The organism is Achromobacter pulmonis (assembly GCF_002885955.2).
In the GTDB taxonomy this organism is placed as follows: domain Bacteria; phylum Pseudomonadota; class Gammaproteobacteria; order Burkholderiales; family Burkholderiaceae_B; genus Achromobacter; species Achromobacter pulmonis_A.
Genome location: NZ_POQS01000002.1, coordinates 325,116 through 380,675, shown reverse-complemented (window position 1 = coordinate 380,675; position 55,560 = coordinate 325,116). Strand labels below are relative to the sequence as shown.

Here is a 55,560-nt window from a genome sequence, read left to right as displayed (position 1 = left end):
GATGAGCGCGTCGGACTGCGCGTGGTAATGCAGCAGCTGCTGCACGGTCCAGTCGCGCGGCGGCGTCCAGGACATGGCCTTGAGCCCGCGCATCAGGCGCAGCATCGCCAGCCGGTCGGCCCAGGACAGGCCGCGCGCGCCCAGGATGGCCACGGCCATGTGCAGCGGCGCCGGCAGGCGCGGGGCCGCCAGGCGGAAGCGCCCGTCCAGGCTGGCCAGCCGCAGCGGGCGGCGCATCAGCAGCGCGTCCGGGTTGCGGCCCACGCGCCGCATCAGCGCCAGCGTCTGCCTGTAGGCGCCGCAGAGCAGGTGCTGGCCGTTGTCCAGCGGCGCGTCGAATTCGGTGTGGAAGACGCGCCGGGCGCGCCCGCCCGGCGTATGGCCGGCTTCGAATACCGTGACCTTGGCGCCCGCCTCGCGCAGGGCGACGCTGGCCGCCAGCCCGGCCCAGCCCGCGCCGATGACCGCGGCCTTCACCGCGCCAGCCGGCGGACGAGTCCGCGTCCGCCGCCCACCCAGGTTTTCCAGGCCAGCCACAGCTTGCGCAGCGGCGTGAGCGAAATGCGCTGGTGCAGCACCTGCCAGTCGTCGCGCTCGATCTCGTCGAGCAGCGCGTGGTAGATGGCGGCCATCATGAGGCCGGGCCGCTGCGAGCGGCGGTCGGCCTCGGGCAGGTTGCTCATCGCTTCGCGGTACAGGCCGCGGGCGCGCTCGGCCTGGAACTTCATCAGCGCGCTGAAGCGTTCGGAATATTCGCCGTTGAGGATGTCCGAGGCCTTGACCTCGAACTGCTGCATGTCGTTGACCGGCAGGTAGATGCGGCCGCGGCGGGCGTCGTCGCCCACGTCGCGGATGATGTTGGTCATCTGGAACGCCAGGCCGAGCTTTTCCGCGTACACCAGGGTCTTGGGATCGGAGTAGCCGAAGATGCCGGCGGACAGTTCGCCCACCACGCCGGCGGCGTGCCAACAGTATTTGCGCAGCCCGGGCCAGTCCAGGTAGCGGGTCTGGTCCAGGTCCATTTCCATGCCGTCGATCACGGCCAGCAGGCGCTCCCGCGTGATGGCGCAGCTTTCCAGGTGCGGCTGCAGCGCGCGGGTGACGGGATGGTCGGGCTTGCCGTCGTACATCTGGTCGACCTGGGTGCGCCACCAGGCCAGCTTGACGCGCGCCAGCGAGGGATCGGTGCATTCGTCCACCACGTCGTCGACTTCGCGGCAATAGGCGTACAGGGCCGTGATGGCGCGCCGCCGCTCGGGCGGCAGGAACAGGAAGGCGTAGTAGAAGCTGGAGCCGCTTTTGGCGGCTTTTTCCTGGCAATATTCGTCAGGGGTCATATCAGGTAATTGCGCGCCACAACATGATGGCCCAGTCTTTGGCGCCCAATTCGGGGCGATTCATGAATACATCGTAGCCGCCCGCCTCGATACGCTCCAGCACGCGCAGCCCGCCTTGCACCACCAGGCGCAGCTCCAGGCCCATGCGGCCCGGCAGGCGGCGCGCCAGCGGAGCGCCGAAGTGTAGCAGCGCGCGGGCGCGTTCGACTTCGAAGGCCATCAGGTCGCGCCACGCGGGCGTCAGCCGGCAGGCGGCCAGGTCCTCGTCGGTGACGCCGTGGCGGCGCAGGTCTTCCTGGGGCAGGTAGACGCGCTGCTTGCGCCAGTCCACCCGCACGTCCTGCCAGAAATTCACCAGCTGCAGGCCGGTGCAGATCGCGTCGGCCTCTTCGACGTTGTTGGGATTGGTGGCTTCGAACAGGTGCAGCATGAGCCGGCCCACGGGGTTGGCCGAGCGCGTACAGTAGTCGGCCAGCGCGGCGTAGGTTTCGTAGCGCTTGACGCCGATGTCCTGCTCGAAGGCCGACAGCAGGTCGAAAAACGGCGTGATCGGCAGCTGGTGGCGGGCGATGGTGGCCGCCAGCGGCACGAAGATGCCGGCCAGCTCGGGCGAGCCGGGCTCGGGCGTGGCGCCCGGCTCGGCGCCGATGCGGTGCAGTTCGGCGCGGAAGGCCGCCAGCTGGCGCAGCCGTTCCTCGTCGGTGGCGCTGCCTTCGTCGGCGATGTCGTCCGCGGCGCGGGCGAACCGGTAGATATCGGTCACGGCGCCGCGCAGCCTGCGCGGCAGCAGCAGCGAGGCGACGGGAAAGTTTTCGTAGTGATCGATGGGCATAAAGCGGATGGGCGATGACGGCCCCGCGGGAGCCGGGACCGGATCATTTTAAGGTGTACGCGCCCGCGCGGCGGCGCCATGCCGCCGGGGGCAAGGATCAGTTAGACTTAAGCGCCACAGGATTGCACACCATGCCGCGCCCAATTTCAGCCACCGTCTCCGTTTCCGCCCTCGCGCACAATCTGGCCGCCGTGCGCCGCCATCTCGACCTGACCGCCGCCGCCGCGTCCGGGCAGGCGCCCTCGATCTGGGCCGTCATCAAGGCCAACGCCTACGGCCACGGCATCGAGCAGGCGGTGGCCGGATTCTCCAAGGCGCAGGGCCTGGCGATGCTGGACCTGGACGAAGCCGTGCGCTGCCGCGAGGCGGGCTGGGGCGGGCCGATACTGCTGCTCGAAGGTTTCTTCGATCCGGCCGACCTGGACGTGGTCGACCGCTACCACCTGAGCGCTACGGTGCACAACCGCGAGCAACTCGACATGCTGGCGCGCGCGCGCCTGTCGCGCCGCGTGGACATCATGCTCAAGCTCAACAGCGGCATGAACCGCCTGGGATTCAGCCCGGCGGCCTATGCCGCGGCGCACGAACGCGCCCTGCTGCTGCAGCGGCAGGGCACGCTGGGCTCGGTGGGCAAGATGACCCACTTCGCCTGCGCCGACGGCCCGCAGGGCGTGAACGAACAACTGGGAATCTTCAATTCGGTGACGCATAAGCTGCCGGGCGCGATCAGCGTCTGCAATTCGGCGGCCACGCTGCGTTTCGCCGAGATCGCGGTCGGTTCGGAATCGCAGGCGCACTGGGTGCGCCCCGGCATCTGCCTGTACGGCGCCTCGCCGTTCGCCGACGCCGACGCGGCGTCGTTCGGCCTGAAGCCGGCCATGTCGCTGCGCTCGGAAATTATCGCGGTGCAGGAACTCAAGGCCGGCGATTCGGTCGGCTACGGCGCGATTTTCCGCGCCGAGCGCGCGATGCGCATCGGCATCGTGGCCTGCGGCTACGCCGACGGCTATCCGCGCCACGCCGCCACCGGCACGCCGGTGGTCGTGGCCGGCATCCGCACCCAGCTCGTGGGCCGGGTCTCCATGGACATGCTGATGGTCGACCTGGACCCGGTTCCCGCCGCCGGCGTGGGCACGCCGGTGTCGCTGTGGGGCGAGGAAGGCCCGTCGGTCGACGAGGTCGCCCAGGCCGCGGGCACCATCGGCTACGAGCTGCTGTGCGCCCTGGCGCCGCGCGTGCCGGTCACCCGGGACGCCTGACCAGGCCGTCCGGCGTGCAAGAATTGCTACGCAATTTACAAGACAGGTAACGCCGGATGGTGTCTACTTGAAAGACCGGGCGCTCAGGCGCCCGTTTTTTCCTAGGGAACCTCTGAACAAGTCCAACGAACCTGTCAGAATATAAGTTATTGAAAACAGTCCGATCCGAGTGAACCCGATGAGCCAGTTGAGTTTTTCCGAAGCCGAGTACGTTGGCAAACGCAAGAAAACGCGCCGTGAGAAGTTTCTGGCCAAGATGGAGCGTGCGGTGCCGTGGAAGCTCTTTGCCGATCTGGTCGATCCGCATTACCCCAAACCGGGCATCGGTCGTCCACCGTATCCGCTGGAAACGATGCTGCGCATCTACTTCATGCAACTGTGGTTTTCGCTGTCGGACCCGGCCATGGAAGAGACGCTGTACGACAGCTTTTCGATGCGCCAGTTTGCCAAACTGCCTGGAGGTCGTGTGCCGGACGAGACCACCATTTTGAACTTCCGTCATCTGCTCGAGCAGCACAACATTGCCGACCAAGCGCTTGAGGCGGTCAACCTGCTGTTGCAGGATCAAGGCATTCAGGTGCGCAAAGGCACCATTGTGGACGCCACAATTATCGATGCACCCAGCTCGACCAAGAACGCCAGCGGCACGCGGGACCCCGAGATGCATCAGACCAAAAAGGGAAACCAGTGGCACTTTGGGATGAAGGCCCACATTGGGGTTGATCTTCACAGCGGGCTGGTCCACACGGTGGTGGGCACCGCTGCCAATGAGCATGATGTTACTCAGGCGGCTGCGTTGCTGCATGGTGAAGAAACGTTGGCTTTTGGCGATGCCGGTTATCAAGGCGTAGACAAACGACCCGAGCACCAAGGGCGTGACGTAACCTGGCACATTGCCATGCGCCCCGGCAAACGGCGCGCCTTGGGTAACAGCGCAATTGATCGTTTGACGCAAAACATTGAGCGGGCCAAATCCAGTCTTCGAGCCAAGGTTGAGCATCCGTTTCGTGTCATCAAATGCCAATTCGGGTTTCGTAAAGTCAGATTCCGTGGACTGGCCAAGAACACTGCGCATTTGAAAATGTTGTTTACGCTGTCCAATATCTGGATGGCACGCCGCCCGTTGACGGCGGTGGCAGGGTAAGTGCGCCCAAAAAGCGCCAACAGGCCCGAAAACGGGCCTGATCGGGGTGCAAACAACCCGAAAGTGGCGATGATTTGAGCAGTTTTTAACCATTTTTGAATACTTTGGTCATGAGGTCGATTTTTGGATGTTTGAAATCGAGTTCTTCAGACCTTCCCTAGAAAACTGAAGCGAGGTTTGGATCCATGAAGGACAAATGCGTGCTCATCACGGGCGCTACCAAAGGCATCGGCTGGGCCCTTACCCAGCGGCTGTCCGACATGGGCTGCCATGTGGTCGGGATCGCGCGCAACACCACCGACGTGGATTTTCCCGGCTATCTCTACGCCTGCGACCTGGCCGACGCCGGCCGCACCGAGGAAGTGCTGCGCGAGATCCGCGAGAAATTCCCGGTCGACGCCGTGGTCAACAACGTCGGCATCGTGCTGCCGCAGCCGCTGGGCGAAATCGACCTGGCCACCCTGTACAACGTGCTGGACCTGAACGTGCGCGTGGCGGTGCAGGTCACCCAGGCTTTCATCGAATCCATGAAAGTGCGCCGCGCCGGGCGCATCGTCAACGTGGTCAGCCGCGCCGTCCACGGCGGCGTCGACCGCAGCGCCTATTCGGCCGCCAAGAGCGCGCTGGTGGGCTGTACCCGCAGCTGGGCGCTGGAGCTGGCCGAGTACGGCGTCACCGTCAACGCGGTGGCGCCCGGCCCGATCGAAACCGAAATGTTCCGCGCCACGCGGCCGGCCGGCAGCGACGCCGAAAAGCGCGCCCTGGCCTCGGTGCCCATGAAGCGCCTGGGCACGCCCGCCGAAGTGGCGGCCGCCATCGCCTTCCTGCTGTCGGACGACGCGGGCTTCATCACCGGCCAGGTGCTGGGGGTGGACGGCGGCGGCAGCCTGGCCGGGCGTTCCTGAGCCGCCGGCTCAGCCGCGCACCGCGCTGCGGAAAGCGGCCGCCAGGGCCGTGAGCGCATCGTGCGCGCGGCCGTCCCGGACCCGCGTATGCAATAGCACCGGCAGCTGCGGCAGCGCGGGCAGCCCCAGCCTGGGGCCCGCGTCCACCGCGCCGAACGGCAGCATGCGCGGCGCCAGCGCCGCCACGCCCAATCCCGCCATGACGGCGGCCGTCACCGCCATCACGCCGCCGCCGACGAACACTTCGGTCCAGGGGATGCCGGCGGCGTCCAGCAGTTCGCCGGCCAAGGCGCGCACGCCGCAGGGCTGCGCCATCGTGGCCAGCGGCAGCGGCTCGCCCGCCCGGTGCTGCCAGCCCGGCGCGGCGAACCAGCCGAATTTCTCCTTCGCGATGAGCTTGCCGTCGCTGCGCCCGGCGTGCAGCCGGACGATCGCCGTGTCCAGTTCGCGGCGGTCGTAGCTCTGCAGCAGATCGGCCGACGAGGCGATCCGGATTTCGATCAGCAGCTGCGGGTCCTGCGCGTTCATGCGCGCGATCAGCGAGGGCAGTTCAGGGCCGGCGACGTGGTCGCTGATGCCGATGGCCAGGCGCTGGCGGGTCGCGGCCACCGCCGACAGCGCGCGGTCGTGCGCGGCCAGGAGTTCGCGGGCGTGCTCCAGGAAGCCCGCGCCGCGCGCGGACAGCTCCACATAGCGCGGCGTGCGTTCGAGCAGGCGGAAACCCAGCCGGTCTTCGAGCCGCTTCAGCTTCAGGCTGACCGCGGCCTGCGTGGCGCCCACCGCCTCGGCGGCCAGGGTGAAGCTGCCGAGTTCGGCGATGCGCACGAAGGCCTTGACGGCATCCAGGTCCAGGGCTCTGTCGGTCATTTCAAATACTTATCAATGATATATGGGCAAATAGCGTATCAGAATAGATAACATGAAGCGGCACAACTTGGAGAACCGCCATGCCGCTAGTCCATATTTCATTGCGCACGGGCAAGCCCGAAGCCTACCGCCAGGCGATTTTCGACGGCGTCTATCAGGCGCTGCGCGAAACCTACGACGTTCCCGACGACGACCAGTTCATGGCCATGACAGAACACGACGCCGCCAATTTCCGCTATGGCGCGACCTACCTGGGCGTGGACCGCAGCGATGACGTGGTGTTCATCCAGATCACGGCAAGCAACACGCGCAGCGCGCAGCAGAAGAAAGCGCTGTTCGCGCGGATTGCCGGACGGCTGGCCGCCAGCCCCGGCATGCGCGCCGACGACGTATTCGTGAGCCTGGTGGAAGTGGCCAAGGAGAACTGGTCGCTGGGCCGCGGCCTGGCGCAATACGCCTGAGGCCCGGGCTTCACGCGCCCAGCGCGCCGGCTTCGATGCGCAGCGCTTCCAGAAAGCGCTGCAGCGCAGGCGCCGCCTCGACCTCGGCGCGCTGCACCACGCCGACCGGCGGCAGGGTCCAGTCGGGACGGAACTTCAAGATGGCCAGCACGCCCAGCGCGGCGTAGTGCTGCGCCACCGCGCGCGGCATGGCCGACAGCACGTCGCTGGTGCGCAGCAGCACCTCGTTGGCCAGCAGCGAAACCGACTCGGCCATGGGCGCGCGCAGCGTCAGCCCGTGTTGGGCGAAGTAGGCGTCGATGCGCTGGCGCAGCGGCGCTTGGGGCGGCGGCAGCAACCAGTCCTGCCGAGCCAGCGCGGCGGCGGTGATGCGGCTGGATTTCGCCAGCGGGTGGCCGACGCGCGCCACCACGCATATGGGCTCCTCGTACAGCACTTCGGTGCGGAAGATGGGCTGCGTCGCATCCAGCATGAGACGGCCCAGCACGCAGTCGAACTCGCCGCGCGCCAGGCCCGCCAGCAGTGTGTCGTGCGCCTCTTCCTGCAGCATGACGGTGACGCCGGCGTGCTCGGCGTGCAGGCGCTGCACGGCGCGCGGCACCAGCACCGGCAGCGCCACCTGCTGCACGCCGACGCGGATGCGCCCGCTGGCGCCCACGGCCAGCGCCGCCATTTCATTGCGCGCGCCGGACAGGTCGGACCAGAGCACGTCGGCCTTGCGCGCCAGCGCGTGGCCGAAGCCGGTGGGCACGATGCCGCGGCGCGTGCGCTGGAACAGCGGCACGCCGAACATGTCCTCCAGTTCCAGCAATTGCTTGCTGGCGGCCGGCTGCGTCATGCCGAGTTCGGCCGCCGCCTTGTGCACGCTGCGCAGCGCGTACAGCGCGCGCAGCAGCTCCAGGTGGCGCATGCGCAGGCGTCCGCCGATGTGGCGCAGCTCGGGAATGCGGGGCGGGGAGGGCATGGTTTCGTGTAATTCCTGTTGGTTATCACAGCATTCTAATAATTGATTAGATCGTATGCACTCCGTGCCTATACTGGGTCGCAGTCCAACCGTCTTGCGACACACAAGGGGAAACCATGAAGATCACGATGCTGGGGACCGGCGCCGCGCTGCCCGATCCCGACCGCGGCCAGTCCGCCATCCTGCTGACCCTGGATGACGATACGCACTATCTGTTCGATTGCGGCGAAGGGGCCACGCGCCAGATGGTGCGCGCCGATGTCGACCCGGCCAAGGTCGGCTTCGTGTTCCTGACGCACATGCATCACGACCACATCTGCGACTATCCGTACTTCGTGATTTCCAGTTGGATGCTGAACAAGAAGGGGCCGCCGCTGGTGCTGGGGCCCAAGGGCACGCGCCACTTCGTCGATCATCTGTTCGAGAACGGCGCCTTCCAGATCGATTTCCAGGCGCGCAGCGCCTATCCGGTGCGCCAGGCCAATATCGAGGCCATCCGGCCCGAGGTGCGCGAGGTCAGCCCCGGCGTGGTGTTCGACGACGGCCGGGTGCGCATTTCGGTCGACTGGGTCGAGCACATTCCGCGCGAGATCTGCGAATGCTTCGGCGTGCGGGTCGAGGCCGAAGGCAAGGTCATCGCGTTCAGCGGCGATACCGCGCCCTGTGAGGCCATGGTGAAGCTGGCGCAGGACGCCGACCTGCTGATCCACGAGTGCACGTTTCCCGAATCGTTCATCGCGCACCGCGCCAAGACCGGCGTGGGCACCTATGCGCACACCAGCCCCACCGACCTGGGCAAGATCGCGCAGCGGGCCAATGTGAAGAGCCTGGTGGCCACGCACTTCGGCCACTTCGATTCCACCAGCCCGGTGCTCAAGCGCGCCGCCGCCAAGCACCTGCCGGTGGAGCTGATGGGCCCGCACCTGATGGACGAGATCGTGGCCGACATCCGCAAGAACTACTCGGGTCCGCTGCGCCTGGCGCACGACCTGATGCGCATCGACCTGTAGCACCAGCAACGACTACGGCCGGCCGACGCGCCGGGATGTCGCGGGCGCGCCGCCTGCCGGCCAGGGGAGGACATCATGACGTACCGGACTTGCGCCGTATCCGTTTTGCTTGCCCTGTGCGCGGCGGCGCTGCCGCCGTCGGCCCGGGCGGAATATCCCGATCATCCCATCCGGGTCGTGCTGCCGTATGCGCCGGGGGCGGCGGGCGACGTCGCCATGCGCCAGATCCAGCCGCTGCTGGAAAAGCGCCTGGGCCAGCCCGTGGTGGTGGACTACAAGACCGGCGCCGGCGGCAACATCGGCGCGCAGGACGTGGTGCGCGCCAAGCCCGACGGCTACACGCTGCTGCTGGGGGCGACCAACAACTTCGTCATCAACCAGTTCCTGTACCGCAAGCTGGGCTTCGATCCGCTGACCGACCTGGAGCCGGTGGGCAAGATGGTCGACATACCGGCGTTCGTCTACATCAGCGCCAAAGTGCCGGCCGAGGATTACGCGCAGTTCGCGCAGTACGCCCGCGCCCACAAGGGCAAGCTCAACTACGGCTCGCCGGGCATGGGCACCACGCCGCACCTGTCGGCCTACAGCCTGTCCGAGGCGATGGGCGCGGGCATGATGCACATCGCCTACCGTGGTTCGGCGCCGGGCGTGCAGGCCCTGCTGGCCGACGAGGTGCAGCTGTACATCGGCGGCTACAGCGTCGCGGCGGCCTATCTGCCGCAGAACCGGGTGCGGGTGCTGGCGGTGGCCTCGCCCGAGCGCTTCGGCGGGCTGCCGGACGTGCCCACCGCGGCGCAGGCCGGCATGCCCGACGTAGTCAGGAGCAACTGGTTCGGTTTCGCCGCGCCCAAGGGCACGCCGGCCGACCGCATCGCGCGTTTCGCCGATGCGCTGCGCGAGGTGCTGAGCCTGCCCGAGGTGCGCCAGTCCTATCTGGCCAACGGTTTCGTGCCGGCGCAGGACACCCCGGTCCAGTTCGCCCAGACCCTGCGCAGCGAGGCGGGCAAATGGCAGGAGGTGGTGCGCGCCTCGGGCGTGGTGCTGGAGTCTCAGTAGGGACCCTGGGCGGCCCGGGCCGCGGGCGCGGCGACGTCCTTGAACTGGGCCGCCAGCCCTTCGGCCGCGCGCGCCAGCAGAATCGCGTCGACGCCCACGGCGACGAAACTCGCGCCCAGCGACAGGTAGCGCCGCGCCTGTTCGACCCTGCCATGCAGGATGCCGGCGGCCTTGCCGCTGGCGACGATGCGTTCGATGGTGCGCTCGATCACTTGCGCGACCGCCGGATGGTCGGGCTCGCTCAGGTAGCCCATGCTGGCCGCCAGGTCGGCCGGGCCGATGAAGGCCCCGTCCACGCCGTCCACGGCGAGGATCTGTTCCAGCGCCTCGACCGCGCGCGGGGTTTCGATCTGCACCAGCACGCACATCTCGTCGTTGGCGCGCCGCAGGTAGTCGGGGATGCGGTTCCAGCGCGAGGAGCGGGCCAGCGCGCTGCCCACGCCGCGTATGCCCTGGGGCGGATAACGCACGGCGGCGACCGCAGCCGCGGCTTCTTCGGCCGATTGCACCATCGGGACCAGTATGGTCTGCGCGCCCGCGTCCAGGATCTGCTTGATCTGGACGGCGTCGTTCCAGGCCGGCCGCACCACCGGCGCGACGGGATAGGCGGCCACGGATTGCAGCTGCGCCAGCGTGCTCTGCAAGGTGTTGGGCGCGTGCTCGCCGTCGATCACCAGCCAGTCGAAGCCGGCGCCGGCGACGATCTCGATGGAATAGGCGCTGCACAGGCCGGCCCACAGGCCGATCTGCGGCTTGCCCTGGAGCAGGGCGCGTTTGAAGGTATTGGTCAGGATGTCCATGGACGAGTGGAGTCAGGATTGCGTTTCGCCGGGCTCTTGCGGCGCATCGGGATCGCGCTTGATCAGTTCGACCATGGCGTCCACGTCCCGGTACATGCGGTCCAGCAGTTCCTTGCCGATTCTGGATTCCAGCTCCAGGTATTTCGCGTCCACCATCGGGCGCATGCGGTCGATCAGCTTGTGGCTCTTGGGCGTGAGCGAGATTTCCTGGCGCCGCTGGTCGGCGCGCGAGCGTTCGCGCTTGATCAGGCCCTGTTCCTGCATGCCGGCCAGCATGCGCGTGAGGCTGGGGCTGAGCAGCTGACAGCTGCGCGCGATCTGGTTGGGCTCCATCGGCCCGGTTTCGCTCAGGGTACGCAGGACCCGCCACTGCTGTTCCGTGACGCCGGCCTCGTTCAGCAGCGGGCGGAAATGCGCCATCAGCGTTTCGCGCGCATGCAGCAGCAGGTGAGGCAGGTTGCGGTGGTGAAAGCTCGGGCTCATGCGGCTATGTTAGCAAGAAGCCCGGGGGCGGCCCGCCGGGCTCAGGCCGGGTTGCGGTCGGCCAGTTCCTGCAGGTCGTCGGGCAGGGCCAGGTCGGGCGCGCCCTGCTGCAGCTCGCGCAGCGCCTGCACGGCCTCTTCCTGTTGGCCGGCCTGCATCAGGGCGCGGATATGCGCGGCGCGGGCCTCGATGTCCTCGTCGCTGAAAGGCGCCGGCTCGGCGGCGGCGGCCTCGCCTTCGGGCGCGGCTTCGGCCTGCGGCTGGGTGTCGGACGCCGTTTCCTGGGCGGGCGGCTCGACGGCCTCGCGCTGCATGGCGGGGGCGGCCGGCGCGGGCGTTTCAGCCGCGGCCGCAGCGGGCGCTTCCTGGCTTGCGGCGGATTCGTGGGGCGCGGTCAGCTGCGCGGCCGGATCGGCGTATTCCTGCTGCGCCTCGCGCATGTCGGTCCAGGCGAACAGGCCGGCGACCATGGCGGCGCAGGCGGCGGCGCCCCAGGCCGGGTGCCAGCTGTGGCCGGGATGCCAGCTGCGGCGCACCGCCGCGTCCAGTTCGGGGCTGGCGCCGGGGTCGGGCCGACGGTACAGGGCGCGCAGATCCCGTTCATCGTCTTCGTCGAAAGGGGGGCGGTAGGCAATGCTCATGCGCGTACTCCTTGCGCAGTTTCGGGAGGCCGCGTGGGGCGGGCGGCTCGATCTTGCGCAGCACTGTCTGATTATGCGCGATTTGAAGGAATCCGGCAGGAAATTTCGTAAATTTGCATCATGTAACGGCGCCGGCCCTCGGGGCCGCGGCGATGCCGGTAAACTTCCGCGCATGGCCAAATCCCGAACCGTATACGTCTGCGCCGACTGCGGCGGCACCACCCCGAAGTGGCAGGGCAAATGCCCGCACTGCAATGCCTGGAACACGCTGGAAGAGACGGTCGAGTCTTCGACCCCGGCGGCTTCCGCCCACCGCTACGCGCCCCTGGCCTCCAGCAGTCCGGTGCGCAGCCTGTCCGAAATCGAAGCCCGCGAAACCCCGCGCCAGCCCACCGGGCTGGACGAATTCGACCGCGTGCTGGGCGGCGGCCTGGTGGCCGGCGCGGTCGTGCTGATCGGCGGCGACCCGGGCATCGGCAAGTCCACGCTGCTGCTGCAGGCGCTGGCCTCGCTGTCGGCCACCACCAGCGTGCTGTACGTCACCGGCGAGGAATCGGCGGAGCAGGTGGCGCTGCGCGCGCGGCGCCTGGGCCTGCAGACCGGCAACGTCAACCTGCTGGCCGAAATCCGCCTGGAAGCGATCCAGGCCGCGGTGTCCGAGCAGAAGCCCACGGTGGCGGTCATCGATTCGATCCAGACGCTCTACAGCGGCGAACTGAGCGCGGCGCCGGGGTCCGTGTCGCAGGTGCGCGAATGCGCGGCGCAGCTCACGCGGCTGGCCAAGCAGACCGGCATCGCCATCGTCATGATCGGCCACGTCACCAAGGACGGCGCGCTGGCCGGGCCGCGCGTGCTCGAGCACATCGTCGACACCGTGCTGTACTTCGAGGGCGACACGCATTCGTCGTTCCGGCTGGTGCGCGCGTTCAAGAACCGCTTCGGCGCGGTCAACGAACTCGGCGTCTTCGCCATGACCGACCGCGGGCTGCGCGGCGTGGCCAATCCGTCGGCGCTGTTCCTGTCGCAGCACGAGCAGCAGGTGGCCGGCTCCTGCGTGATGGCCACGCAAGAGGGCACCCGTCCGCTGCTGGTGGAGATCCAGGCGCTGGTGGATTCCTCGCACGCGCCCAATCCGCGCCGGCTGACGGTCGGGCTGGAAGGCAACCGCCTGGCGATGCTGCTGGCCGTGCTGCACCGGCACGCGGGCGTGTCCACCTTCGACCAGGACGTGTTCGTCAACGCGGTGGGCGGGGTGCGCATCACCGAGCCGGCGGCCGACCTGCCGGTGCTGCTGGCCATCATGTCTTCGCTGCGCGACAAGCCGCTGCCGCGCGGCCTGATCGCGTTCGGCGAAGTCGGCCTGGCCGGCGAGATCCGGCCCGCGCCGCGCGGCCAGGAGCGCCTGCGCGAAGCGGCCAAGCTGGGCTTTTCGATCGCCCTGATCCCCAAGGCCAACGCGCCGCGCCAGCCGATAGAAGGCCTGGAAATCTGGGCGGTGGACCGCCTGGACGCCGCGCTGGACAAACTGCGCTGAGGCCGCCGGCCGCGCCACATCCGTATACTGACGGCCCGCCCGCGCTCGGCCGGGCCTGCTGGAGCAAGACTTGAGTCTGTTAATTATTGCCGCCTGCCTGGCAGCCGGCGGCATGATCGGTTTCCTGGGAGGCGTGCTGGGCATAGGCGGCGGCCTGATCGCGATTCCCGCGCTGGTGCTGCTCATGGGCATGTCGCAGCAGCTGGCGCAGGGCACGGCGCTCATCATGGTCCTGCCCACCATCATGATGGCGGTGCGCAAGTACAACCAGCAGGTGCGCATCGACAAGCGCGTGGCGCTGGCGGGGGCGGCGGGCGCGGTGGTGTTCACCTGGGTCGGCGCGCGGCTGGCGCTGGGCATAGACTCCAGCCTGCTGCGGCGCAGTTTCGCGGTGTTCCTGTTCTTCATCGCGCTGTTCTACGTATGGCAGACCTGGCGCGCCTCGCGCCCGGCCGCCAAACCCGCGCCGGCGGCGCGCGGCCCGGTTCCCGTGTTCACGCCGCGCCGCGCCAGCGTGCTGGGCATGCTTTGCGGCACGCTGGGCGGTTTCTTCGGCGTGGGCGGCGCGGTGCTGGCCGTGCCCATCATCACCACCGTCTTCCGCCTGCCCCAGACCACCGCGCAGGCGCTGGCCCTGAGCATGGTGATTCCCGGCTCCACCATCGCGCTCATCACCTACACCTGGGCCGGCCAGGCCGACTGGCTGGTGGGCGCGCCGCTGGCCATCGGCAGCCTGCTGTTCGTGCCGGTGGGCGTGAAGCTTGCGTACAGATTGCCTGAACGCAAACTGAGAGCCTGCTTCGCGCTCATGCTGTTCGCCACCGTCGCGCTGCTGGCTTTCGAAAGCTGAAGCTTGCAAACGGATTACGAATCCTTTTCGAAGCGTTAGCGGCCGAAAATTTGTGGTTCGGCGTTGAACCTTCGGCAGGGCGCAGCCTCCAACCGACACGGGTCCAGCGGCGATGTCGCCGCCCCGTGTCGGAGTAGGGACCGGGCCCCGGCCCGGTCCCAATCATTCAGGAGGTCACCACATGACGACTCACTCCCGTATCGCTGCGTTCCTGTCCACCTCGGCCTTGTGCCTCGGTCTTGCCGCCGCGCCCAGCGCGTTCGCGGCCGGCGCCGACGCCTCGGCCAAGACGGGCGAAAGCAAGACCCACGCGCAGCAAAAGCATCACAAGTCCGACAAGACGTCCGCCAAGCACCAGGCGGGGAAGGCGGGCGGGGCCGCCAAGATGGACAAGTCCGGCGCCACGCCGGCCAAGTGACCGCGACGGGCCGCAAGGCCCGGTTCCTTTGCGTAACCGGCTTTAGCCGCCCGTCAGGGCCGGAAAGTCGAAAGCCTCTCGGTATGGGCGCCGAGAGGCTTTTTTTTGGGGAGAGTCCGCTTACTCGGCAGGAGTAACGACTTTGCCCGTCTCGAAGAACGCCTGCAGGTTCTCCAGCACCAGGTTTTCCATGCTCAAACGCGTCTCCAGCGTGGCGCTGCCGATGTGCGGCAGCACCACGGCCTTGTCGCTGGTCATCAGGGCTTCGGGCACCTTGGGTTCATGCTCGAACACGTCCAGCGCGGCGCAGCCCAGCTTGCCGGCCTGCAGCGCGGCGACCAGGGCGGTTTCGTCGATGACGGGGCCGCGCGCGATGTTGACGACGATGCCGTCGGGACCCAGCGCTTCCAGCACTTCGCGGTTCACCAGATGGCGCGTGCCCGCGCCGCCCACGGTGGCCACGACCAGGAAGTCGGCCCATTCGGCCAGGCCGGTCAGCGAGGCCTCGTAGCCGTACGGCACGTCGTCGCGCTTGCGGCGGTTGTGGTAGCGGATGTCCATGTCGAAGCCGGCGCCTCGGCGCGCGATGGCTTCGCCGATGCGGCCCAGGCCGACGATGCCCAGCTTCTTGCCGCTGACGCGCAGGCCCAGCGGGATGCTGCCGTGCACCTGGCCCGACCCCCACAGCCCGGCGCGCACGAAGCGTTCGCCCTGGCCCATGCGGCGGGCGCCGGCGATCAGCAGACCCCAGGCCAGGTCGGCCACGCAGTCGGTCAGCACGTCGGGGGTGTTGCTGACCTGCACGCCGCGCTGCTTGGCGGCCTGGATGTCGATGGTTTCATAGCCTACCCCCCAGCTGCAGATGGCTTTCAGGTCGGGCAGGGCGTTGATGAGTTCGGCGTCGGCGCCGTGGTTGGCGGAGGTGACGACCGCGGTGATGCCCTTGCCGTGCTCGGCCAGCGCGGCCTTGCGGTCCGGGTACTTCCACAGTTCGACGACGTCGTAGCGTTCGGCGAGGTTCTGGTTGGCGGTGGGGGAACCGGCCAGCGAGCCGACCTGGATGATGCGATGCTTGGTGGTCATGTTGTCGTACAGGTGTGGGTGGCTAAATCTCGATGCTACTTGATCCGGCGGGGGAACGGGCCGGGGCCGCGCCCCGGCCCGCATGGCGCGATCACTCCAGCTGGATGTTGGCTTTCTTGATGACGTCCTTCCAGCGCTTGACCTCGGCCTGCTGGAACGCGGTGAACTGCTGCGGCGTGTTGGCCACGACCTCGAAGCCCAGGCCTTGCAGCGTCTGCTCGGTCTTGGGATCGCGCAGCGCGGTCTGCAGGGCCTTGGACAGTTGCTGCACGATGGGCGCCGGCGTGCCCTTGGGCACGGCGAAGCCCTGCCACGAATACACCACCATGTCCTTGATGCCGGCTTCGGCCAGCGTGGGGACGTCGGGCAGGTCGGCGGCGCGCGCGTCGCCGGTGATGGCCAGCGCCTTGAGCTTGCCCGCCTTGATGTGGGTCTGGACCGCGCCCAGGTTCTGGAATGACACGTTGACCTGGCCGCCGATCAGGTCGGCGATCGCCGCGCCGCCGCCGCGGTACGGCACGTCCACGCCGGTGCTCTGCGTGCGCTGGCGAAACAGCACCGCCGACAGGTGGTCGGACGAGCCCGTGCCGGACGAGGCGTACGACACCTTGCCCGGGTTCTTCTTGGCGTAGTCCACCAGTTCGGCCACGGTGGCGGCGGGGAAGTTGGGCGCGGCCACCAGCACGTTGGGATTGCGCACGGCCTGCGTCAGGTATTCGAAGTCCTTGCTGGGGTTGTACGACAGGTTCTTGTACAGGGCTTCGTTGATGGCGAAGGTGCCGATGGAGCCCACCATCATGGTGTAGCCGTCGGGCGTGGAACGGGCCAGCGCCTGGGCGCCGATGGCGCTGTTGGCGCCGGGCTTGTTCTCGACCACGAAGGTCTGGCCGAGCAGCTTGGTCAGGCCGGGCGTGACCGACCGGGCGGTGATGTCGGATGAACCGCCGGGCACGAAGGGTACGATCATCGTGACGGGCTTGTCGGGATAGCCGGCCGCCTGCGCGGCCGGCGCGCCAAGCAGGGCGGCGCCCGCCGCGGCCGCCACTGCAAGGGCGCTCAGTCGTCTGTTCATGGTGTCTCCAGGTTCGCGCGATGATGTGATGGGCCCGCCGCCCGCGCGTTGCATGCGGGCCCGGATCGGCGCCGGGTCAATCGACCTTGGCGCCGGATTTCTTCACGACTTCAGCCCATTTGGCGGTCTCCTGCGCCATGAACTGCTTGAACTGGGCGGGGGTGTTGCCCGACGGCGTGGCGCCCTGCGCCTGCAGCTGGGCGCGCACGTTCGGCTGCTGCAGCGCGGCGGCCACGTCGCGCTGGATCTTGTCGACCACCGCGGCCGGCGTGCCGGCCGGCGCCAGCAGGCCGAACCAGCTGGAGGCGTCGTAGCCGGCCACGCCGGCTTCGGCCATGGTGGGCACGTCGGGCAGGGCGGGCGAGCGCTGGGCGCTGGTCACGGCCAGCGGGCGCAGCTTGCCGCTCTTCAGAAAGCCCATGGACGAAGGCAGGTTGTCGAAGATCAGGTCGGCCGAGCCGGCCATCACGTCGGTCAGCGCGGGGCTGCTGCCCTTGTAGGGCACGTGCGTCATGCGCGTGCCGGTCATGCTCTGGAACAGTTCGCCCGACAGGTGGGTGGAGGTGCCGTTGCCGGTGGAGGCCATGTTGACGCTGCCGGGATTGGCCTTGAGGTACTTGATGAGGTCGGCGACGTTGCGGATGCCGTGGCGGTCGGCGAAGGCGGGATTCAGTTCGAGAATGTTGGGCACCGGGATGACCAGCGTCACCGGCACGAAGTCCTTGACCGGATCGTAGGGCAGCTTGGCGTAGACGGACTGGTTGATCGCGTGCGTGCTGACCGTGCCCATCAGCAGCGTGTAGCCGTCGGGCGCGGCGCGCGCGGCCTCGGCCGTGCCCACGTTGCCGCCGGCGCCGGCCTTGTTGTCCACCACCACGGGCTTGTTCCAGGTCTTGCCGAGTTCGGCGGCGACCACGCGCGCGGCGATGTCGGTGGTGCCGCCCGCGGGGAAGGGCACCACGATCCTGACTTCGCGTTCGGGGTAGTCGGCCAGGGCAGGCGCTGCCGGCACGGCGGCGGCCAGGACCGCGGCAAACAGGGCGGCCGTGACGGACCGGCCTCGCGCAAGGGCTGCATGCATGGAATTCATCTCCTCGGTGTGCGCGTGGCCGCGCATCGTTGATGGGGTATTCCGCCCCTGGCATGGCCCGAGGCTACAAGCCGCGGGACGCCCGCGTTGATGCTGCCGGTCTACTTGTAAAACAAATATATGTATTGAGCTTATGCTTGTCAACCAAGTATACTTTTTTCACCTTAATCCGACCCAGCCAGGAGCCCGTCCATGAAAACTTCCCCGGTCACCGCGCAGGACTTGCAGCGTTCGGTCATCGCCGTGCCGCCGCTGGCGCGCCACGACGACCTGTCCCTGAACGTGGAGGCCAACCAGGCCCTGCTCGGCCACCTGGAAGCCGGCGGGGTGCGCAACGTGATGTACGGCGGCAACGCCAATTTCTACAACGTGGGCGTGGGCGAGTACGCGCGCATCGTCGACATGCTGGCCGGCATGGCCGGCCCCGACACCTGGATACTGCCTTCGGTCGGCCCCGACTACGGCAAGATGATGGACCAGGCGGCGATCCTGCGCTCGCGCGCGTTTCCCACCGCCATGCTGCTGCCCATGGCCTTTCCCTACACCGACGCGGGGCTGGCCGACGGCGTGCGCCGCTTCACCGACGCGCTGGGCAAGCCCGCGGTCATCTATCTCAAGTCGGCCGACTACCTGGCGCCGGCCACCGCCGCGCGCCTGATCGAAGAAGGCCGCATCGTGGCGTTCAAGTACGCCGTGGTGCGCGAAGACCCGTCGCGCGACGCCTATCTGTCTGCGCTGCTGCAGGCCGTGGACACGCGCTGGGTCGTCAGCGGCATCGGCGAACGTCCGGCCATCGTGCATTACCGCGACTTCGGCCTGAAGAGCTTCACCTCGGGGTCGGTCTGCGTGGCGCCGCGCGGCTCGATGCGCCTGCTGCACCTGCTGCGCGACGGCCGCTACGACGAGGCCGAGGCGGTGCGCGCGAAGTACCTGCCGCTGGAAGACTGCCGCGACGGCATCAGCCCGATCCGGGTGCTGCACGATGCGGTGACGCTGTCCGGCGTGGCCGACATGGGGCCGATGCTGCCGCTGCTGACCGGCCTGTCCGAAGCCGAGCGCGAGCGCGTGGCCCCGGCGGCGCGCGAGCTGGCCGCCTGGGACCGGCAGGCCGCCGCGGCCTGACCCTGTGCGCGCGGCCGGACGCGGCTGCGCGCACAGGCGGTACGATGTGCGCTGTTTCGCCCCCAGCATCGAGGTAAATCCGTGGCCCGACCCAAAGCATCATCCCAGCCCGCGCCGCAGGCGCCCGCCGAGCCGGACGCGCACGGCGCGCTGGTGCTGGAGCGCGGCCACCGGGTGCGGCTGGCCGACCAGCTGTACGGGCAGATCTTCGAACAGATCGTGTCCGGCGGGCTGAACGTCGGCGACAAGCTGCCGTCGGAAAACGAGATATCCGAACGCTTCGGGGTGTCGCGCCCGGTGGTGCGCGAGGCGCTGCTGCGCCTGCGCGCCGACGGCCTGATCACCGCGCACCAGGGGCTGGGCACCTTCGTCAGCCATCAGCCCGCGCCGCGCCTGAAGACCTTCAACGACGTGCAGAACGTCAGCGCCTATCTGCGCGCCCAGGAGGTGCGGGTCGCGCTGGAAGGCGACGCCGCGCGCCTGGCCGCGCTGCGCCGCACGGACGAACAGCTCAAGAAGATCGAGGACGCGCACGCGGCCTTCGCCGACGCGCTGTCGCGCGGGCAGGTTTCGGCCGAGGCCGACCTGGCGTTCCATGCCAGCATCGCCGAGGCCAGCGGCAACGATTTCTACCTGGGCGTGCTGGAGAGCATCCACGAATCCATCAGCGGCTTCATGCGCCTGACCCTGAACCTGACCCGCACCGGCTCGCGCCAGCGCGCGCAGCGCGTGGTGGACGAGCACGCCGCCATCCTCGACGCCGTGCGCGAACAGGACAGCGAGCGCGCCCGCGTCGCGATGCAGTTCCACCTGGGCCAGGCGCGCCACCGGCTGGTGGACCGGGACCGGGACTGAACCCGCCGTCCGGCCCGCCCTGACCATAACGACGACAGGAGACCAAGAGAGTGCGAGGCAAGGAAGCGACAGTGACGGACGTGCCGGTGGAGCAGGTCCGGGCGCAGATCCTGCAGGTGCTGCAGGCATGGGGCATGGCGCCGGACCTGGCGGCCACCACCGCCGAGCTGATGGCCGGCACCGACCTGCTCGGGGTCGATTCGCACGGCATTTCGATGCTGCCCGCGTATGAAGACAAATGGCGCGCCGGCACGCTGCGCCTGGATGCGCGGGCGCGCATCGTGCGCGACGGCGGGGCCAGCGCGCTGATCGACGGCATGGGCGGGCTGGGCTATCCGGCCGCCGCGCTGGCCATGAACCTGGCGGTGGACAAGGCCCTGGAACACGGCGTGGGCGCGGTGTCGGTCTGCAACTCGCATCACTTCGGCGCCGCCGGCATCTATGCGCGCATCGCGGTCGAGCGCGGCGCGGTCGGGCTGGTGGCCAGCAGCGCCAACGGCATCATCATGGTGCCCACGCGCGGGGCCATGCCCATGCTGGGCACCAATCCCATCGCCTTCGGCGCGCCGGCCGCCTATCACGAGCCCTTCGTGCTGGACATGGCCACCACCACGGTCGCGGCCAACAAGGTCAAGGTCTACGACTTCCTGGACAAGCCGTTGCCGCCGGGCTGGGCCGTAGACGGCCAGGGCGAGCCCGTGACCGACGCCGGCGCCGCCATGCAGTTCATCTTCGACCGCCCCGACGGCGGGCTGACGCCCCTGGGCGGCACGGCCGCCATGAGCAGCCACAAGGGCTACGGCCTGGCGATGATGGCGCAGATCCTGGGCGGCACGCTCAGCGGCAGCGCGCTGGCGGTGCGCCGCGCGCCCACGCGCCGTCCCGGCGAGCCGGACGACGTGGGGCATTTCTTCCTGGCGCTGAATCCGGACGCGTTCCGCGCGGCCGGTTCGTTCGAGTCCGACATGGACGAACTGATCGATACCATGCACGATACGCCAGCTGCCCGGCCCGACGAGCCCGTGCTGGTCGCCGGCGAGCCCGAGGCCGCCGAGCGCGCGCGCCGGCTGCGCCAGGGCATTCCGATTCCCGCCGCGCTGGCCGAACGCCTACGCGGCATATGCGTACGCGCGGGCGTGCCCTATCTGCTGGACGGCGCCTGACTTCTTTCATTCCTATAACCCTAGCCAAAGCGCAGAGGAACCGAGACATGAGCAATTCAGACAAGCGCAAGAAGCCCGAGGAGCTGCGCAGCCACCGCTGGTATGGCGTGCGGGACCTGCGGTCCTTCGGCCACCGTTCGCGCACCGCGCAGATGGGCTACCACCGCTCCGACTATGCGGGCAAGCCGGTCATCGCCATCATCAATACCTGGAGCGACATCAACCCCTGCCACAGCCACTTCAAGCAACGTGTGGAAGAGGTCAAGCGCGGCATCTGGCAGGCCGGCGGCTTCCCGGTGGAAATGCCGGCCATGAGCCTGTCCGAGCCGTTCCAGAAGCCCACCACGATGCTCTACCGCAACCTGCTGGCGATGGAAACGGAAGAGCTGCTGCGCTCCTATCCGGCCGACGGCTGTGTGCTGATGGGCGGCTGCGACAAGACCACGCCCGCGCTCATCATGGGCGCGATCTCCATGAACCTGCCCACCATCTTCATGCCGGCCGGCCCCATGCTGCGCGGCAACTGGAACGGCAACACCCTGGGCTCGGGCTCCGACACCTGGAAATACTGGGCCGAGCTGCGCGCCGGCAACATCACCGAGGAAGACTGGCAGGGTGTGGAGGACGGCATCGCGCGTTCGCCGGGCCATTGCATGACCATGGGCACCGCTTCCACCATGACGGGCGCGGTCGAGGCGCTGGGCCTGTGCCTGTCGGGCGCGTCCTCGATCCCGGCGCCGGATTCGCGCCACGCGCAGATGGCCAGCCTGACCGGCAAGCGCATCGTGGAAATGGTGTGGGAGGACCTGAAGCCTTCCGACCTGCTGACCGCCGCGTCCTACGACAACGCGGTGCGCACGGTGCTGGCCCTGTCCGGCTCGACCAACTCCGTGGTGCACCTGATCGCGATGGCGCGGCGCAGCGGCTTCGACCTCGACCTGGACCGCTTCGACCACCTGGCCCGCACCACGCCGGTGCTGGCCAATCTGCGTCCTGCCGGCAAGTACCTGATGGAAGATTTCTACTACGCGGGCGGCCTGCGCGCGATGCTGGTGCAGCTGGGCGACCTGCTCGACACCGCCCAGCGCACGGTCGACGGCCGCACGCTGGGCGAGAACATCGCCGGCGCGCGCATCTTCAACGAGGACGTGATCCGCACGCGCGAGCAGGCGCTGATCGAGCGCGACGGGCTGGCGGTGCTGCGCGGCAACCTGGCGCCGGACGGCGCGGTGATCAAGCCGCCGGCCATGGAGGAGCGGCTGCAGGTGCACACCGGCCGCGCGGTGGTGTTCAAGGATTACAACGACATGGCCGCGCGCATCGACGATCCCGAACTGGACGTGGACGCCGACAGCGTGATCGTGCTGCAGAACGCCGGCCCGCAGGGCGCGCCCGGCATGCCGGAATGGGGCCAGCTGCCGATCCCGCAAAAGCTGTTGAAGCAGGGCGTGCGCGACATGGTGCGGATTTCCGACGCGCGCATGAGCGGCACCAGCTACGGCGCCTGCGTGCTGCACGTGGCGCCCGAGGCCTATGTCGGCGGCCCGCTGGCGCTGGTGCGCGACGGCGACCGAATTTCGCTGGACGTGCCCGCGCGGCGCCTGGAACTGCTGGTGCCCGAGGCCGAGCTGGCCGCGCGCCGCGCCGCCTGGCAGGCGCCGCCGCCGCGCTTCGAGCGCGGCTATGGCGTGCTCTACCTGAAGCACATCGGCCAGGCCGACACCGGCTGCGATTTCGATTTTCTTCAGACCGAAACGCGCGCTGCGGCCGCGGGCGAGCCTGAAATTCACTGACCCGGACACCGGGCACCGAGGAGACAAGCATGGGACATAACAATCACCGGGCGCGCAGACGCCTGATCACCCTGGCCGCGGCGGCGGCCGGCGCGCTGGCTTTGCTGCCGGTGGCGGCGACCGCGCAGGGCGAGGCCTGGCCCGCCAGGCAATTGAAGCTGGTGGTGCCTTTCCCGGCTGGCGGCAGCACCGATTCGGTGGGCCGGCTGCTGGCCGCGGAGCTGTCCAAGGAGCTGGGGCAGACCGTGGTGGTCGAGAACAAGGGCGGGGCCAACGGCAACATCGGCTCCGACATGGTGGCCAAGGCGCCGGCCGACGGCTACACGCTGCTCCTGTCCGGCGTGGGCTCCAACGCCATCAGCTATTCGGTCTACAAGAACATGCCGTACCGCAACAGCGACTTCGCGCATATTTCGCTGCTGGCCACCGGCCCCAATGTGCTGGTGGCCAACAACGAGTTCCCGGGCAAGACCTTCGCCGAATTCATCAAGCTCACGCGCGAGAATCCCGGCAAGTACACGCACGCCAGTTCCGGCAGCGGCTCGTCCGGCCACCTGGCGATGGAAATGCTGGAGCAGGCCGCCAAGATCGACCTGGTGCACGTGCCCTACAAGGGCGGCGCGGCGGCCATCACCGACATGATCGGCGGGCGCGTGTCGGTAATGTTCCTCAACCAGGACACGCTGCTGCCGCAGGTCCGGTCGGGCAAGCTGCGCGCGCTGGCCGTGGCCAGCGCCAAGCGCAATCCCGCCTATCCCGACACGCCCACGGTGGCCGAATCGGGCTATCCGGGCTTTTCGGCCGAGTCCTGGTTCGGCCTGTCCGCGCCGGCCAACACGCCGCCGGCCGTGATCCAGAAGCTGAACCAGGCGACCGTCAAGGCCTTGTCCTCGGCCGAGATCCGGCAGAAGCTGGAGAGCGTGGGCTTTGTGGTGGTGGCCGACGATCCCAAGTCGTTCTCGGCCTTCGTCGAGGCCGAGATCGCCAAATGGGGCAAGGCGGCCAAGGCCTCCGGCGCCAAGCTCGATTGAGCGGACATTCATTTTTTCTGACGAAAAGGCAGCAATGAATTCACCCTTACCCAACCGCTTCCGCCAGCGCATCCTGGCCCGCGAGCGGCTCATCGGCTTCTGGATGAGCATGTCCAGCCACATCACCGCGGAACTCGCGGGGCTGGCGGACTTCGACTGGCTGCTGCTGGACGGCGAGCACTCCCCCAACGAGGTGCCGATGTTCCTGCAGCAGCTGCAGGCCCTGCAGGGCAGCGCCAGCGCCGCGGTGGGCCGGCCGTCCTGGAACGATCCGGTCGAGATCAAGCGGCTGCTCGACATCGGCTTCTACAACCTGCTGATTCCGTTCATCGAGTCCGCCGAGGACGCGCGCCGGGCGGTGGCCGCCACGCGCTATCCGCCGCAGGGCATGCGCGGCGTGGCGGGCATGCAGCGCAGCAACCGGTATGGCACGGTGCCGGACTACCTGCAAACGGTCAACGACAACATCTGCGTGCTGCTGCAGATCGAAAGCCGCCCCGGCATCGAGGCGGTCGACGAGATCGCGGCGGTCGAGGGCGTGGACGGCGTGTTCATCGGCCCGTCCGACCTGGCCGCCGCGCTGGGCCACCTGGGCAATCCCGGCCATCCGGAGGTCCAGGAAGTCATCCGCCACCTGTACCAGCGCGTCAGCGCCCGGGGCAAGGCGGTGGGCATTCTGGCGCCGGTCCAGGCCGACGCCAGGCGCTACCTGGACATGGGCATGCACTTCGTGGCCGTGGGCACCGACCTGGGCGTGTTCAAGCAGGCCACCTTCGCCCTGCGCGAGGCCTTTCTCAAGTAGGTGTTTCTTCCAGCGCCAGCAGCTCGGCGACGGTCTGGCGGCGGCGGATGAGCCGCGCCTGGCCGCCGTCGAGCAGCACCTCGGGCGCCAGCGGCCGGCTGTTGTAGTTCGACGACATCGACGAACCGTAGGCGCCGGCGCTGTGGAACACCAGGAAATCGCCGATGCGCGGGCGCGGCAGCAGCTGGTCGGAGACCACGCCGCCGGCGTCCTGCGTGAACACGTCGCCCGATTCGCACAGCGGGCCGGCCACCGCGATGCGGACGGCCGGCGACTCCGGGGTCTGGCCGTCCGGCGCGTGCACCGAAATGCGGTGATAGCTGCCGTACATGGCCGGGCGCATCAAGTCGTTGAAGCCCGCGTCCACCAGCGCGAAATCGCGCTCGGGGCGGCGGTTGATCGAATGCACCTCGGCCACCAGCGCGCCGGCCTCGGCCACCAGGAAGCGGCCGGGTTCGATCTCCAGGCGCACCGGATGGCCCAGGCGTTCGGCGATGCGCCGGCGCGCCGCGTCCCATTGCTGGAAATAATGGTCGCAGTCGATGCGCGGCTCGCCGTCGCGGTACGGAATCGACAGGCCGCCGCCGGCGGAAATGGCTTCGATGTCATGGTCCAGCGAGGCCACCACGTCGACCATGGCGTTGCACACGCTGGACAGGTGGGCGTAGTCCACGCCCGAGCCGATGTGCATGTGGATGCCGACCAGCTTCAGGCCGTGGCGGCGCACGATGGCCATGGCCTGCGCCAGGTCGCCGATCCAGATGCCGTGCTTGCTTTGCGGGCCGCCGGTGTTGGTCTTGTTGCTGTGGCCGTGGCCGAAGCCGGGGTTGATGCGCAGCCACACGCGATGGCCCGGCGCGGCCTGGCCGACGCGGTCCAGCATGTCCAGCGAACCGGCGTTGACCGTGATGCCGTGCTTGAGCACGGCGGCCAGCGTGGCGTGGTCGATCAGGTCGGCGGTGAAGACGATGCCTTCGGGCTCGCCACGGGGCTGGAAGCCGGCCGCCAGGCTGCGTTCGATCTCGCCCAGCGAGACCGCGTCCACCACCGCGCCTTCGGCCCGCATCAGGCGCAGGATGTGCAGGTTCGAGCAGGCTTTCTGCGCATAGCGGATGGTGTCGAAGCGGCGCAGCTGCGCGATGCGTTCGCGGATGACGGCGGCGTCGTAGACCCATAGCGGCGTGCCGTGTTCGGCGGCGAGTCGGGTGAGTTGGCGCGGATCGAAAGCCATGGCGGGCGTAAACCTCAAGCGGAATGTGAAACCAGGCGGCATGATGCCCGTCTTCGGTCATCCAGTAAAATGCTTTGATTTCGTGGATCGATTCATTCTGGATATGAGCAAGGCATGCTGACGCATCGGCATATCGAAGTCTTCCGCGCGGTGATGATCGCCGGCGGCGTGACCAAGGCGGCCGAGCTGCTGGGTTCGTCCCAGCCCACCGTGAGCCGCGAACTGGCGCGCCTGGAGCGCGCCGTAGGCTTTGCGCTGTTCCAGCGGGTGGCGGGGCGCCTGCGGCCCACCATGCCGGGCCTGGCGCTGTATGACGAGGTGCGCCAGTCCTATGCCGGCCTGGAGCGGGTGGCCTCGGCCGCGGCGCGCCTGCGCGCGTTCAAGGGCGGGCAGCTGTCGCTCATCGCCTTGCCGGCGTTCTCGCATTCCATCCTGCCCGATGCGTTCCGGCGCTTTCACGAGCGCCACGACGGCGTGAGCCTGACGGTGGAGACGCAGGAGTCGCCGCTGCTGGAGGAATGGCTGAGCGCCCAGCGCTACGACCTGGGCCTGACCGAGCACGACGCGGCGCCGGCCGGCACGCGGATGGAACTGCTGCTGCAGGTCGACGAGGTCTGCGCGCTGCCCGATGGGCATCCGCTGCTGGCGCGGCCGCGCATCGCGCTGGCCGACTTCGAGGGCCAGGCCTTCGTCAGCCTGTCCTCGACCGATCCCTACCGCATCCAGATCGACGAGGCCTTCGCCGCGGCCGGCGTGCTGCGCCGCTCCATCGTGGAGACGCCCACGGCGGTCTCGGTCTGCACCTTCGTGCGCCAGGGGCTGGGCGCGGCCATCGTCAATCCGCTGACCGCGCTGGATTTCGCGGGGCGCGGCCTGCACATCCGGCCGCTGGCGCATTCGTTTCCGTTCCGGGTCAACGTGGTGTTCCCGGAGCACCGGCCGGGCAATCCGCTGGTCGGCGCGTTCATGGCCTCGCTGCGCGAGGCGGCCGCGGCGATCGAGGCGCGCCTGGGGTTCAGCCTGGAGGCCAGCCTGCGATAGGGGCGGGCGCCGGATGCAAAAAAGGATGCCCGCGGGCATCCTTTTTCATTTGCCGTATTCGTGACGCCCCGTAGGCCGGGGCGGCAGAATGGCTTAGGCCAGCGCCTTGATGGCGGCAGCCAGGCGGCTCTTGTGGCGAGCGGCCTTGTTCTTGTGGATGATGTTCTTGTCGGCCACGCGATCGATCACGCTCGAGGCCTTACGGAACACTTCGCCTGCCGCAGCCTTGTCGCCAGCGGCAATGGATTGGCGAACGCGCTTAATCGCGGTGCGCAGCATCGAGCGCAGGCTGGAGTTGTGCTTGTTGCGCTCAACGGATTGGCGAGCGCGCTTGCGGGCTTGGGCGGTATTGGCCATGTTGCTATATAAGTTGAATTCGGCAAAGTCGAACATTGTAGCAAGTCCCGGAGGGAATGCAAGCTTTTAATGTCAAGTCTGCCGATGGAGCGCCCGTCAACCGGGCGGGGGGCGCTGCGAGCGAAGTCCCGGGGAGGAACCGCGGCGCCTACTGGATAAAAACACTGTGATGAGTATACAACGAAGCGCCCGGCTGCGGCGCGGCGGGAACGGGCGGGCGTTGTCAGGCTGCGACGTTGATGGACACGAACCAGGGCGTGAAACGGCGCACGTTGATGGGCATCATGTCCCTGAGCGTGTCGAGCGCGGCGTCGGTGTCGTCCAGCGGGAAGTGGCCCGAGACGGGCAGGCCGCCGGCGGCCATGGACACGCGCAGCGTGCCGCTGCGATACGGGCGCAGCGCCGCGATCACTTCGGCCAGCGGGCGGCCGCGGGCCTCGACCCAGCCGGCTTCCCAGGCCGCCTCGGCCATGAGCTCGGCGCGCGGGGTATCCATGCGGGAGGCGTCGAAACGGGCGCCGGTGCCGGCGCGCACGGTGCCGTGGGCCCCGGACATGGTTTCGACCTCGACCTCGTGCTCGTGCACCACCACCAGCGTGCGCTGGGCCTGCTGCCGCACCATGTAGCGCGTGCCCAGGGCGCGCACCGTGCCCTGCGCCGTGTGCACGAGGAAGGGGCGGCGCGCGTCGGGCGCCACCGACACCGTGACGGCGCCGTCCAGCAGGTGCACCTGGCGGTAGGCGGGCGTGAAATCGAGATTGACCCGACTGCGCGCGTCCAGCAGCAGCTGGCTGCCGTCGGACAGCACGTAGCGGCGCCGTTCGCCGGTGGCGGTCGCGGCGTCGGCCGCGACATTGCCCAGCGGATAGAAGGCGTTGCCCACATAGGCCGCACAGGCGCCGGTGCCGGCGAGCGCAAGCGCGCCGGCCAGGAAACGGCGGCGCGGCGGCGCGATGGGAGCGGGGGGCGGCGCAAGCAGGGCCGGCGCGGCGGCCTGGCCGGCGCTGGCGTAGCCGGCCGGATAGGCGTCGCCGAGCCGGCCGAACGACGACCCTTCGAGCGTGCCCGTCAGTTGCTGCCAGGCAGTCTCGTGGGCCGGATCGGCCGCGCGCCAGGCCAGGAAATCGCTGTAGTCCTGCGCCGTCGCCTGGCCTGAGCGCAACAGCAGCAGCCAGTTGATGACCTGGTCCGCCATGGGTTGTCCTTGGGCGTACTTCACTTCATGTCCCGCATGAGGTCCCTGGGGTTCCGTTCGATGGCAATTTGTAAATAATAAAGGTTTTTTACCAAAGATTACCGGTAGCTTGTCAATTCTTGACGGGACTAATGCAAAAAAAGCCGGCGCTCGACCGGCTTTTTGTGGAGATGCCGGTCGATACCGCCGGTTTCAGCTCGCGCGGCGCCGCCCGAAGTCCCGCGGGCGGAAGCCAAACAGTAACAAGACGCCGAAATAGACCACGCCGCTGGCGGCCAGCACGCCGGCCAGCCAGGCCACGCGCAGCCAGGAATGGGCCTGTAGCGCGATCCAGTCGATGCGCCCGTCGGCGAACCACAGCAGCGCCGCCAGCGCGGCCAGCGCCGGCAGCAGCCGCAGGGCGAACGAGGTCCAGCCCGGGCCGGGCTGGTAGACGCCGCGGCGGCGCAGGCCGATCAGCAGGGCCAGCGCATTGAGGCAGGCGCCCAGACCGATGGCCAGCGCCAGGCCGGCGTGCGCCATCAGCGGCACCAGCGCCACGTTGAGCAGCTGCGTCACCACCAGCACGCCGATGGCGATCTTGACCGGGGTGCGGATGTCCTGCTTGGCGTAGAAGCCGGGAGCGAGGATCTTGACGGCCAGCAGGCCGATCAGGCCCGCCGAGTACGACACCACCGCCAGCCGGGTCTGGGCTACGTCCTCGGCCGCGAAGGCGCCGTAGTGGAACAGGGTGGCGACCAGGCCGTCGGACAGCAGCGCCAGGCCGACGGCGGCCGGCAGGCCCAGCAGCAGCACCAGGCGCAGGCCCCAGTCCAGCAGGCCGCTGTAGCCGTCGCGGTCGTCGCGCGCGTGGGCGGCCGACAGGCTGGGCAGCAGCACGGTGCCCAGCGCCACGCCGAGCAGGGCGGTGGGGAATTCCATCAGGCGGTCGGCGAACGACAGCCAGGTCACGCTGCCGGGCCGCAGCCAGGTGGCGATATTGGTGTTGATGAGCAGCGAGAGCTGGGCCACCGATACGCCCAGCGTGGCCGGCGCCATCTGCTTGAGGATGCGCTGCACGGTGGGATCGGCCCAGGCCTGGCGCAGCCGCAGCGAAAAACGCGGGGTCAGGCCCAGCCGCGCCAGCGCCACCCATTGCACCGCCAGCTGCGCCACGCCGCCTATCATCACGCCGACGGCCAGCGCGTAGATGGGCACGTCCGCGCGCGGCGCCAGCCACAGGCAGGCGGCGATCATGGACAGGTTCAGCAGCACCGGCGTGAAGGCCGGCACGGCGAAGCGGCGCCAGGCGTTGAGCACGCCCGAGGCGAAGGCCACCAGCGACATGCAGAAGATGTACGGGAACATCATCCGCGTCATCCAGACCGCGGCGCCGAACTCGGTGTCGCGGTCGGCGCCGCGCAGGCCGCTGGCCATGGCCGACACCACCCAGGGCGCGGCGATGATGCCGGCCAGCGTGATCAGCATCAGCGCCGCGGTCAGCAGCAGCGCGACGCGGTCGAGCAGGGCGCGGACTTCTTCGGGGCTGCGGTTGTTGCGCGCCGCGCCCAGGATGGGCACGAAGGCCTGCGCGAAAGCGCCCTCGGCGAACAGCCGGCGCAGCAGGTTGGGAATGCGGAAAGCGACCCAGAATGCGTCGGTAAGCGGGCCGGCGCCGAAGGCGCGCGCCACCAGGATGTCGCGGATCAGGCCGGAAATGCGCGACAGCAGCGTGAAGCTGCTGACCGTGGCCGCCGAACGGAACAGGCTCATGGGAAGCTGGGTAATGAAAAAGGGGCCGACTGGCCCCGCAAAACATGGATACTGGGGGAAAGCCGCCGTCTTCGCAAGAAAACGCGCCTTTCCCCGTGAAAGAAAGTCTCTTTATTTGGGAGGCATGCGGATGGCGCCGTCCAAACGGATGGTTTCGCCGTTGAGCATTTCGTTGGTGATGATGCTGTGGACCAGCTTGGCGTAGTCTTCCGGGCGGCCGAGGCGCGAAGGGAAGGGGATGCTGGCGGCCAGCGAATCCTGCACTTCCTGCGGCATGCCGAAAACCATGGGCGTGCCGAAGATGCCCGGGGCGATGGTCATGCAGCGGATGCCGGTGCGGGCCAGGTCGCGCGCGATCGGCAGGGTCATGCCGGCCACGCCGGCCTTGGAGGCGGCGTAGGCCGCCTGGCCGATCTGGCCGTCGAAGGCGGCGACCGAGGCCGTGTTGATGAGCACGCCGCGCTCGCCGGTGGGCTCGGGCTCGTTGGCGCTCATGGCCTCGGCGGCCAGGCGCATCATGTTGAAGCCGCCGATCAGGTTGATCGAGATGACTTTCTGGAACAGATCCAGCGGATGCGCGCCGTTCTTGCCCACGATCTTGGCGGCGGGCGCCACGCCGGCGCAGTTCACCAGGCCGAAGAGGGCGCCCAGTTCCTGGGCCGCGGCCACGGCCTTCTTGCCGTCGGCTTCCTGGGTGACGTCGCAGTGCACGTAGCGCTGGCCCAGTTCCTTGGCCAGGGCCTCGCCCGGCTGGTCCTGGACGTCGGCGATGACGACCTTGGCGCCGTTTTCCGCCAGCATGCGCACGGTGCCCGCGCCCAGTCCGGAAGCGCCACCCGTAACAATGAATACCTTGTTCGCGATTTCCATGTCTCTACCACCAGATCAATTCAAGGGATAAAAGCGGCGCGGCTCGCGCCGAACATAAAAACTGAAAGGCCCCCGGGCCGGGACCGGAACGCGTCGCGTCCGGCCGGCGCCGAGGGCCGTCTAGCCATCGAAACGCCGTATCAGCTCTTGACGGCCTCGAACAGGCGCGACTTGATTTCGTCGACCGCGCCGACGCCCGAGATCTTGCGGTACTTGGGCGCGCCGGCCGGGTCCTTCTGGGCCCAGGACGAGTAGTAGTCGACCAGCGGGCGGGTCTGCTCGCGGTACACCGACAGGCGGTTGCGCACGGTTTCCTCGCGGTCGTCGTCGCGCTGGATCAGCTCCTCGCCGGTGACGTCGTCGCGGCCTTCGACCTTGGGCGGGTTGAAGCGCACGTGGTAGCTGCGGCCGCTGGGCTGGTGCACGCGGCGTCCGCTCATGCGTTCGATGATGTCCTCTTCGGGGACTTCGATTTCCACCACGTAGTCCAGCTTGACGCCGGCGCTCTTGAGCGCGTCGGCCTGCGGGATGGTGCGGGGAAAGCCGTCGAACAGATAGCCGTTGGTGCAGTCGGGCTGCTTGAGGCGGTCCTGCACCAGGCCGATGATGATCTCGTCGGAGACCAGGCCGCCGGCGTCCATGACCTTCTTGGCTTCGATCCCCAGCGGCGTGCCCGCCTTCACCGCCGCGCGCAGCATGTCGCCGGTGGAGATCTGGGGAATGCCGAAGTGCTGGGTGAGAAACGCGGCCTGGGTGCCTTTCCCGGCGCCGGGAGGTCCGAGCAAGATGAGACGCATGAGTGCTCCTGAATGGGGTTTATTTTTTGTGATCCGGGGAATTATGCCGCAATGCAGCAGCCGCTGCGGGGCCGCGCCATAGGAAATAACCCTAGGTTTGGCTGGCGTAAACCTGGCGCACGCGCTCCAGGTCGGCCGGGGTATCTACGCCGGCCGCAGGAGGGTGGGACGCCCGATGGACGACAATGACGTGGCCGTGCTCCATGGCGCGCAGCTGTTCCAGCGCTTCGAAACGCTCCAGCGCGCCCTGCGGCAGCGCCGGGTAGCGGCGCAGGAAAGAAACGCGGTAGGCATAAAGGCCGATGTGATGCCAGGCAGGCAGGCCCTGGGCCAGCACGCGCTCGCCGCCGGCCAGGGCGTCTCGGGCCCACGGAATGGGCGCGCGCGAGAAATACAGGGCGCGGTCGTCCGCGCCGCAGACCAGTTTCACCACGTTGGGGTTGAACAGCGCTTCGGCGTCGGCCAGGGGGCAGGCGCAGGTGGCGATGTCGGCCTGCGGGCTGGCCTGCAGCTTGGCGGCCACGGCGTCGATGAGCGTGGGTTCGATCAGCGGCTCGTCGCCCTGGACGTTGACCACGATGGCGTCGTCGGCCAGGCCGAGCTGCTCCACCGCCTCGGCCAGCCGGTCGGTGCCGGTGGGGTGGTCGGCGCGGGTCATCAGCGCCTGCAGCCCGTGGGCCTGCGCGGCCTGCATGACGCGGGCGTCATCGGTGGCGACGTAGACGCGCTCGGCGCCGGACCGGGCGGCGCGTTCGGCCGTGCGCACCACCATGGGCTTGCCGGCGATGTCGGCCAGCGGCTTGTCGGGCAGGCGGGTAGAGGCGGTGCGCGCCGGGATGAGGGCGATGAAGCTCATGCTGCCGGGGCGTCGTCGAGCGCGCGGGCTTCCGATTCCAGCATGACGGGAATGCCGTCGCGCACGGGGAAGGCCAGGCGATCGGCGCGGCAGACCAGTTCGGCCTGCTGCCGGTCGTGTTCGAGGCGGCCCTTGCACAAGGGGCAGACGAGGATGTCGAGAAGGCGGGATTCCATGACCGGAATTCTAAAGCAGTTTGCCGCCGGCCGGACCCGCTCCTGAAGGGTGGCCGGCCCGCAGGGCCTGCGCCAGCCAGTCGAAGAGCTGCGGGTCGGAAAAGCCGGCCTGCACCGGCACTTCCCACAGGCGCGGATCGCCCAGGGCGGCGCATTTGATCGCGTCCTTGGACGTGACCAGGATGGCGTCGGCCGCCAGCGCGCGAAACGGCGATTCGGCGTAGTCGTGATGGTCGGGCAGGGCCAGGGTGGCCTGCGGCGCGACGCCGGCGGCGCGCAGCGTGGCGAAAAAGCGTTCCGGGTTGCCGATGCCAGCGGCGGCCGCGATGCGCGGCTGGCCGGCGAAAGACGCCAGCGGGCGCGTGGCGCCGCCTTCGATCTGGCGCGCCGCGCCCGGCTCCAGCCACATGCTGACCTGGCGCGGACGGCCGCCCGGCGCGCCGGAAGCGGCTTTTGCAACGCCGACGTTGGTCACCACGGCGTCGACTTCCCGCAGGCGGCTGGCGGGTTCGCGCAGGGGGCCGGCCGGCAGCAGCCGGCCATTGCCCACGCCGCGCTCGTCCTGCACCACGATTTCGATGTCGCGGGCCAGCGCCAGATGCTGCAGGCCGTCGTCGGACACGATCACGTCCACTTCGGGATGGGCCTGCAGCAGGGCCTGGGCGGCCAGCGCGCGTTTGGGATGGACCGATACCGGCGCGCCGGTGGCGCGCGCGATCAGCGCCGGCTCGTCGCCATAGCGGTCGGCCTCCAGCGCGCCGGTCCCGACCCGCGGCTGCGGGCCGACCTTGACGCCATAGCCGCGGCTGACGACGCCCGGCGTGTAGCCGCGCGCCCGCAGGCCTTCCACGGTGGCGATGACCATCGGCGTCTTGCCGGTGCCGCCGACGTAGACGTTGCCGATCACCACCACCGGAACGGGGGCGCGGTAGGCGGGAAGCCGGCCTTGCCGGTAGCGGCTGCGCTTGCGCGCCACCGCCCAGGCCGTCAGGGCGGACAGCGGGCGCAGCAGCGTGGAGAGCCAGCCGCCGTGCTGCCATTGGCGAGCCAGCAGCGTGGAGGCGCGCTTGGCGGTCACCGGGCGGTCTGCGCGGCGAAGTTGACGCGGCCGATGCCGGCCAGGCGGGCGGCTTCCATGACGTTGATCACGGACTGGTGGGTGGCCTGGGCGTCGGCGTTGATGACGACCAGCGGCTCGGTCTTGCCGGCCGCGGCCTGGCGCAGGGCGTCGGCGATCTCGGGCGGCGTGGAGACGTCGATGAGCGTGCCGTTGAGCGCGTAGCGCCCGTCCTGGCTGATGGCGACCTCCAGGGCCGGCGGCGTGTCCTGTTCCATCGAGGCCTGCGGCAGCGTCACCTTGAGCTGGGTGAAGCGCGCGAACGAGGTGGTCGCGGCGAGGAAGATCAGGATGACCAGCAGGACGTCGATGAGCGGGATCAGGTTGATGTCCAGCTCGTCGCGCTCGTCCCGGGAGCCGCGGAAATTCATGGACGGCCCTCGCGGGCGGGGGCGTGGTGCGAGACGGCGCGCACCAGGCGCGAGGCGGCCTGCTCCATGGCGTGCAGGTAGCCGTCCACGCGGCCGCGCAGGTAGCGGTGCGCGATCATGGCGGGAATGGCGATGAGGATGCCGAAGCCGGTGTTGTACAGCGCGATCGAGATGCCGCGCGCCAGCTGGGCGGGGTCGCCGCCGCCGGGGGTGTAGGAGCCGAAGATCTCGATCATGCCGACCACGGTGCCGAACAGGCCCATCAGCGGCGCGATGACGGCGATGGTGCCGATGGCGGAGATGTAGCGGCTGAGGTCATGGGCGACGGCGCGGCCGGCGTCCTCGACCACGTTGCGCAGCTCTTCGCGGGGCAGGTGGCGGTGGCGCATGACTTCGGCCAGCACGCGGCCCAGCGGGGAATTGCGTTCCAGGCGGTTGATGGATTCGGGGGTGTCCTGGCGGTTGCGCAGCATTTCCGCGACCTGTTCGGTCAGGCCGCGCGGCATGACCAGCCCGCGGCGCAGCGAGAGGAAGCGCTCGAAGATCAGCGCCAAGCCCAGGACCGATGTCGCCAGCAGGGGCCAGATGGGCCAGCCGGCCTCGCGCAAGATGGAAAGCAAAGCGTTCAACTCCCGGGGAGCGCCGGATGCGCGCGCAGGCCGCGCGCCGGCAACTGATCAAGCCGAAACTGTAACGGGGCGGCCCGGGCGTGGCAAGTCGGAACGATCCCGAAGCTATCCACAGATCTTGTGGATAATTCTGTGTAAAACTNATTTATCCGGCGCCGGTGCAGGGCGCCGACGCCGCGGGCCGGCTGGCGGCCCAGCTGCGGCTGGCCAACCAGCGCGCCGAAGTGGACACGCTGCTGCTGGTGCGCGGCGGCGGCAGCATCGAGGATCTTTGGAGCTTCAACGACGAAGCCCTGGCCCGGCTGGTGGCCGCCAGCGAAATCCCGGTGATCTGCGGGGTCGGGCACGAAACCGATTTCACCATCGCGGACTTCGTGGCCGACGTGCGCGCGCCCACGCCGACGGCGGCCGCCGAGCTGGCCTGCGTGCCGCGTTCCGAACTCATGGGCCGCGTCATGCACGCGGCGCAGGCGCTGGCGCGGGGCCAGCAGCGCCGGCTCGAACGCGCCGCCCAGCGGCTGGACCGCGCAGCCGCGCAACTGGTGTCGCCGGCCCAGCGGCTGGAGCACCAGCGCGAACGGCTCAACAGCCTGCGCTTCAGGCTGGCCACGGCCTGGGCCGGGCCGCAGGGGCGGCGCGCGGCGCGGGTCGACCTGCTGAAGCAGCGGCTGGCGCATCGCGCGCCGGACACGGGCCGCGCCGCCGACCGACTGGGCGGCGCGCTGCGCAGGCTGGGCCAGGCGCAGGCGCGGCTGCTGGCGCAGCGCCGCGACCGGCTGGCCGCGGCCACGGCGCAACTGCGCGCGCTCGATCCCGGCAACACGCTGGCGCGCGGCTACGCCATCGCGCGCGACGCGCNGACCCGCTCCTGAAGGGTGGCCGGCCCGCAGGGCCTGCGCCAGCCAGTCGAAGAGCTGCGGGTCGGAAAAGCCGGCCTGCACCGGCACTTCCCACAGGCGCGGATCGCCCAGGGCGGCGCATTTGATCGCGTCCTTGGACGTGACCAGGATGGCGTCGGCCGCCAGCGCGCGAAACGGCGATTCGGCGTAGTCGTGATGGTCGGGCAGGGCCAGGGTGGCCTGCGGCGCGACGCCGGCGGCGCGCAGCGTGGCGAAAAAGCGTTCCGGGTTGCCGATGCCAGCGGCGGCCGCGATGCGCGGCTGGCCGGCGAAAGACGCCAGCGGGCGCGTGGCGCCGCCTTCGATCTGGCGCGCCGCGCCCGGCTCCAGCCACATGCTGACCTGGCGCGGACGGCCGCCCGGCGCGCCGGAAGCGGCTTTTGCAACGCCGACGTTGGTCACCACGGCGTCGACTTCCCGCAGGCGGCTGGCGGGTTCGCGCAGGGGGCCGGCCGGCAGCAGCCGGCCATTGCCCACGCCGCGCTCGTCCTGCACCACGATTTCGATGTCGCGGGCCAGCGCCAGATGCTGCAGGCCGTCGTCGGACACGATCACGTCCACTTCGGGATGGGCCTGCAGCAGGGCCTGGGCGGCCAGCGCGCGTTTGGGATGGACCGATACCGGCGCGCCGGTGGCGCGCGCGATCAGCGCCGGCTCGTCGCCATAGCGGTCGGCCTCCAGCGCGCCGGTCCCGACCCGCGGCTGCGGGCCGACCTTGACGCCATAGCCGCGGCTGACGACGCCCGGCGTGTAGCCGCGCGCCCGCAGGCCTTCCACGGTGGCGATGACCATCGGCGTCTTGCCGGTGCCGCCGACGTAGACGTTGCCGATCACCACCACCGGAACGGGGGCGCGGTAGGCGGGAAGCCGGCCTTGCCGGTAGCGGCTGCGCTTGCGCGCCACCGCCCAGGCCGTCAGGGCGGACAGCGGGCGCAGCAGCGTGGAGAGCCAGCCGCCGTGCTGCCATTGGCGAGCCAGCAGCGTGGAGGCGCGCTTGGCGGTCACCGGGCGGTCTGCGCGGCGAAGTTGACGCGGCCGATGCCGGCCAGGCGGGCGGCTTCCATGACGTTGATCACGGACTGGTGGGTGGCCTGGGCGTCGGCGTTGATGACGACCAGCGGCTCGGTCTTGCCGGCCGCGGCCTGGCGCAGGGCGTCGGCGATCTCGGGCGGCGTGGAGACGTCGATGAGCGTGCCGTTGAGCGCGTAGCGCCCGTCCTGGCTGATGGCGACCTCCAGGGCCGGCGGCGTGTCCTGTTCCATCGAGGCCTGCGGCAGCGTCACCTTGAGCTGGGTGAAGCGCGCGAACGAGGTGGTCGCGGCGAGGAAGATCAGGATGACCAGCAGGACGTCGATGAGCGGGATCAGGTTGATGTCCAGCTCGTCGCGCTCGTCCCGGGAGCCGCGGAAATTCATGGACGGCCCTCGCGGGCGGGGGCGTGGTGCGAGACGGCGCGCACCAGGCGCGAGGCGGCCTGCTCCATGGCGTGCAGGTAGCCGTCCACGCGGCCGCGCAGGTAGCGGTGCGCGATCATGGCGGGAATGGCGATGAGGATGCCGAAGCCGGTGTTGTACAGCGCGATCGAGATGCCGCGCGCCAGCTGGGCGGGGTCGCCGCCGCCGGGGGTGTAGGAGCCGAAGATCTCGATCATGCCGACCACGGTGCCGAACAGGCCCATCAGCGGCGCGATGACGGCGATGGTGCCGATGGCGGAGATGTAGCGGCTGAGGTCATGGGCGACGGCGCGGCCGGCGTCCTCGACCACGTTGCGCAGCTCTTCGCGGGGCAGGTGGCGGTGGCGCATGACTTCGGCCAGCACGCGGCCCAGCGGGGAATTGCGTTCCAGGCGGTTGATGGATTCGGGGGTGTCCTGGCGGTTGCGCAGCATTTCCGCGACCTGTTCGGTCAGGCCGCGCGGCATGACCAGCCCGCGGCGCAGCGAGAGGAAGCGCTCGAAGATCAGCGCCAAGCCCAGGACCGATGTCGCCAGCAGGGGCCAGATGGGCCAGCCGGCCTCGCGCAAGATGGAAAGCAAAGCGTTCAACTCCCGGGGAGCGCCGGATGCGCGCGCAGGCCGCGCGCCGGCAACTGATCAAGCCGAAACTGTAACGGGGCGGCCCGGGCGTGGCAAGTCGGAACGATCCCGAAGCTATCCACAGATCTTGTGGATAATTCTGTGTAAAACTTCGCCGGAAGGCTTGCGCACGCAGGGTTTGCACTTGTTTGCTTCAATTGCGAGCAGCTGTTTTTTCAAAAAAAGCATATACAAATCAGTTAGTTGCTACGATTTTGCTGGCTGTCAGGCCGATTGCGGCAAACAAGCGGGGACAAGGTATGATGGCGCCCCGCTACGCGTGCCCTGTGGACAGGTTATGCATCGGAAAGCCCCATGACAATTGAATTTGCAGTCACAAACAACGCATTTACGCGGGATATCCTGACGGTTGGCCAGTTGAACCAAGCCGTGGGGCAGTTGTTGGAGCGCAGCATCCCGGCGTTGTGGGTGCGCGGGGAGATTTCCAACTTCACGGCCGCGGCTTCCGGGCACTGGTACTTCACCTTGAAGGACAACCGGGCCGCGGTGCGCGCCGTGATGTTCCGCAGCCGCGCCAGCGCGGTGGGTTTCGTGCCGCGCGCCGGGGACCAGGTCGAGATCCGCGCCCGCGTCTCGCTGTACGAGCCCCGCGGCGACTACCAGCTGCAGGCCGACGCCATGCGCCGCGCCGGCGTCGGCAATCTGTACGAAGCCTTTCTGCGCCTGAAAGAGCAGCTGGCCGGCGAGGGCCTGTTCGACCCCGCCCGCAAGCGCGAGCCCGTCCGGCTGCCGCGCGCCATCGGCGTGATCACTTCGCTGCACGCGGCGGCCCTGCGCGACGTGCTGTCGGCGCTGGCGCGGCGCGCGCCGCAGGTGCCCGTGATCATTTATCCGGCGCCGGTGCAGGGCGCCGACGCCGCGGGCCGGCTGGCGGCCCAGCTGCGGCTGGCCAACCAGCGCGCCGAAGTGGACACGCTGCTGCTGGTGCGCGGCGGCGGCAGCATCGAGGATCTTTGGAGCTTCAACGACGAAGCCCTGGCCCGGCTGGTGGCCGCCAGCGAAATCCCGGTGATCTGCGGGGTCGGGCACGAAACCGATTTCACCATCGCGGACTTCGTGGCCGACGTGCGCGCGCCCACGCCGACGGCGGCCGCCGAGCTGGCCTGCGTGCCGCGTTCCGAACTCATGGGCCGCGTCATGCACGCGGCGCAGGCGCTGGCGCGGGGCCAGCAGCGCCGGCTCGAACGCGCCGCCCAGCGGCTGGACCGCGCAGCCGCGCAACTGGTGTCGCCGGCCCAGCGGCTGGAGCACCAGCGCGAACGGCTCAACAGCCTGCGCTTCAGGCTGGCCACGGCCTGGGCCGGGCCGCAGGGGCGGCGCGCGGCGCGGGTCGACCTGCTGAAGCAGCGGCTGGCGCATCGCGCGCCGGACACGGGCCGCGCCGCCGACCGACTGGGCGGCGCGCTGCGCAGGCTGGGCCAGGCGCAGGCGCGGCTGCTGGCGCAGCGCCGCGACCGGCTGGCCGCGGCCACGGCGCAACTGCGCGCGCTCGATCCCGGCAACACGCTGGCGCGCGGCTACGCCATCGCGCGCGACGCGCACGGCCGCATCGTGCGCGACGCGGCGTCGCTGGCCGCGGGGCAGGCGCTGGACCTCAGCTTCGCGCAGGGCGGCGCAAACGTCGAAGTCAAGCAGACGCGCGCCACGCGCGAGGCTTCCTGAGTCCGCGCGACGGACACGTTTGTTAACCCCGCGCCTGCACGGGGTTAACGCGGTATCCTCAGGAGTTGCCGATACAATTGAACGGCTTGATCGTGCATTCAACAGAAGGAACTTTCACATGGCACATACTCTTCCCCCCCTGCCTTACGAACTGGACGCGCTGGCTCCGCACATCTCCAAGGAAACGCTGGAGTTCCACTATGGCAAGCATCATCAGACCTACGTCACGAACCTGAACAACCTGATCCCCGGCACCGAATTCGAATCGCTGTCGCTGGAAGACATCGTCAAGAAGTCCTCGGGCGGCATCTTCAACAACGCGGCCCAGGTCTGGAACCACACGTTCTACTGGAACAGCCTGGCTCCCAAGGCCGGCGGCGCGCCCACCGGCAAGCTGGCCGACGCCATCAACGCCAAGTGGGGCAGCTTCGACGCGTTCAAGGAAGCGTTCAACAAGTCGGCCGCCGGCAACTTCGGTTCGGGCTGGACCTGGCTGGTCAAGAAGGCCGACGGCACGGTCGACATCGTCAACACCAGCAACGCCGCCACCCCGCTGACCACGGCCGACAAGCCGCTGCTGACCTGTGATGTGTGGGAACACGCCTACTACATCGACTACCGCAACGCCCGTCCCAAGTACCTGGAGAACTTCTGGGCCCTGGCGAACTGGGAATTCGCGGCCAAGAACTTCGCCTGAGCCCTGGCTTCAGGCTGACGGGCCGGCTGGCGCCGCGCCCCGCAAAAACCCTTCGCTTGCCGGCGAAGGGTTTTTTTATTCCGCGTCCGGTTCATTGCCCGGATATCGAGAATAAACATGCCCTTCCTCAGGGTTATCCCCAAGTGAGCGAGCCGCTATCGTTGCGCCCGGTCTGCGGCCGAACCACGGGGTCCAGGACTGCGGCATGCCCGCCATGAGCCGGGGGAACTACAGGGAAGGGAAACATGTTGCGGTTATTTTCGGGCATGCGCATCGGTGCGCGTCTGTCGGGGGCGTTTCTGCTGGTCGCGGCCATAGGCGGCGCGATCGGGGCCTTCGGGGTCTGGGGGCTGGCGCGCATCAACGCCATGAACGATCAGCTTTACAACACCGAGCTGCGCGGGCTTTCGGACCTCAAGGAAGCCAATATCAACCTGATCTACGCGGGCCGCGCGCTCAACGGCTATCCGGCCGCCGCGACCGAGCAGGAACGCCAGGCGCAGCGCAAGCAGTTCGACACCGCGCTCGCCAACATGGACGCGCTGCTGCAGAAGGCCAGCGCCAATTTCCATGCGGAAGAGGGCAGGCGCGTGCTGGCGCAGTTCGCCGAGACCGAGCAGGTCTGGAAGCGCGAGACCAGCGCCTACTTCGCCGCGGTCCAGGGCGGGGCCGGCGCGGCCGAGATCAAGGCGCGCGTGATCGCCGCCTCGCAGAAGCTCGACGACCTGATGACCACGCTGGCGCAGGGCAAGGAAGGCGTCGCCGCGCAGACGGTGCGCCAGGGCACGGAGCTGTACGGCACGATGCGCGCCATCATGATCGCGCTGGCGGTCGCCGGCGTGGCGCTCGGCGTGCTGCTGGGCTGGCTGGTCACGCGCGGCATCGTGCGTCCGCTGGACCAGGCCGTGAAGGCGGCGCGCCAGGTGGCGGCGGGCGACCTCACCACCGACATCCAGGTGGTTTCGCGCGACGAGACCGGCGAACTGATGAGCGCCTTGAAGAGCATGAACGAAAGCCTGGCCCGCATCGTCAAGGACGTGCGCGACGGCTGTGAAAGCATCGCCTCGGCTTCGTCGCAGATCGCCCAGGGCAACGCCGACCTGTCGCAGCGCACCGAAGAGCAGGCCTCCTCGCTGGAGGAGACCGCGGCCTCGATGGAGCAGCTGACCAGCACGGTGCAGCAGAACGCCAACAACGCCGGCGAGGCGGACCGGCTGGTCAACCTGGCCTCCAGCGTGGCGGTGCGCGGCGGCGAAGTGGTCGACGGCGTGGTCCAGACCATGAGCGCGATCTCCGACAGTTCGCGCCGCATTGCCGATATCACGGGCGTGATCGACGGTATCGCGTTCCAGACCAACATCCTGGCGCTCAACGCCGCCGTCGAGGCGGCGCGCGCGGGCGAGCAGGGCCGCGGCTTCGCGGTGGTGGCCGGCGAGGTGCGCACGCTGGCGCAGCGCTCGGCGGTGGCGGCCAAGGAAATCAAGGCCCTGATCGACGAATCGGCCGCGCGCGTCGAGGGCGGCACGCGCCAGGTCGACGAGGCCGGCCGCACCATGCGGGAAGTGGTCGACAGCGTGCGCCAGGTCGCCACGCTGGTGCGCGAAATCGCCAGCGCCTCGGAAGAGCAGTCGGCCGGCATCGGCCAGGTCAACCAGGCCGTGGCGCAGATGGACACCGTGACGCAGCAGAACGCGGCGCTGGTGGAAGAAGCCGCCGCGGCCGCGGCCAGCATGCAGGAACAGGCCGGCCGCCTGGCGCAGGAAGTGCGCCGCTTCAAGGTCGAGGCCGGCGGCACGGCCAGCGCGGCGCAGGCGCGGCTGGCGCACGCGGTGCCGGCCGCGCGCAAGCCGGCGCTGCCCGTGGCGCGGCCGGCCCTGCAAGGCGCGGGCGAGGACTGGTCGGCTTTCTGACCCGGCGAAGCTGCGGCAATGTTAAGGTTGGCGGCGTTGCAAACCCGCCAGCCATGCCATGACCCACTCCGATTTCCTGCGCCGGATACTGGCCGCCCCGCGCCGCTGGATGCACCGCAAGGTGCGCCAGATCAACCGTCTGTCGCGCAAGAGCGTGCAGCTGGGGCTGCTGCTGGGCGGGGCCGGGCTGGTGGCGCTGATGTCGCTGGGCTTCGCGTCGCTGGCCGACCTGGCGCTGGAATGGAACCGCGCCTGGGTCTCGCACAACGGCTGGCTGGCGCTGGTGGTGCTGCCGCTGGCGATGGCGGCCTTGCGCTGGCTGACGCTGCGCTACGCGCCGAATGCCTCGGGCAGCGGCATTCCCCAGGTGATCGGGGCCTTGTCGCTGCCGCCCGGTCCGGGCCAGAACAGCCTGGTGTCGCTGGCGCAGACGCTATGGAAAATCCCGCTGGCGTTCTTCGGCATGCTGGCCGGCGCGTCGATCGGCCGCGAAGGGCCTTCGGTGCAGGTCGGCGCCGCGCTGATGCTGGCCTGGGGCGACTTCTGGAAACGGCGCGGCGTGCAGCTGCGCGGATTCCATGCCAACGAGCTGATCGCCGCCGGCGCGGCCGGCGGCCTGGCCGCCGCCTTCAACGCGCCGCTGGCGGGCGTGATCTTCGCCATCGAGGAACTGGGCCGCGGCACCGTGCTGCGCTGGCAGCGCCTGGTGCTGATCGGCGTGCTGGCCGCCGGTTTCCTGGTCGTGGCGGTGGTGGGCAACAACCCGTATTTCGGCGTCTTCGGCGGCGCGCCGCTGGCCCACGGCATGGTCACCTGGGTGCTCATCTGCGCGGCGCTGAACGGCGCGGCCGGCGGCCTGTTCGGACGCCTGCTGGGCAAGGGCGCGGCCGGCTGCTCGCCGCAATCCTGGCGCGCCTGGATGCGCGCGCATCCGATCTGGGTGGCCTTCGCCATGGGCCTGCTGCTGGCCGCGATCGGGCTGGCCACGGCCGGCACGGTGTACGGCACCGGCTATGGCGTGGCGGCCGGGCTGCTGTCGGGCGAGGACACCGCGCCTGCCAGCTTCGGGCTGGCCAAGCTGGCGGCCACGGTGGTGTCGTACTGGGCGGGCATTCCGGGCGGCATCTTCACGCCGGCCCTGACCACCGGCGCGGGCATCGGCCATCACATCTGGCAATTGGCCGGCGACGGCGTGGACCATCGCGTGCTGGTGCTGCTGTCGATGGCCGCCTTCCTGGCCGCCGCCACCCAGGCGCCGCTGACGGCCAGCGTGGTGGTGATGGAAATGACCGGCAGCCAGCCCATGCTGTTCTGGCTGCTGGTGGCCTCGCTGCTGGCTTCGGTGGTGTCGCGCCAGTTCTGCCCGTTGCCGTTCTATCACCTGTCCGCCGGGCGGTTCCGCCGGCAGGCCATCGTGGACGCCGCGCGCGCGGCCCGCCAGCCGGCGAAGTAGGAAGGTGAACATCCGCTGGACACTGTCCGTGCCGCGGACATCCAGCGGGCGCGCCAACTTGGTGCTCGGCCCCTGCGTTAAGATCGTCCGATCCGGTTTTTCCTCACTTACTTCGAGCTTCCCATGACCGTGCATGCTTATATCTGTGATGCGATCCGCACCCCCTTCGGCCGCTATGGCGGCGCGCTGGCGCCGGTGCGCCCCGACGATCTTGCTGCCGTAGCCATCAAGGCGCTGGTCGCGCGCAATCCCGGCGTGCGCTGGGAAGAGCTGGACGACGCCATCATGGGTTGCGCCAACCAGGCCGGCGAAGACAACCGCAACGTCGCCCGCATGGCGACCCTGCTGGCCGGCCTGCCGATCGAAGTGCCCGGCGCCACCGTCAACCGCCTGTGCGGTTCGGGCCTGGACGCCATCGGCACCGCGGCCCGCGCCATCCGCGCCGGCGAAGCCGGCCTGATGCTGGCCGGCGGCGTGGAAAGCATGAGCCGCGCACCGTTCGTGATGGGCAAGGCCGACAGCGCGTTCTCGCGCAGCGCCGCCATCTACGACACCACCATCGGCTGGCGCTTCATCAACAAGCTGATGAAGGCCCAGTACGGCGTGGACTCCATGCCCGAGACGGCCGAGAACGTGGCCGACGATTTCAAGATCAGCCGCGAAGACCAGGACCTGTTCGCGCTGGCCAGCCAGCAGAAGACCGCGCGCGCCCAGAAGGAAGGTTTCTTCGACGCCGAGATCGTGCCGGTATCCATCGCCCAGAAAAAGGGCGACCCGGTGCTCGTCAGCAAGGACGAGCACCCGCGTGAAACCAGCCTGGAAGCGCTGGCCAAGCTCAAGGGCGTGGTCCGCGAAGGCGGCAGCGTCACCGCCGGCAACGCCTCGGGCGTGAACGACGGCGCGGCCGCGCTGCTGCTGGCCGACGAAAAGGCGGCCGCGCGCCACGGCCTGACCCCGCGCGCCCGCGTGATCGGCATGGCCACGGCCGGCGTGGCCCCGCGCATCATGGGCATCGGCCCGGCGCCGGCCACGCTCAAGGTGCTGGCCCAGACCGGCCTGAAGCTGGAACAGATGGACGTGATCGAGCTGAACGAGGCGTTCGCCGCCCAGGGCCTGGCCGTGCTGCGCCAGCTGGGCATCGCCGACAACGATCCGCGCGTGAACCCCAACGGCGGCGCCATCGCCCTGGGCCATCCGCTGGGCGCCAGCGGCGCGCGCCTGGCCACCACCGCGATCAACCAGCTGCACCGCACCGGCGGACGCTACGCGCTGTGCACCATGTGCATCGGCGTGGGCCAGGGCATCGCGATGATCATCGAGCGCGTCTAAGCCAGCGCGGACCGGACCCGCACACCTCGCCGGGTCCAACGAAAAAGGGAGCTCGCGGAGCTCCCTTTTTCATGGGCGGGCGCGGCGCGCGCGTCAGGGCAGGCCGTCGAGCTTCTTGCCGGCTGCGATGCCGTGGTCCTTGAACCAGCCCTGCGCCATTTCGAGGGCGTAGCGCACCGGCTTCTTGGCGCAATGGGGGTCTTCGGTCTGGGGCGCCATGTCCTCGATGTTGACGATCGTGCCGTCGTCGGCGATAAAGGCAATCGAGAGCGGCAAGAGCGTGTTGCGCATCCAGAAGCACTGCACGTCCGGTTGCTCGAAGACGAACAGCATGCCGTCGTTGCCCGGCAGTTCGCGGCGGAACATCAGGCCGTCGCGGCGGGTTTGGTCCGAATCGGCCACTTCCGCGCGGATAATATGGATGCCGGCGGAGATCTGGACGGTGGGCAGCGGAGGCTGCGGGCCGGTCTGGGCGGCCGCGGGCAGCGCGGCGGCGGTGGCCAGCATGAGCGCGGCGGCCCTGAAGAACGGTGATGCGGACAGCGTACGACCTAGGGAAAACAAAGCAGCGTTCTTGAACATGGGCCAGGCGGAGGAAGAAAATAACAAGGCGGGGCCCGCGAGCCCCGCCCGATAATGGCGCAACCTGTGGTTGCGCTTTAAGGGTAAATCAGGCGGCAGTGATATTCAGCGCCTGTTTTCCTTTGGGCCCCTGAATAATCTCGAAGGCCACTTTCTGGCCTTCTTTCAGGGTTTTAAAACCATTCATCTGGATGGACGAAAAATGGGCGAACAGATCTTCACCGCCGTCGTCGGGCGTAATGAAGCCAAACCCCTTTGCATCGTTGAACCATTTGACGGTGCCCGTCGATTTGGGATTGTCCCCTTGGACGGCGGTAGCGGTCGTATCAGACATGCGGACTGCCTCATTGAATCGTATGTTGACAGAAGGGCATTGCGGTCTAGACCTCTGTCCCCCCTCCGGCTTCCTGGCAGATTTTCGATGCGTTGAAAACCCCAGAATGCGTGGATAATGCGCCGCTTTTCTTCGCGGCGTCAAGTATGGAAACTACGCATTTCTGCATGTAATTTTCCGTAAGTTACATGCTAGCCGTCCCCAGTTTAAATAGAATAGCGGCCCTATGAGTTCTACCTTGGATACCCAGCACGATTTGGCCGTCGAGAAGGCGCCGGCGCGCGTTGCGCCGCCTCCGATGTACCAGGTTTTGCTGCTCAATGACGACTACACCCCGATGGAGTTCGTCGTGAAAGTACTGCAGAAGTTCTTCAATAAAAATCACGAAGAAGCGACGCGGATCATGCTGCAGGTGCATCACGAGGGACGCGGCGTGTGCGGCGTCTATCCGCGCGATCTGGCGGCCACGCGCATCGCGCAGGTCGCGCAGTACGCGCGGGCGCGCCAGCACCCCCTGCAGTGCGTGATGGAGCCGGTCTGAACTCCCGAATCGACCACGCCGCCTGTCATGGCGGCGTTGTTCTGCCGGACTAAGGTGTCCGGCGGCGTTGCCCGCGCGCCGTCCAGGCGCGCGGGATAGTCGGCCGGCAGCTTCGCCGTAAAGAAGCTGCGCAATATTAAAAGTAAGCGGGAGATTTGCCGTGAGTGGAAAGATCAGCAAGACCTGGCTGGCGACGGCCGGGGTCGCGGTATTGGCGGGCGCCATCGGCCTGGGCTGGTGGATGGGCCAGGAACGCCAGGCGGCCCCGCCCGCGCCGGCGGCGGTATCGCAGCCGGCCCCGGCGCCGGGCGTAAGCGACGCCAAGCCGGCCTTGCCCGCCGCGGCGCAGGTCGGCCAGGCCGATCCGTTCGCGGCGCTGACCTGCCAGCCGCGGCAGTACAACGACGCGCTGGCGCTGGCGGTGACCTTCACCCAGCCCGTTGACGCCAAGGCCGAGCTGGACGCTTTCCTGCAAGTGACCGATACCGGCGCGGCCTCGGGCCAGGCCGACGAAGACAGCGAATCGGCCGCCCAGCCCGGCGACCAGCCCGCCTCGGTGCGCCCGGGAGACCCGGCGCCCAAGGGCAAGATCGTCAAGGGCAACTGGGTGGTCGGCGACAATCCGCGCGTCGTGTATTTCCCTTACGTGCAGCCGCAGCGCTCCTACGCCGTGACGCTGCGCGCCGGGCTGCCCGGCGCGGGCGCCTCGGGCAAGCTGGCCCAGGTGGCGCATTGCGAGGTGCAGACCCAGGCCATGCCGCCGTCGTTCTATTTCGCCAGCCGCGGCGTGGTGCTGCCGGCCGGCCAGAACGGCGGTCTGCCGGTGGCCACGGTCAACGTGTCCGAGGTCGACGTGCAGTTCCTGCGCGTTGCGCCCGAGCGCGTGCCGGAGCTGTTCGACACCGTGCTCGGCATCGGCCGCAACACCGCTTCCTCGTCCGACGACGAAGGCAGCGACTATGAAGACGAATGGCGCTATTCGGACAACCGCAGCCTGAAGGGCTCGGTCAGCAACTGGGATCTGGACCGCCTGAATACGCTGACGACCAGCGTCTACCAGGGCCGCTTCCTCACCGACGACAAGCCGAACCGGCGCCATGTGACCTTCCTGCCGGTCGAAGGCATCAAGGAATTGCAGGAGCCGGGCATCTATGTGGCGGTGATGAGCCAGCCCGGCCGTTTCCGCTATGAATACCAGGTGACGTATTTCTACGTCAGCGACATCGGCCTGCATGCGCGCCGCTATCTGGACCGCATCGAGGCCTATTCGGTTTCGCTCAAGAACGGCACCGCGATCTCCGGCGCCGTGTTCGAACTGGTCGACGGCGCCGGCAAGACGCTGGCCAAGGCCGCCGCGGATGGGCAGGGCCACGTCCGCTTCGATGGCAGCTTCGCCAATGCGCGCGTCATCCGCGCCTCGCGCGACAAGGAAATGACGGTGCTGGCGCTGGGCGAACCGGCCCTGGACCTGTCCGAGTTCGATACCGGCGGCCACACCTCGCGTCCCAACAACCTGTTCGTCTACGCCGGACGCAATCTGTACCGTCCCGGCGAAACCTTCAACGTTTCGGTGCTGCCGCGCGACCTGGACGGCCGCATGCTGAGCCCGTCGCCGCTGACCGCCACGCTCAAGCGGCCCGACGGCCGCACCGTGCTGAGCACGCTGTGGCATCCGGCCAAGGACCTGCCGGGCTACGTCGAACGCAGCGTCGAGCTGCCGCAGGACGCCCAGACCGGCACCTGGCTGCTCGAGCTGCGTGTGGACCCCGCCTCGCGCGCGCCGGACGCGTCCTGGAAGTTCCAGGTCGAGGAATTCCTGCCCGAACGCATGAAGATGACGCTGACCTCCAAACAGGAGGTGCTGCGTCCGGAAGAATCCCTGACGGTGGATGTGCAGGGCGACTATCTGTATGGCGCGCCCGCGGCCGGCAACCGGCTGCTGTCCAGCTTCCAGGTCAAGCGCGACCGCTACGCGCTGCCGCAGCAGTGGCCCGGGTTCATCTTCGGCGACGTGGCCGACGATGCCCGCCGTCATTTCGAAGAGCTGCCCGAGGCGGCCCTGGACGACAAGGGCCGTGGCCAGCTCGAAGTCGATCCGCGCACCGGCGGCACGCATTCGCCGATGAAGGTGCGGGTCTCGGCCAGCCTGCTGGAATCGGGCGGCCGCCCGGTGGTGCGCTCCATCGAGCGCAGCGTCTGGCCCGCCGACCGCCTGATCGCCGTGCGTCCGCAGTTCGACAGCGACGTGGCGCGCGAGGGCGCGCCGGCCGGCTTCGAGGTGCTGCGCGTGGACGCCCAGGGCAAGATCGCCCCGCTGGCGCAGGCCCAGGTGCGCCTGTTCCGCGAGGACCGCCAGTACTACTGGCGCTTCGACGACCAGCGCGGCTGGAACAGCGGCTATACCGAAACCGAGGAACTGGTGGATTCGCGCGAGATCGCGCTGAAGGACCGCGCCCAGCTGACCCTGCCGGTCAAGTGGGGCCGCTACCGCCTGGAAATCGCCGACCCGGAAACCGGCGAGACCATGCGTTACCGCTTCTACGCCGGCTGGAACGCGCAGGACGCCGACGCCATGGGCAACCGCCCGGACCGCGTGCAGATGAAACTGGAAGGCGCGCCGGCCAAGCCGGGCGACACGGTCAAGCTGACCCTGACCCCGCCGCATGACGGCCAGGCCCTCATCACGGTGGAAGGCGACCGCATGCTGTGGTCGTCGTGGGTGGCCGTGAAGGCCTCCGGCACGCAGGTCGAGATCCCCGTGGACAAGACCTGGAAGCGGCATGACCTGTACATCGCCGCGGCCGTGTTCCGGCCCGGCAGCGAGGGCGACCGCGTGACCCCGGCGCGCGCGCTGGGCCTGACCTTCCTGCCGATCGCCAGCGCCGACCGCAAGCTCGACGTCAAGCTCACGGCCGCCGCCAAGACGGTGCCCGAGACCAAGACCACCGTGCGCGTCAAGGTCGACGGCGCCCAGGGCAAGCAGGCCACGGTCACGCTGTCCGCGGTCGACGTGGGCATCCTCAATATCAACCAGTACAAGACGCCCGATCCGCTGGACTACTTCTTCGGCAAGCACCGCTACGCGCCCGAACTGCTGGACATGTACGGCAAGCTGATCGAGAAGATGGACGGCACCAAGGGCAAGCTGAAGTGGGGCGGCGACGCCGCCATGCGCGGCGACAGCAAGAGCCTGCCCAAGAAGGTCAAGCTGGTCGACCTGTTCTCCGGCCCGGTCAGGCTGAACGAGCAGGGCGAGGCCGACATCCCGCTGGACCTGCCCGACTTCAACGGCACGCTGCGCCTGATGGCGGTGGCCTTCACGCCCGACAACTACGGCAGCGCCGATGCCGAAATGGTGGTCGCCGCGCCCATCGTGGCGGAACTGAACACCCCGCGCTTCATCACGCCGGGCGACCAGGCTGCGATTGCGCTGGACGTCACCAACATGAGCGGCGCCGAGCAGAAGGTGACGGTCAAGCTTGAGGCGCTGGACCCGCTGGCCATCGTCGACGGCGTCAAGAGCGTCACGCTGAAGGACAAGCAGCGCACCACGCTGCGCTTTACCGCCAGCACCACCGGCTCGTACGGTCTGGGCTTGATGCGCCTGACCGTCGACGGGCAGGGCGGCGGCAAGCCCGTGCACATCGTGCGCGAATCGGTGCTGCAGGTGCAGCCGGCCTACGCGGCCGAGCGCCAGGTGCGGCGCCTGCGCCTGAATCCGGGCGAATCGAACACGCCGCAGGCTTCGTGGGTGGCTTCCTATTACCCGGACTCCACCACCGTCAGCATGTCGGTGTCGAACCGTCCGCCGTTCAACGTCAACCGCCTGGTCGAAGGCCTGCTCAACTATCCCTACGGATGCACCGAGCAGACCATCAGCGCGACCCTGCCGTGGGTGCTGATCGACGAGGACGGGGCCAAGCAGTTCGGCCTCAAGCCGCGCAGCCAGACCGAACGCGCGGCCAAGGTGGCCGGCGCCATCGGCCGCCTGGCGGGCATGCGCAACGCGGCCGGCTCCTACAACCTGTGGAGCAGCTCGTCCTCGCGCGACGTGTGGCTGACGGCCTACGCCGTGGGCTTCCTGCAGGACGCCCGCGACCACGGCTTCGAAGTGCCGGAGGCTTCGCTGGAGCGTTCGCGCCAGTGGCTGCTGGAACAGGTGCAGCAGAGCGCCGGCGCGTTCGGCACCTGGTCGGCCAACCTCAAGCGCAACCTTGAATCGGGGCGTCTCGACGCCAGCGACGCCAACATCCTGCGCGAAGACCACCGCCGCTTTGCCGGCCTGGCCACCGCGGTGCTGGCGCTGGCGCGCGACAACAAGGCCCCGCTGTCGACCGTGCGCCAGCTGTTCGACAACTACCAGGAACGCGCGCGTTCGCCGCTGCCGCTGATCCAGCTGGCGGCCGCCTTCAAGCTGATGGGCGACGAAGGGCGCATGAAGTCCGCGCTCGACCTGGCCGTGTCGCGCGACTACGGCATCCACCAGCGCCGCAACAGCGCCTACTACGACGAGTGGCTGGGGGACTACGGCAGCAGCGTGCGCGACTACGCGCTGGGCTATGCGCTGGCGCAGCAGTACCAGTTGCGCCACGACGGCCTGGACAACCTGGTCGGCCAGCTGGCCAGCCGCCTGGGCAACCGCTCGTACCTGTCGACCCAGGAGCAGATGTCGCTGCTGCTGGCCGCGCGCGCCATCGGCGGCGACAAGTCCACCCCCTGGGAGGCCGCGCTGACGGTCAACGGCGTGCGCAAGCCGCTGGCCGGCGGCAAGAGCGACCAGACCGTGGCGCTGTCGGTGGCCGACCTGGCCGGCATGCAGCTGACCAACACCGGCAGCCAGTCCCTGTTCGTCGAGTACGACATCCAGGGCAGCCCGACCTCGGCGCCGGCGCCGCGCAACGACATCATCCAGCTCAAGCGCGGCTGGTACCGTCCGGACGGCCGTCCGTGGGACGGCGGCACCTTGCAGACCGGCGACATGCTGGTGGTCTGGCTGCAGGCCGGCGCCAACCAGAACATCCCGGACGCGCTGCTGGTCGACCGCGTGCCGGCCGGCTTCGAGGTGGAAAACCTGAACCTGTCGCAAAGCCCCGAGATGCAGGACTGGACCATCGGCGGGCGGCGCGTGGCCGACGCGATGGCCGATCCCAACATCAAGCACCGCGAGTTCCGCGATGACCGCTACGTGGCCGCGGTGGCGCTGGGCCGCGGCAAGGTGGACGTGTTCTACCTGGTGCGGGTGGTGACGCCGGGCCGCTACGCGGTGCCGTCGACGGTGGCCGAAGACATGTATCGGCCGGAAATCCGGGGCGTAGGCGAGCAATGGAGCACGGTAGAGATCCGCGACCGCGGCGCCAGGCGTCCTTGAACGCCGCCGCCACCCCGGCGGCGGGCGCGCAGCGCGCCCGCCGCTGGCGGCGGCGCGGAATCTTCGCGGCCAGCGCGTTGTTTGCGCTGGCCGCGTTGCTATTCGCGTTCGACCGCCTGTATCCCCTGCCTGCCGTGGACTCGGGCGGCGCCGCCGTGGTGGTGGCCGCCGACGGCACGCCGCTGCGCAACTATCCCAGCCGCGACGGCATCTGGCGCTACCCGGTGCGGCCGGACCAGGTGTCCGGGCGCTATCTGGAAACCCTGCTGACCTACGAGGACCGCTGGTTCTACTGGCACCCCGGCATCAATCCGGTGGCGCTGGCGCGCGCCGGCTGGCAGTGGGCCACCAACCGGCGCATCGTCTCGGGCGGCTCGACGCTGACCATGCAGGTCGCGCGCCTGATCGACCCCGAGCTGGCCGGCAAGCCCTCGCGTTCGCTGTCGGCCAAGCTGCGCCAGGCCTGGCGCGCGGTGCAGCTGGAAATGCACTACAGCAAGGACGAGATCCTGTCGCTGTACCTGACCCACGCGCCGATGGGCGGCATCGTCGAGGGCGTGGAGATGGGCTCGCGCCTGTGGCTGGGCAAGCCGGCGCGCGACCTGAGCCCCGCCGAGGCGGCGATGCTGACCGCCTTGCCGCAGGCCCCCTCGCGGCTGCGCCCCGACCGCCATCCCGAGGCCGCGCAGGCCGCGCGCGACAAGGTCCTGGACCGCATGGTCGAGCTGGGCCGCTGGACCCCGGCCGAAGTGGCCGACGCCAAGATCGAGCGCGTGGTGGCGCCGCCGCTGCGCGCCCGCTGGCTGGCGCCGCTGGCCGCGCAGCGCCTGTTGCAGGAGGCGGGCGCCGGCGCCCGCCGGACCGGCGCGCGTCCGCCCCTGGTGACTTCCACCCTGGACGCCGACATGCAGACCTCGGTGGAGCACATGCTGCTGGACCGGGTCGACAGCCTGCCGCCCAAGGTGTCCATGGCGGTGCTCGTCATGGACAACGACACGCTGGAGGTCAAGGCCTACGCCGGTTCCGCCGACTTCTCGGACGCCACCCGCTATTCCCACGTGGACATGGTGCGCGGCGTGCGTTCGCCGGGTTCGACGCTCAAGCCCTTTTTGTACGCCCAGGCGCTGGACGAGGGCCTGATCCATTCCGAAAGCCTGCTGATCGACGCCCCGATGTCCTTCGGCGGTTACGCGCCGGGCAATTTCCAGGCGGCCTTCGCCGGGCCGATCAGCGTGGCGCAGGCCTTGCAGCGCTCGCTGAACGTGCCGGCGGTGGACCTGCTGGACCGGGTCGGCCCGACCCGTTTCGCCGCGTCCATGCTGTCGGGCGGGGTGCGGCTACGATTGCCGGCCGGCGCCGAGCCCAATCTGAGCTTGATTTTGGGCGGGGGCGGCACCACATTGGAAGAACTGGTGGGCGCATATCGCGCCCTGGCACGGGGCGGCATTTCGGGCCGTCCCCGCCTGCGGCCGGAGCAGCCGCGGGTCGAGTCCCGTATGATGAGCCCTGGGGCCGCCTGGATCGTCCGCGATATTCTGGAAGGCGGCGGCCACCCCGACCGGCCGTTCTACAACGCCGGCAGCCCGGCCCGGCAACTGGCCTGGAAAACCGGGACGAGTTTCGGATTCCGGGACGCCTGGGCCGTCGGAGTGACCGACAGGTGGACGCTGGGCGTCTGGGTCGGCCGTCCCGACGGCACGCCCAACCCGGGGTTTTTCGGCGCCAACGTGGCCGCGCCGCTGCTGCAGGACATCGTGGCGGCATTGCCGGAAGGCGCGCCCCAGGCCCGCGTCCGGCCGGCGACGGTGCAGTCCGCCGTGATCTGCTGGCCGCTGGGTTACAGACTGGGCAGCGTGCCGTCCGGCGAATGTCCGGAACAGCGGGCGGCGTGGATACTGAACGAAACCGCGCCGCCGTCGTTCGCGGGCTACGCCGACACCTCGCAGGCGCCCGTGCGCCTGCAGGGCGTGGCGACCGGTTCGGTGCTGCGGCCCGTGCCCGGCGGGCGCGAGGTGGCGGTAGATGTGGATGTGCAAGGAGCCGAGGGCGTTGTATGGTGGATGCTCGACGGGCGCGTGGTGAGCGAGGGCGCGTCGGGTCATCCATTCAAGTTAGTGCTGGCCAAAGACGGCCGGTATACGCTTACTGTCATGGATGCGCACGGCCGCCACGACAGCGTGGTTTTTGAAATCGCTGGCGTTACGCCCTGATCGGCATAGAATATGAATCGTGTATTTGACCGCTTCGATGCGTCACGGAGGAAGCGTGATTTCCCAAGAGCTTGAAGTCAGCCTGCATATGGCTTTTGTCGAGGCCCGTTCGGCCCGGCACGAATTTATTACCGTCGAGCACCTGCTGTTGTCGCTGCTCGACAACGCTTCGGCTGTCGAGGTTCTGCGCGCCTGCGCCGCGAACCTGGACGAGCTGCGCCGCAACCTGCGCCAGTTCGTCTCGGAAAACACGCCCGTGATTCCGAGCGGCGCCGAAGTAGACACCCAGCCCACGCTGGGTTTTCAGCGCGTGATCCAGCGCGCGATCATGCACGTGTCGGCCGGCGGCACCGGCAAGAAGCCGGTAACCGGCGCCAACGTGCTCGTGGCCATTTTCGGCGAAAAGGATTCGCACGCCGTGTACTACCTGCAGCAGCAGGGCGTCACCCGGCTCGACGTCGTCAACTTCCTCTCGCATGGCATTACCAAACAGCCCCAGGTGGAGTCCGCCGCCGTGCAGAAAGAGCAGCAGACCAATGGTGAAGACCAGGGCGACTCGCGCCAGTCGCCGCTGGACCAGTACGCGACCGACCTGAACGCGGCCGCGCTGGCCGGGCGCATCGACCCCCTGATCGGGCGCGAGCACGAAGTCGAGCGCGTGATCCAGGTGCTGTGCCGCCGCCGCAAGAACAATCCGCTGCTGGTCGGCGAGGCCGGCGTGGGCAAGACCGCCATCGCCGAGGGCCTGGCCTGGCGCATCACGCGCGGCGAAGTGCCCGAGGTCCTGCAGGCCGCCCAGGTCTATTCGCTGGACATGGGCGCGCTGCTGGCCGGCACCAAGTACCGCGGCGATTTCGAACAGCGCCTGAAGGGCGTGCTCAAGCAGATCCGCGGCAATCCCGACGCCATCCTGTTCATCGACGAAATCCACACGCTGATCGGGGCCGGTTCGGCCTCGGGCGGCACGCTGGACGCGTCCAACCTGTTGAAGCCGGCCCTGTCGTCCGGGCAGCTCAAGTGCATCGGCGCGACCACCTATACCGAATACCGCGGCGTCTTCGAGAAAGACCACGCGCTGTCGCGCCGCTTCCAGAAGATCGACGTGCCCGAGCCCAGCGTCGAACAGACCGTGCAGATCCTGCGCGGCCTGAAGAGCCGCTTCGAGGAACATCACAGCGTGCGCTATTCGGCCGCGGCGCTGTCGGCCGCCGCCGAACTGTCGGCGCGCTTCATCAACGACCGCCACCTGCCCGACAAGGCCATCGACGTCATCGACGAGGCCGGCGCCGCGCAGCGTCTGCTGCCGCGCTCGCGCCAGAAAAAGGTGATCGGCAAGGTCGACATCGAAAACATCGTCTCCAAGATCGCGCGCATCCCGCCGCAGTCCGTCTCCAACGACGACCGCAGCAAGCTCGCCACGCTGGAGCGCGACCTCAAGACCGTGGTGTTCGGCCAGGACAACGCCATCGAGGCCCTGTCGGCCGCCATCAAGATGGCGCGTTCGGGCCTGGGCAAG

51 protein-coding genes and 2 pseudogenes (2 of these 53 running past the window's edge) are annotated in these 55,560 nt (G+C 68.9%); 26 read left to right on the top strand and 27 right to left on the bottom strand.

Annotation, left to right across the window (positions count from 1 at the left end; translation table 11 throughout):
* The 3 genes in view from hpnE to hpnC are tightly spaced (at most 1 nt apart) and all read right to left on the bottom strand, a layout consistent with a single transcriptional unit that may run on beyond the window.
* Positions 1-477: the 5' portion of a hydroxysqualene dehydroxylase HpnE gene (gene hpnE / locus C1I89_RS07795; RefSeq protein ID WP_102772210.1), read on the bottom strand. Its footprint begins 858 nt before the window's first position; the window shows 477 of its 1,335 coding nt (coding positions 1-477); its start codon is at positions 475-477; the stop codon falls past the left edge of the window.
* On the bottom strand, positions 474-1,337 hold the full coding sequence (gene hpnD / locus C1I89_RS07790) for a presqualene diphosphate synthase HpnD (RefSeq protein ID WP_102772209.1): 864 nt from the start codon (positions 1,335-1,337) through the stop codon (positions 474-476). The genes hpnE and hpnD overlap by 4 nt, the downstream gene beginning before the upstream one ends.
* Position 1,338: 1 nt before the next feature.
* Entirely contained in the window at positions 1,339-2,169 is an 831-nt protein-coding gene (gene hpnC, locus C1I89_RS07785; RefSeq protein ID WP_102772208.1) for a squalene synthase HpnC, read from the bottom strand.
* A 131-nt stretch (positions 2,170-2,300) separates the two neighbouring features.
* Here hpnC and alr point away from each other — a divergent pair, with 131 nt between their 5' ends.
* The 3 genes from alr (at position 2,301) to C1I89_RS07770 (ending at position 5,477) form a co-directional block, all read left to right on the top strand.
* Positions 2,301-3,428: an alanine racemase gene (gene alr / locus C1I89_RS07780; RefSeq protein ID WP_102772207.1), complete on the top strand. Its 1,128-nt coding sequence runs from the start codon at positions 2,301-2,303 to the stop codon at positions 3,426-3,428.
* A 178-nt stretch (positions 3,429-3,606) separates the two neighbouring features.
* Positions 3,607-4,572, top strand: a complete 966-nt coding sequence (locus C1I89_RS07775) for an IS5 family transposase (protein ID WP_102770808.1) — start codon at positions 3,607-3,609, stop codon at positions 4,570-4,572.
* Positions 4,573-4,757: 185 nt separating this feature from the next.
* Positions 4,758-5,477 (top strand): SDR family oxidoreductase, encoded by a 720-nt coding sequence (locus C1I89_RS07770; RefSeq protein WP_102772206.1) that lies wholly within the window; start codon positions 4,758-4,760, stop codon positions 5,475-5,477.
* A gap of 9 nt (positions 5,478-5,486) precedes the next feature.
* Here C1I89_RS07770 and C1I89_RS07765 read toward each other — a convergent pair whose 3' ends face one another.
* Positions 5,487-6,344 (bottom strand): LysR substrate-binding domain-containing protein, encoded by an 858-nt coding sequence (locus tag C1I89_RS07765; RefSeq protein ID WP_102772205.1) that lies wholly within the window; start codon positions 6,342-6,344, stop codon positions 5,487-5,489.
* A gap of 80 nt (positions 6,345-6,424) precedes the next feature.
* Here C1I89_RS07765 and C1I89_RS07760 point away from each other — a divergent pair, with 80 nt between their 5' ends.
* Entirely contained in the window at positions 6,425-6,805 is a 381-nt protein-coding gene (locus C1I89_RS07760) for a tautomerase family protein (protein WP_102772204.1), read from the top strand.
* Positions 6,806-6,815: 10 nt separating this feature from the next.
* On the opposite strand, the gene C1I89_RS07755 is transcribed toward C1I89_RS07760, so the two are convergent.
* Positions 6,816-7,769, bottom strand: coding sequence for a LysR substrate-binding domain-containing protein (locus tag C1I89_RS07755; RefSeq protein ID WP_102772203.1), 954 nt, complete (start codon positions 7,767-7,769; stop codon positions 6,816-6,818).
* A gap of 116 nt (positions 7,770-7,885) precedes the next feature.
* Here C1I89_RS07755 and C1I89_RS07750 point away from each other — a divergent pair, with 116 nt between their 5' ends.
* Complete coding sequence (locus C1I89_RS07750; RefSeq protein WP_102772202.1) at positions 7,886-8,779, top strand: MBL fold metallo-hydrolase; 894 nt, start codon at positions 7,886-7,888, stop codon at positions 8,777-8,779.
* A gap of 75 nt (positions 8,780-8,854) precedes the next feature.
* On the top strand, positions 8,855-9,835 hold the full coding sequence (locus C1I89_RS07745) for a Bug family tripartite tricarboxylate transporter substrate binding protein (RefSeq protein WP_102772201.1): 981 nt from the start codon (positions 8,855-8,857) through the stop codon (positions 9,833-9,835).
* Here the strand turns inward: C1I89_RS07745 and hpaI are convergent.
* From hpaI to C1I89_RS07730, 3 genes are read right to left on the bottom strand one after another with little or no spacing between them, the layout of a single operon-like run.
* The gene (gene hpaI / locus C1I89_RS07740) at positions 9,829-10,635 is read right to left on the bottom strand and encodes a 4-hydroxy-2-oxoheptanedioate aldolase (protein ID WP_102772200.1); all 807 of its coding nucleotides are present in this window, start codon (positions 10,633-10,635) and stop codon (positions 9,829-9,831) included. The genes C1I89_RS07745 and hpaI overlap by 7 nt on opposite strands.
* A 12-nt stretch (positions 10,636-10,647) precedes the next feature.
* A complete protein-coding gene (hpaR, locus tag C1I89_RS07735) occupies positions 10,648-11,118 on the bottom strand; it encodes a homoprotocatechuate degradation operon regulator HpaR (RefSeq protein WP_102772199.1) in 471 nt (156 codons plus the stop codon).
* 41 nt (positions 11,119-11,159) lie between these two features.
* Entirely contained in the window at positions 11,160-11,759 is a 600-nt protein-coding gene (locus C1I89_RS07730) for a hypothetical protein (RefSeq protein WP_102772198.1), read from the bottom strand.
* Positions 11,760-11,931: 172 nt separating this feature from the next.
* On the opposite strand from C1I89_RS07730, the gene radA reads away from it, so the two are divergent.
* From radA to C1I89_RS07715, 3 genes are all read left to right on the top strand, one after another.
* Positions 11,932-13,293: a DNA repair protein RadA gene (gene radA / locus C1I89_RS07725; RefSeq protein WP_102772197.1), complete on the top strand. Its 1,362-nt coding sequence runs from the start codon at positions 11,932-11,934 to the stop codon at positions 13,291-13,293.
* A 70-nt stretch (positions 13,294-13,363) separates the two neighbouring features.
* Positions 13,364-14,143 carry a sulfite exporter TauE/SafE family protein gene (locus C1I89_RS07720; protein WP_102772196.1) on the top strand — a complete coding sequence of 260 codons (780 nt, stop codon included), beginning with the start codon at positions 13,364-13,366 and terminating at the stop codon, positions 14,141-14,143.
* Between the two features lie 181 nt (positions 14,144-14,324).
* Positions 14,325-14,561: a hypothetical protein gene (locus tag C1I89_RS07715; RefSeq protein ID WP_102772195.1), complete on the top strand. Its 237-nt coding sequence runs from the start codon at positions 14,325-14,327 to the stop codon at positions 14,559-14,561.
* Positions 14,562-14,681: 120 nt separating this feature from the next.
* Here C1I89_RS07715 and C1I89_RS07710 read toward each other — a convergent pair whose 3' ends face one another.
* The 3 genes from C1I89_RS07710 to C1I89_RS07700 all read right to left on the bottom strand — a co-directional run bounded on the left by C1I89_RS07710 (position 14,682) and on the right by C1I89_RS07700 (position 17,797).
* Positions 14,682-15,644, bottom strand: coding sequence for a 2-hydroxyacid dehydrogenase (locus tag C1I89_RS07710; RefSeq protein ID WP_102772194.1), 963 nt, complete (start codon positions 15,642-15,644; stop codon positions 14,682-14,684).
* A 91-nt stretch (positions 15,645-15,735) separates the two neighbouring features.
* Positions 15,736-16,716: a Bug family tripartite tricarboxylate transporter substrate binding protein gene (locus C1I89_RS07705; RefSeq protein ID WP_102772193.1), complete on the bottom strand. Its 981-nt coding sequence runs from the start codon at positions 16,714-16,716 to the stop codon at positions 15,736-15,738.
* A gap of 76 nt (positions 16,717-16,792) precedes the next feature.
* A complete protein-coding gene (locus C1I89_RS07700) occupies positions 16,793-17,797 on the bottom strand; it encodes a tripartite tricarboxylate transporter substrate binding protein (RefSeq protein ID WP_102772828.1) in 1,005 nt (334 codons plus the stop codon).
* A 201-nt stretch (positions 17,798-17,998) separates the two neighbouring features.
* Between C1I89_RS07700 and C1I89_RS07695 the strand changes: the two genes are divergently transcribed.
* From C1I89_RS07695 to garL, 6 genes are all read left to right on the top strand, one after another.
* On the top strand, positions 17,999-18,928 hold the full coding sequence (locus C1I89_RS07695; RefSeq protein WP_102772192.1) for a dihydrodipicolinate synthase family protein: 930 nt from the start codon (positions 17,999-18,001) through the stop codon (positions 18,926-18,928).
* Positions 18,929-19,078: 150 nt separating this feature from the next.
* Positions 19,079-19,783 (top strand): FadR/GntR family transcriptional regulator, encoded by a 705-nt coding sequence (locus tag C1I89_RS07690; RefSeq protein WP_168202142.1) that lies wholly within the window; start codon positions 19,079-19,081, stop codon positions 19,781-19,783.
* Positions 19,784-19,833: 50 nt separating this feature from the next.
* Positions 19,834-20,946 carry an Ldh family oxidoreductase gene (locus C1I89_RS07685; protein ID WP_102772190.1) on the top strand — a complete coding sequence of 371 codons (1,113 nt, stop codon included), beginning with the start codon at positions 19,834-19,836 and terminating at the stop codon, positions 20,944-20,946.
* Between the two features lie 47 nt (positions 20,947-20,993).
* Positions 20,994-22,739 carry an L-arabinonate dehydratase gene (gene araD / locus C1I89_RS07680; RefSeq protein ID WP_102772189.1) on the top strand — a complete coding sequence of 582 codons (1,746 nt, stop codon included), beginning with the start codon at positions 20,994-20,996 and terminating at the stop codon, positions 22,737-22,739.
* Between the two features lie 29 nt (positions 22,740-22,768).
* The gene (locus tag C1I89_RS07675) at positions 22,769-23,770 is read left to right on the top strand and encodes a Bug family tripartite tricarboxylate transporter substrate binding protein (protein WP_102772188.1); all 1,002 of its coding nucleotides are present in this window, start codon (positions 22,769-22,771) and stop codon (positions 23,768-23,770) included.
* 34 nt (positions 23,771-23,804) lie between these two features.
* On the top strand, positions 23,805-24,572 hold the full coding sequence (gene garL / locus C1I89_RS07670) for a 2-dehydro-3-deoxyglucarate aldolase (protein ID WP_102772187.1): 768 nt from the start codon (positions 23,805-23,807) through the stop codon (positions 24,570-24,572).
* Here the strand turns inward: garL and lysA are convergent.
* Positions 24,565-25,803: a diaminopimelate decarboxylase gene (gene lysA, locus C1I89_RS07665; protein ID WP_102772186.1), complete on the bottom strand. Its 1,239-nt coding sequence runs from the start codon at positions 25,801-25,803 to the stop codon at positions 24,565-24,567. The genes garL and lysA overlap by 8 nt on opposite strands.
* A 114-nt stretch (positions 25,804-25,917) precedes the next feature.
* Here lysA and C1I89_RS07660 point away from each other — a divergent pair, with 114 nt between their 5' ends.
* Complete coding sequence (locus C1I89_RS07660) at positions 25,918-26,844, top strand: LysR family transcriptional regulator (RefSeq protein ID WP_102772185.1); 927 nt, start codon at positions 25,918-25,920, stop codon at positions 26,842-26,844.
* Positions 26,845-26,937: 93 nt separating this feature from the next.
* On the opposite strand, the gene rpsT is transcribed toward C1I89_RS07660, so the two are convergent.
* The 10 genes from rpsT to C1I89_RS07610 form a co-directional block, all read right to left on the bottom strand.
* Positions 26,938-27,201: a 30S ribosomal protein S20 gene (gene rpsT, locus C1I89_RS07655; RefSeq protein WP_102772827.1), complete on the bottom strand. Its 264-nt coding sequence runs from the start codon at positions 27,199-27,201 to the stop codon at positions 26,938-26,940.
* Between the two features lie 223 nt (positions 27,202-27,424).
* Positions 27,425-28,396, bottom strand: coding sequence for a FecR domain-containing protein (locus tag C1I89_RS07650; protein ID WP_102772184.1), 972 nt, complete (start codon positions 28,394-28,396; stop codon positions 27,425-27,427).
* A 192-nt stretch (positions 28,397-28,588) separates the two neighbouring features.
* Positions 28,589-30,148, bottom strand: coding sequence for a murein biosynthesis integral membrane protein MurJ (gene murJ, locus C1I89_RS07645; protein ID WP_102772183.1), 1,560 nt, complete (start codon positions 30,146-30,148; stop codon positions 28,589-28,591).
* 111 nt (positions 30,149-30,259) lie between these two features.
* Positions 30,260-31,018: a 3-hydroxyacyl-CoA dehydrogenase gene (locus C1I89_RS07640; protein ID WP_102772182.1), complete on the bottom strand. Its 759-nt coding sequence runs from the start codon at positions 31,016-31,018 to the stop codon at positions 30,260-30,262.
* Between the two features lie 140 nt (positions 31,019-31,158).
* The gene (adk, locus tag C1I89_RS07635) at positions 31,159-31,815 is read right to left on the bottom strand and encodes an adenylate kinase (protein WP_102772181.1); all 657 of its coding nucleotides are present in this window, start codon (positions 31,813-31,815) and stop codon (positions 31,159-31,161) included.
* Between the two features lie 91 nt (positions 31,816-31,906).
* Positions 31,907-32,671 carry a 3-deoxy-manno-octulosonate cytidylyltransferase gene (gene kdsB, locus C1I89_RS07630; protein ID WP_102772180.1) on the bottom strand — a complete coding sequence of 255 codons (765 nt, stop codon included), beginning with the start codon at positions 32,669-32,671 and terminating at the stop codon, positions 31,907-31,909.
* Entirely contained in the window at positions 32,668-32,847 is a 180-nt protein-coding gene (locus C1I89_RS07625) for a Trm112 family protein (RefSeq protein WP_102772179.1), read from the bottom strand. Before C1I89_RS07625 ends, kdsB begins: the two co-directional genes overlap by 4 nt.
* A gap of 10 nt (positions 32,848-32,857) precedes the next feature.
* A complete protein-coding gene (gene lpxK, locus C1I89_RS07620; protein ID WP_102772178.1) occupies positions 32,858-33,925 on the bottom strand; it encodes a tetraacyldisaccharide 4'-kinase in 1,068 nt (355 codons plus the stop codon).
* Entirely contained in the window at positions 33,922-34,335 is a 414-nt protein-coding gene (locus C1I89_RS07615; RefSeq protein ID WP_102772177.1) for an ExbD/TolR family protein, read from the bottom strand. Before C1I89_RS07615 ends, lpxK (C1I89_RS07620) begins: the two co-directional genes overlap by 4 nt.
* Positions 34,332-34,955: a MotA/TolQ/ExbB proton channel family protein gene (locus C1I89_RS07610; RefSeq protein ID WP_102772176.1), complete on the bottom strand. Its 624-nt coding sequence runs from the start codon at positions 34,953-34,955 to the stop codon at positions 34,332-34,334. The genes C1I89_RS07615 and C1I89_RS07610 overlap by 4 nt, the downstream gene beginning before the upstream one ends.
* A gap of 152 nt (positions 34,956-35,107) precedes the next feature.
* Here C1I89_RS07610 and xseA (C1I89_RS07605) point away from each other — a divergent pair.
* A pseudogene (gene xseA, locus C1I89_RS07605) lies at positions 35,108-35,821 on the top strand (exodeoxyribonuclease VII large subunit); the annotation flags it as partial.
* 15 nt (positions 35,822-35,836) lie between these two features.
* On the opposite strand, the pseudogene lpxK (C1I89_RS07600) reads toward xseA (C1I89_RS07605), so the two are convergent.
* The 3 genes and pseudogenes from lpxK (C1I89_RS07600) to C1I89_RS07590 all read right to left on the bottom strand — a co-directional run.
* Positions 35,837-36,868, bottom strand: a pseudogene (gene lpxK, locus C1I89_RS07600) (tetraacyldisaccharide 4'-kinase); the annotation flags it as partial.
* Positions 36,865-37,278, bottom strand: a complete 414-nt coding sequence (locus tag C1I89_RS07595; RefSeq protein ID WP_102772177.1) for an ExbD/TolR family protein — start codon at positions 37,276-37,278, stop codon at positions 36,865-36,867. The pseudogene lpxK (C1I89_RS07600) and the gene C1I89_RS07595, both read right to left, overlap by 4 nt.
* Entirely contained in the window at positions 37,275-37,898 is a 624-nt protein-coding gene (locus C1I89_RS07590; protein ID WP_102772176.1) for a MotA/TolQ/ExbB proton channel family protein, read from the bottom strand. The genes C1I89_RS07595 and C1I89_RS07590 overlap by 4 nt, the downstream gene beginning before the upstream one ends.
* Positions 37,899-38,252: 354 nt before the next feature.
* On the opposite strand from C1I89_RS07590, the gene xseA (C1I89_RS07585) reads away from it, so the two are divergent.
* The 5 genes from xseA (C1I89_RS07585) to pcaF all read left to right on the top strand — a co-directional run bounded on the left by xseA (C1I89_RS07585) (position 38,253) and on the right by pcaF (position 45,009).
* The gene (gene xseA, locus C1I89_RS07585) at positions 38,253-39,620 is read left to right on the top strand and encodes an exodeoxyribonuclease VII large subunit (protein ID WP_102772175.1); all 1,368 of its coding nucleotides are present in this window, start codon (positions 38,253-38,255) and stop codon (positions 39,618-39,620) included.
* Between the two features lie 118 nt (positions 39,621-39,738).
* Positions 39,739-40,317 (top strand): superoxide dismutase [Fe], encoded by a 579-nt coding sequence (gene sodB, locus C1I89_RS07580; RefSeq protein WP_102772174.1) that lies wholly within the window; start codon positions 39,739-39,741, stop codon positions 40,315-40,317.
* 245 nt (positions 40,318-40,562) lie between these two features.
* Positions 40,563-42,227 (top strand): methyl-accepting chemotaxis protein, encoded by a 1,665-nt coding sequence (locus C1I89_RS07575; protein ID WP_102772173.1) that lies wholly within the window; start codon positions 40,563-40,565, stop codon positions 42,225-42,227.
* 58 nt (positions 42,228-42,285) lie between these two features.
* Positions 42,286-43,680 (top strand): chloride channel protein, encoded by a 1,395-nt coding sequence (locus C1I89_RS07570; RefSeq protein ID WP_247747668.1) that lies wholly within the window; start codon positions 42,286-42,288, stop codon positions 43,678-43,680.
* 123 nt (positions 43,681-43,803) lie between these two features.
* Positions 43,804-45,009: a 3-oxoadipyl-CoA thiolase gene (gene pcaF, locus C1I89_RS07565; RefSeq protein ID WP_102772172.1), complete on the top strand. Its 1,206-nt coding sequence runs from the start codon at positions 43,804-43,806 to the stop codon at positions 45,007-45,009.
* A 93-nt stretch (positions 45,010-45,102) separates the two neighbouring features.
* Here pcaF and C1I89_RS07560 read toward each other — a convergent pair whose 3' ends face one another.
* A complete protein-coding gene (locus tag C1I89_RS07560; protein WP_168202100.1) occupies positions 45,103-45,591 on the bottom strand; it encodes a DUF192 domain-containing protein in 489 nt (162 codons plus the stop codon).
* A gap of 88 nt (positions 45,592-45,679) precedes the next feature.
* Positions 45,680-45,925 (bottom strand): cold-shock protein, encoded by a 246-nt coding sequence (locus C1I89_RS07555; protein WP_006220277.1) that lies wholly within the window; start codon positions 45,923-45,925, stop codon positions 45,680-45,682.
* A 226-nt stretch (positions 45,926-46,151) separates the two neighbouring features.
* Between C1I89_RS07555 and clpS the strand changes: the two genes are divergently transcribed.
* From clpS to clpA, 4 genes are all read left to right on the top strand, one after another.
* Positions 46,152-46,466 (top strand): ATP-dependent Clp protease adapter ClpS, encoded by a 315-nt coding sequence (clpS, locus tag C1I89_RS07550; protein WP_025135841.1) that lies wholly within the window; start codon positions 46,152-46,154, stop codon positions 46,464-46,466.
* A 160-nt stretch (positions 46,467-46,626) separates the two neighbouring features.
* Positions 46,627-51,834 carry an alpha-2-macroglobulin family protein gene (locus tag C1I89_RS07545; protein WP_102772170.1) on the top strand — a complete coding sequence of 1,736 codons (5,208 nt, stop codon included), beginning with the start codon at positions 46,627-46,629 and terminating at the stop codon, positions 51,832-51,834.
* On the top strand, positions 51,831-54,044 hold the full coding sequence (gene pbpC / locus C1I89_RS07540; RefSeq protein WP_102772169.1) for a penicillin-binding protein 1C: 2,214 nt from the start codon (positions 51,831-51,833) through the stop codon (positions 54,042-54,044). Before C1I89_RS07545 ends, pbpC begins: the two co-directional genes overlap by 4 nt.
* A 55-nt stretch (positions 54,045-54,099) precedes the next feature.
* A protein-coding gene (gene clpA / locus C1I89_RS07535) for an ATP-dependent Clp protease ATP-binding subunit ClpA (RefSeq protein WP_168202101.1) crosses the window boundary here: on the top strand, positions 54,100-55,560 show its 5' portion. 852 nt of this gene lie beyond the right edge of the window; the window shows 1,461 of its 2,313 coding nt (coding positions 1-1,461); its start codon is at positions 54,100-54,102; its stop codon lies beyond the right edge, outside the window.

Bases quoted from the DNA above. Each gene is read 5' to 3' on its own strand.
- C1I89_RS07715 (WP_102772195.1), top strand. From the start codon at position 14,325: ATGACGACTCACTCCCGTATCGCTGCGTTCCTGTCCACCTCGGCCTTG.
- C1I89_RS07705 (WP_102772193.1), bottom strand. From the start codon at position 16,716: ATGAACAGACGACTGAGCGCCCTTGCAGTGGCGGCCGCGGCGGGCGCC.
- C1I89_RS07770 (WP_102772206.1), top strand. From the start codon at position 4,758: ATGAAGGACAAATGCGTGCTCATCACGGGCGCTACCAAAGGCATCGGC.
- kdsB (WP_102772180.1), bottom strand. From the start codon at position 32,671: ATGAGCTTCATCGCCCTCATCCCGGCGCGCACCGCCTCTACCCGCCTG.
- C1I89_RS07775 (WP_102770808.1), top strand. From the start codon at position 3,607: ATGAGCCAGTTGAGTTTTTCCGAAGCCGAGTACGTTGGCAAACGCAAG.
- C1I89_RS07560 (WP_168202100.1), bottom strand. From the start codon at position 45,591: ATGTTCAAGAACGCTGCTTTGTTTTCCCTAGGTCGTACGCTGTCCGCA.
- C1I89_RS07660 (WP_102772185.1), top strand. From the start codon at position 25,918: ATGCTGACGCATCGGCATATCGAAGTCTTCCGCGCGGTGATGATCGCC.
- alr (WP_102772207.1), top strand. From the start codon at position 2,301: ATGCCGCGCCCAATTTCAGCCACCGTCTCCGTTTCCGCCCTCGCGCAC.
- C1I89_RS07595 (WP_102772177.1), bottom strand. From the start codon at position 37,278: ATGAATTTCCGCGGCTCCCGGGACGAGCGCGACGAGCTGGACATCAAC.
- hpnD (WP_102772209.1), bottom strand. From the start codon at position 1,337: ATGACCCCTGACGAATATTGCCAGGAAAAAGCCGCCAAAAGCGGCTCC.
- C1I89_RS07640 (WP_102772182.1), bottom strand. From the start codon at position 31,018: ATGGAAATCGCGAACAAGGTATTCATTGTTACGGGTGGCGCTTCCGGA.
- radA (WP_102772197.1), top strand. From the start codon at position 11,932: ATGGCCAAATCCCGAACCGTATACGTCTGCGCCGACTGCGGCGGCACC.
- C1I89_RS07675 (WP_102772188.1), top strand. From the start codon at position 22,769: ATGGGACATAACAATCACCGGGCGCGCAGACGCCTGATCACCCTGGCC.
- C1I89_RS07555 (WP_006220277.1), bottom strand. From the start codon at position 45,925: ATGTCTGATACGACCGCTACCGCCGTCCAAGGGGACAATCCCAAATCG.
- clpS (WP_025135841.1), top strand. From the start codon at position 46,152: ATGAGTTCTACCTTGGATACCCAGCACGATTTGGCCGTCGAGAAGGCG.
- lysA (WP_102772186.1), bottom strand. From the start codon at position 25,803: ATGGCTTTCGATCCGCGCCAACTCACCCGACTCGCCGCCGAACACGGC.
- hpaR (WP_102772199.1), bottom strand. From the start codon at position 11,118: ATGAGCCCGAGCTTTCACCACCGCAACCTGCCTCACCTGCTGCTGCAT.
- C1I89_RS07730 (WP_102772198.1), bottom strand. From the start codon at position 11,759: ATGAGCATTGCCTACCGCCCCCCTTTCGACGAAGACGATGAACGGGAT.
- C1I89_RS07710 (WP_102772194.1), bottom strand. From the start codon at position 15,644: ATGACCACCAAGCATCGCATCATCCAGGTCGGCTCGCTGGCCGGTTCC.
- C1I89_RS07695 (WP_102772192.1), top strand. From the start codon at position 17,999: ATGAAAACTTCCCCGGTCACCGCGCAGGACTTGCAGCGTTCGGTCATC.
- hpaI (WP_102772200.1), bottom strand. From the start codon at position 10,635: ATGGACATCCTGACCAATACCTTCAAACGCGCCCTGCTCCAGGGCAAG.
- C1I89_RS07700 (WP_102772828.1), bottom strand. From the start codon at position 17,797: ATGCATGCAGCCCTTGCGCGAGGCCGGTCCGTCACGGCCGCCCTGTTT.
- murJ (WP_102772183.1), bottom strand. From the start codon at position 30,148: ATGAGCCTGTTCCGTTCGGCGGCCACGGTCAGCAGCTTCACGCTGCTG.
- C1I89_RS07755 (WP_102772203.1), bottom strand. From the start codon at position 7,769: ATGCCCTCCCCGCCCCGCATTCCCGAGCTGCGCCACATCGGCGGACGC.
- xseA (WP_102772175.1), top strand. From the start codon at position 38,253: ATGACAATTGAATTTGCAGTCACAAACAACGCATTTACGCGGGATATC.
- C1I89_RS07745 (WP_102772201.1), top strand. From the start codon at position 8,855: ATGACGTACCGGACTTGCGCCGTATCCGTTTTGCTTGCCCTGTGCGCG.
- C1I89_RS07760 (WP_102772204.1), top strand. From the start codon at position 6,425: ATGCCGCTAGTCCATATTTCATTGCGCACGGGCAAGCCCGAAGCCTAC.
- sodB (WP_102772174.1), top strand. From the start codon at position 39,739: ATGGCACATACTCTTCCCCCCCTGCCTTACGAACTGGACGCGCTGGCT.
- C1I89_RS07765 (WP_102772205.1), bottom strand. From the start codon at position 6,344: ATGACCGACAGAGCCCTGGACCTGGATGCCGTCAAGGCCTTCGTGCGC.
- C1I89_RS07575 (WP_102772173.1), top strand. From the start codon at position 40,563: ATGTTGCGGTTATTTTCGGGCATGCGCATCGGTGCGCGTCTGTCGGGG.
- garL (WP_102772187.1), top strand. From the start codon at position 23,805: ATGAATTCACCCTTACCCAACCGCTTCCGCCAGCGCATCCTGGCCCGC.
- araD (WP_102772189.1), top strand. From the start codon at position 20,994: ATGAGCAATTCAGACAAGCGCAAGAAGCCCGAGGAGCTGCGCAGCCAC.
- C1I89_RS07650 (WP_102772184.1), bottom strand. From the start codon at position 28,396: ATGGCGGACCAGGTCATCAACTGGCTGCTGCTGTTGCGCTCAGGCCAG.
- C1I89_RS07615 (WP_102772177.1), bottom strand. From the start codon at position 34,335: ATGAATTTCCGCGGCTCCCGGGACGAGCGCGACGAGCTGGACATCAAC.
- C1I89_RS07570 (WP_247747668.1), top strand. From the start codon at position 42,286: ATGACCCACTCCGATTTCCTGCGCCGGATACTGGCCGCCCCGCGCCGC.
- adk (WP_102772181.1), bottom strand. From the start codon at position 31,815: ATGCGTCTCATCTTGCTCGGACCTCCCGGCGCCGGGAAAGGCACCCAG.
- hpnC (WP_102772208.1), bottom strand. From the start codon at position 2,169: ATGCCCATCGATCACTACGAAAACTTTCCCGTCGCCTCGCTGCTGCTG.
- C1I89_RS07750 (WP_102772202.1), top strand. From the start codon at position 7,886: ATGAAGATCACGATGCTGGGGACCGGCGCCGCGCTGCCCGATCCCGAC.
- C1I89_RS07625 (WP_102772179.1), bottom strand. From the start codon at position 32,847: ATGGAATCCCGCCTTCTCGACATCCTCGTCTGCCCCTTGTGCAAGGGC.
- pcaF (WP_102772172.1), top strand. From the start codon at position 43,804: ATGACCGTGCATGCTTATATCTGTGATGCGATCCGCACCCCCTTCGGC.
- rpsT (WP_102772827.1), bottom strand. From the start codon at position 27,201: ATGGCCAATACCGCCCAAGCCCGCAAGCGCGCTCGCCAATCCGTTGAG.